Genomic DNA, 42,727 nt, shown 5'->3' with positions numbered 1-42,727 from the left:
TCCGCGGAGACCACCACGGTGTGGGACACCCCGGGGGTGTTGTCCACGAAATTGGTGATCAGCCAGTTCAGGTTCTGTGCGGCCTGGCTCATCTGGTTCAACTCAACGCTCCTGGTGATCTGCGCCGTTGCCGTCGCTCCGGCCACCGAAACTATCGAATCCGGGCTGCTGGGCACCATGCTGGAAGCCCGGCGGGTTGGCGGCCTGCTCGGCCCCGGCCCGGCGGCCCTGCTGGATGCCGCGGCGCAGGTTGGTCAGTCGGCCGCGGACCTCCTCGGGGGCGCGGGAGACCTGGGGACCGGTCAGCGGGGCGGCCTCGGCGGTGCCGGAGACCAGGTTGGCCTGCGGGGTCCGCCGGGGGAGGCCGGACATGGTGACCCCGCTGGTCGACGGCTCGCGGACCTGCTCGGCCCGGCGCCAGCGCTCGTCGTTCGCGGACGGGCGCCAGGGCGCGTCACCCTGGCCGGGCTGGCCGGGCTGCGGCGGGCCCTGGGGGGCCTGCGGCTGCGGCGCCTGCGGCTGGGGGGCCTGGGCCTGCGGGGCCTGCCGGGGCTGCTGCTGCGGGGCCCGCTGCGGCTGCCCGGGCTCCTGGAGCTCCGGCGCCGAGGTGCCGGGCCGGCGCGGCTGGTACGGCCGGGGCCGGCCCTGCTCCGGGTCCTGCATCCGGCCGTCGGCCTGCTGCGGGTACCAGGGCTGCTCGCCGGCGGCGTCGGACGGGCCGGTCGGCAGGGCCATCGGCTCCTGACGCTGCGGCTGCTGCGGGTGCTGGGGCAGCGGCTGCTGCTGCGGGGCCGGCTGCGGCTGGGTCGGGGTCGGCACGTTCGGCAACACCGGCTCCACCAGGCCGAGGCCCAGCGGGTCACGCGGGTCGATCTGGCTGGCCTCGAAGCGCGGACGGGCGAACTGCTGGGTGCTCTCCAGCGGCGCCGGCTCGGCCGACGGCAGCGGCTGGGGCTGCTGCTGCGGGGGCAGCTGCGGCTGACGGCCCTGCTGCGGCGCGTCCGGGCCGGGGCGCTGCGGACGGCGCTGGCCCGGCTGGCCCTGCGGAGCCGGTCGGCCCTGCGGACCCTGTGGACCCTGCGGACCCTGTGGACCCTGCGGACCCTGCTGGCCGGGCGCACGCTGCGGCAGGCCGGCCTGCGGGCGGTTGCCCGGACGGGCACCCTGCTGCTGCGGGGCGCCGGGTCCGCCCGGACGGCCGTGCTGCGGCTGCTCGCCGGTCCGCGGGGCCGGAGCGCCCGGACCGCCGTCGAACTCGCCCGCGGGGCGCGGACGCTCCTGGCCGGGGCGGCCCTGGCCGCGGCGCGGCAGACCGTTCGGGGCGCCCTGCGGCGGACCCTGGCGACCGGGGGCGCGCTGCGGCAGGCCGCCCTGAGGCGACTGCTGCGGCTGGCCCTGCTGGCCTGCACCCGGCTGGGCGGGAGCCTGCGGCGCGGGGCCCGGCTGGCCCTGGCCTCGGCGGCGCGGCTGGCCCTGACCCGGCTGGCCGGGACCCTGCTGGCCCTGGCCCGGACCCTGCTGGCCCGGACCCTGCTGGCCCTGAGCCGGCTGGCCCGGCAGGACGGGGTTCTCGCGCAGCGACTGCCCGACCTTACGGGTCGGCAGTCCGGCCAGGCCGCGGGGCGCACCGGGGCCGGTCGGCGCGGCAGGAGCGCCGGGCGCGGCGGGAGCCGCCGGGGCGCCCGGACCGCCCTGGCCGAGCTGCGGACGCCCGCCCTGCGGGGCACCGCCGCCCGGGCCCTGGCCGAGTGCGGCCGGACCGTTCTGGCGGCCGGGCGGCATCTGGCGCTGCTGGCGCGGCGTCGGGGCGACCCCGCGCTGCTGCTTGCCCGGGCCGCCGGGGCCGGGACGGCCGGCGCCGCGGCGGTCGGCGGAGTTGGTGACGTCGACGGGGAGCATGACCAGTGCGGTGGTGCCACCGGAGTCGCTGGGGCGGAGCTGGATCCGGATGCCGTGTCGCAGGGACAGGCGGCCGACCACGAAGAGGCCCATGCGGCGGGAGACCGAGACGTCCACCGTCGGCGGGTTGGCGAGGCGCTCGTTGATCTCGGCGAGGTCGTCCGGGCTGAGGCCGATGCCGGTGTCGTGGATCTCGACCAGCACCCGGCCGTCCGGCAGGGCGTGGCCGGTGACCCGGACGCGGGTCTGCGGGCTGGAGAACGAGGTGGCGTTCTCCAGCAGCTCGGCGAGCAGGTGGACGAGGTCGTTGACGACGCGGCCGGCGACCTCGGCCGACGGCACGGCGGCGAGTTCGATGCGCTCGTACTGCTCCACCTCGGAGGCGGCGGCGCGGAGCACGTCGACCAGCGGGACGGGGCGGGTCCAGCGACGGCCCGGGTCCTCACCGGCGAGGACGAGGAGGTTTTCGCCGTTGCGGCGCATGCGGGTCGCGAGGTGGTCGAGCTTGAACAGGTTGGCCAGCTGGTCCGGGTCGGCCTCGCGGCTCTCCAGCTCGGAGATCAGCGACAGCTGGCGCTGGATCAGGCCCTGGCTGCGGCGCGACAGGTTGGTGAACATCGCGTTGATGTTGCCGCGCAGGAGGGCCTGCTCGGCGGCGAGACGGACGGCCTCGCTGTGCACCATGTCGAACGCGTGCGCCACGTGGCCGATCTCGTCGGTCGAGTCGACGGCGACCGGTTCGACGGTGGTGTCGACGTCGTGCGGGTCGCTCTCGGAGAGCGTCTTGACCAGTTCGGGCAGGCGGCGCTCGGCGACGTCCTCGGCCGCGGTCTGCAGTCGGGTCAGCGAGCGCACCATCGAGCGGGCGATCAGACCGGCGCCGCCGAGGGCGACGAGCAGGGTCAGGGCGACGGCGGCACCGATGATCAGGGCCTCGGTGTCGGCCTGGGACTGGAGGTCCTGGGCCTTTCCGTCGAGGTCCTCGATCAGCTTGGACTCGATCCGGCGCTCGGCCGTGATCTTGGTGGTGGCCTTCTCGTACCAGTCCTTGTACGAGACGGGCTCGGTCTGGTGGATGCCGCCCGGCTGGAGGATCGAGCGCGAGTAGCGGTCGGCCTCGGCGACCACGTTGTTGTAGCTCAGCTGCCCGCGCAGGTTGTCCAGGTCGTGCGCGGTGTAGATGTTGTTGAAACTGGTGAGCGCGTTGTCGTACGTGGTGCGCAGGCGGATGCCGAAGGACTCGTCGCTCGCGCTCAGGTCGGGGGCCTTGGGGTTGGCCAGACCGGCGCTGATCAGCGCGCGCTGCTGCGAGGTGGCGTCCTTGGCCAGCGAGAACTGCTGAAGGGCGCGGGTGGCGACCAGCAGGTCCTTGTTGTTCGAGGCGAGCGCGATGTCCTGGGTGATGCCCAGCAGGTCGCGGATGATCACGTCGTAGGCGGTGATCGTCGCCTGGATGTTCTGGTTGTTCTGGTACGGCGTGTTGCGGGCGTCCGCGATCGAGTTCAGGTCCTTGCGGATCTGGAACAACAGGGCCTTCCCGCCGGAGAGTTCGAGGTTCTCGAACTTGTCGGAGGAGGCGGTGAAGGTGCGGCTGAGGTCGTCGGTGGACTTGCGGGCGGCGACGATCTCGTCGTCCAGCGGGTCATTCGGACGGTTGGTGATGTAGCCGGCGCTGATGTCGCGCTCGGTCTGCAGGGCGTCCGCGAGGTTGGTCGCCTTCTTGGCCAGGTCGGACAGGTTGGCCATCTGGGCGAGTTGCTGGGAGTTCTCCAGCGAGGTCTGGATGCGCAGGCCGCCGAGGACCAGCGAGACCAGGACGGGCAGCGCGAGCAGGGCTATGAGCCGGGTGCGGATGCGCCAGTTGCGCATCGCGAGCCGGCTCAGACCGGTGGCGCGGCGCCTGGTCAGGGTGGTCCGGAGCTTGTCCCGGGCGGACTTCCGTTCCTGGCCGTCCCCGTCCGGGCCGGCGAGGGCCTCGGGCGTCACGGGGTCGGTCGGGCCACCGGGGGCCGCCGCCTGCTGAGGTGCTGCCCCGGGCTCGCGCGACTCCGGGTCACCCGCGGCGCCGCTACCCCTTTTGAAACGTCCCTGCACTGGCGTCGCAACCTCTGGACCGGGCGTCCCGCCGCGTCGCCACGGCCTGGACGGTGTCGAGTTTCGTCCGCACCCCGGCCGGTCCGGGAGAGCGGGTCGCCGGGGTGGACTGCTCCCTACCCACGGTCCGTGGCATTCCAGCACAGCCAGGGAATCCCAACAAGGGCCGCCGGAACCTGCCGCCGGGTACTACCGACCGCATGCGGGATCTCACTGACTGTGCGGTAACCGGACCGGAATACCGCCTTTTTCGGACACTCGCCGGATACATGCCAACGTGACCCGAGATCGACAAGAGTCGCAGACCTGCTGGAATGCCCGTTATGTGAGGAATGACGGTAAATTCCGATCCGGCGATATGTCGGATATTCGTGATTTGTGCGTCAATTTGTGAGCAAAATCACAGGCTAATGTGTAGCTTTGGTCACGGCCTCTGTGGAATGAGATCTCGTAACCTGGCTGTCTCCGGAGCACGGCCCGATCAGCCTGCCCAGAACCCCTCCGAATCAATCGGAATCACGCAGGCCGGCGCGGAATCCCTGGCGATCCGCCCGGCCACGAACACGAGGTGCTCTCGATGTCCCTGGCGAAGAAGGCCACCAAGTCCACGCTGTCCTGCCGCTCCACGGCGAACCCGCGCCGGACCACGCTGGCCTCGGTCGAGGACTTCAGCAAGATCCCGGGCGCCCGCAAGTCCGAGGACGTCGTCACCTACGCCACCGAGCTGCCGGCCAGCACCGCCAACCCGCGCCGCACCCAGCTGATGGTCGCCCCGGTCATCGCCCCGCTGGACTGACCCGACCCGAGCTCCGTCCAGGGCGCCGCGAACCCGCCGGTTCGCGGCGCCCGCTGCTATTCGTCCGCTCGCCTCCGGGGCGCTTTTGGCCCGGCGCCGACGGTCGGCGGGCGCTACGCCACCTCCTTCGTCGGCGGCTTGGCCCTTCTCCCTTTCGGCGCCGGCGCGCGCCTTCGGCTCGGGGCGGGTTGCTCGCCCGCTCGCCTCCGGGGCGTTCCTCCCTCGAACCGCACTGAACTGGGGCAAAGCGCCCCCGACGGGCCCCACGCGATAGCCTGGGCCACGATTGACGGGGCCGCGCCCGTGCGGGCGAGGCGCCCAGCAGCGCCCGGGGGCGCCCCGGGCGGCCGACGAAGCGAGGGGTAGCCCAGCCGTGCGCATTGCCAGGTTTTCCGTCCGGGAGGGGAGCCCTGCCGCCGGCAGCGTCTCCTTCGGCGTGGTCGAGGGGAACCCCTCCCAGCCCGACTCGCTGGTCGTCCACGAGCTGGCCGGCCACCCGTTCGGCCAACCCCAGCCCACCGGCGAGAGCTACCGCTTCCAGGACGTCCGGCTGCTCAGCCCGATGCTCCCCAACAAGATCGTGGCGGTCGGTCGCAACTACGCGGCGCACGCGGCGGAGCTGGGCAACGACGTCCCGGACGCCCCGCTCACCTTCTTCAAGCCGTCCACCTCGGTGATCGGCCCGACCGAGAACATCGCGTACCCGCCGTTCTCCTCGGACGTCCACCACGAGGCCGAACTCGCCGTGGTGATCGGCCGGATGTGCCGCGAGGTGCCGCTGGACCGGGTGCCCGAGGTGATCCTCGGCTACACCTGCGCCAACGACGTCACCGCCCGGGACGTCCAGCAGCGCGAGGGGCAGTGGGCCCGGGCCAAGGGCTTCGACACCGCCTGCCCGCTCGGCCCGTGGATCGAGACCGACCTCGACCCGAGCGACCTCGCCGTCACCTGCACGGTCAACGGCGAGCTCCGCCAGACCGGTCGCACCTCCCTGATGATCCGCTCGGTCGCCGAACTGGTCGTCCACATCTCCGAGGCCATGACGCTGCTGCCCGGCGACGTCATCCTCACCGGCACGCCCGCAGGGGTGGGCCCCCTCAACGTCGGCGACGAGGTCGCCGTCTCCATCGAAGGCATCGGCACTCTCACCAACAAGGTGATCAAGCGTGGCTAACACTGACCCGGCCGTCCGGGTTCGCTTCTGTCCGTCCCCGACCGGCAACCCCCACGTGGGCATGGTCCGCACGGCCCTGTTCAACTGGGCCTACGCCCGCCACACCGGCGGCAAGCTGGTCTTCCGGATCGAGGACACCGACTCCGCCCGCGACTCCGAGGAGTCGTACGGCCAGCTGCTCGAGGCCATGAGCTGGCTCGGCCTGGACTGGGACGAGGGCCCGGAGGTCGGCGGCCCGCACGCGCCGTACCGCCAGTCGCAGCGGATGGACATCTACGCCGACGTCGCCCGCCGCCTCCAGGAGGCCGGCCACGCGTACCACTGCTACTGCAGCACCGAGGAGCTGGACGCCCGCCGCGAGGCGGCTCGCGCGGCCGGCAAGCCCTCCGGCTACGACGGCCACTGCCGCGACCTGACGGACGACCAGGTCGCCGTCTTCAAGCTGGAGAAGCGCGAGCCGATCCTGCGCTTCCGGATGCCCGACCGGACCATCTCCTTCGACGACCTGGTGCGCGGCACGCTCACCTTCGAGCCGGAGAACGTGCCGGACTACGGCATCGTCCGGGCCAACGGCGCCCCGCTGTACACCCTGGTCAACCCGGTGGACGACGCCCTGATGGGCATCACCCACGTGCTGCGCGGCGAGGACCTGCTGTCCTCCACCCCGCGGCAGATCGCGCTGTACGCGGCGCTCGCCGAGATCGGTGTCGGCGAGGGCACCACCCCGCGCTTCGGGCACCTGCCGTACGTGATGGGCGAGGGCAACAAGAAGCTCTCCAAGCGCGACCCGCAGTCCTCGCTCAACCTGTACCGCGAGCGCGGCTTCATCCGCGAGGGCCTGCTCAACTACCTGTCCCTGCTGGGCTGGTCGCTGGCCGAGGACCGCGACCTGTTCGACATGGACGAGATGGTCGCCGCCTTCGACGTGGCCAAGGTGAACTCCAACCCGGCCCGCTTCGACCTGAAGAAGTGCGAGGCGATCAACGCCGAGCACGTCCGCCGGCTGGCCCCGGAGGACTTCGTCCGGCGCCTGGTGCCGTTCCTCCAGGGCCCCGGCCTGCTGCCGGCCGAGCCGACCGCCGAGCAGCTGGACCTGCTGGCCCGGATCGCGCCGCTCACCCAGGAGCGGATGGTCGTGCTCAGCGAGATCGTGAACATGGCCGGCTTCCTGTTCGTCGACCCGGCCGACTTCGCGGTGGACCCGGACGACGCCGCCAAGGTGCTGACCGCCGACGCCGGCCCGGTGCTGGAGGCCAGCGTCAAGGCGCTGGAGGAGCTCGCGGACTTCACCCCGGAGCCGATCCAGGCCGCGCTGCGCGAGGCGCTGGTGGAGGGCCTGGGCATCAAGCCCAAGTTCGCCTTCACGCCGCTGCGGGTGGCCGTCACGGGCCGCCGGGTCTCGCCGCCGCTGTTCGAGTCGATGGAGCTGCTCGGCCGCCCCGAGACGCTGCGCCGCCTCCGCTCCGCCCTGGATGCCCTGCCGGCCGCCCAATAGGGGCCCGGTAGTCGCCCAGGACCCCGCCCCGGCGGGCCGCTGAGCAGCCCGCGGGCCCGGCTCCGTGCCGGGCCCGCGGTGCATCCGGAGGTCACCGGACGGCCTCCCGGCCGCTGCCTGCGGTTATCGATTTTGGAGCCAGGGCAGACGTCGGGTAATGTTCTTTCTGCGCCGCCCGGGAGGGAACGGACGAGGGAGCGAAAGCCCCTCGGAACGGTACCGACCGAGAGGCGCGACGCCTGAGAAGGCCCCGCCGGGGTTCAACTCTGGTGGGGTATGGTGTAATTGGCAGCACGACTGATTCTGGTTCAGTTAGTCTAGGTTCGAGTCCTGGTACCCCAGCGCAGTACGATCGGCAACGGTCGGACGGCAGTACAAATGAAGATCCAAGCCCCCGTTGTGTAGCGGCCTAGCACGCTGCCCTCTCACGGCAGTAGCGCCGGTTCGAATCCGGTCGGGGGTACTGGTCCCGCAAGGGACCGCCTGGAAAGCCCCCGTTGTGTAGCGGCCTAGCACGCTGCCCTCTCACGGCAGTAGCGCCGGTTCGAATCCGGTCGGGGGTACTGATCTCGCAAGGGATCGCCAGGATGCCCCCGTTGTGTAGCGGCCTAGCACGCTGCCCTCTCACGGCAGTAGCGCCGGTTCGAATCCGGTCGGGGGTACTTCAGAGCAGGAAGCCGGTGGGCTCGCCCATCGGCCCTTGCTTTGTGTTGGGGTATGGTGTAATTGGCAGCACGAGTGATTCTGGTTCATTTAGTCTAGGTTCGAGTCCTGGTACCCCAGCCAGAAATTGGAAAGGCCCCCCGGCGGGGCCTTTTTGCTTTCCCCGGTGAATGCTGACGAAGGCCCCCGCTCGACTCCGAGCGGGGGCCTTTCGGCTGTTTTCGGTGGGGGGTGGGTGGGGGCGGTGGGGGAATTCGGCCGGGTCAGCTCCGGCGCAGGGCCTCGGTGAGCCGGTTCGCGGCCTCGATGATGGCCTGGGCGTGCAGCCGGCCCGGGTGGCGGGTCAGCCGCTCGATCGGGCCGGAGACGGAGACGGCGGCCACCACGCGATTGGAGGGGCCGCGCACGGGAGCGGAGACGGACGCGACGCCCGGTTCCCGCTCGCCGATCGACTGGGCCCAGCCCCGGCGCCGTACGCCGCTCAGCGCGGTGGCGGTGAACCGGGCGCCCTGGAGGCCGCGGTGGAGCCGCTCCGGCTCCTCCCAGGCCAGCAGGACCTGGGCGGCCGAGCCGGCCTTCATCGGCAGGGTGCTGCCGACCGGGACGGTGTCCCGCAGGCCGGAGAGCCGCTCGGCGGCGGCTACGCAGATCCGCATCTCGCCCTGGCGGCGGTAGAGCTGTGCGCTCTCGCCGGTGACGTCGCGCAGGTGGGTCAGGACCGGGCCCGCGGTGGCGAGCAGCCGGTCCTCGCCCGCCGCGGCGGAGAGTTCGGACAGTCGGGGGCCGAGGATGAACCGCCCCTGCATGTCCCTGGTGACCAGACGGTGGTGTTCGAGTGCGACGGCGAGTCGGTGGGCCGTGGGGCGCGCCAGACCGGTGGCGGCGACCAGCCCCGCCAACGTGGCGGGGCCCGACTCCAGTGCGCTCAGCACCAGAGCGGCCTTGTCGAGAACGCCGACGCCGCTAGAGTTGTCCATGCCCTAAGACTGCAGTCTCATTCCGCGAGACGCAAGTTCAATCTTCCGGGAAAAGCGCCACTCTGGATGCAGCAGCCCGGGAGACATCCAGGATGGGGCCTCGTCAGAGTGTCCGCATCGTGGACAGCGATCCGGCGTGCAGGTCGCGCGAACCCAGCTCCGCACGGGCGGCGTACGCGAATGACCTCGATGACACGAAAAGGCCGGCAACGCGGCCGGCTGGAGGGAATCCGATGGGACGGACACTCGCAGAGAAGGTCTGGGACGACCACGTCGTGCGGCGCGCGGAGGGCGAGCCCGACCTCCTCTTCATCGACCTGCACCTGCTCCACGAGGTGACCAGCCCGCAGGCCTTCGACGGCCTCCGGCTGGCGGGCCGTACGGTCCGCCGCACCGATCTGACGATCGCCACCGAGGACCACAACACCCCGACCCTGGACATCGACAAGCCGATCGCCGACCCGGTCTCCCGGGTGCAGCTGGAGACCCTGCGCCGCAACGCGGCCGAGTTCGGCGTCCGGATCCACTCGCTCGGCGACGTCGAGCAGGGCGTGGTGCACGTGGTCGGCCCCCAGCTCGGCCTGACCCAGCCCGGCACGACCGTGGTCTGCGGCGACTCCCACACCTCCACCCACGGTGCCTTCGGGGCGCTGGCGTTCGGCATCGGCACCAGCCAGGTCGAGCACGTGCTGGCCACCCAGACGCTGCCGCTGGCGCCGTTCCGGACCATGGCCGTCACCGTCGAGGGCGAACTGCCCGAGGGCGTCACGGCCAAGGACCTGATCCTGGCCGTCATCACCGAGATCGGCACCGGTGGCGGCCAGGGCTACGTCCTGGAGTACCGCGGTGCGGCGATCCGGAGCCTCTCCATGGAGGCCCGGATGACCGTCTGCAACATGTCGATCGAGGCGGGCGCCCGAGCCGGGATGATCGCCCCCGACGACACCACCTTCGAGTACCTCAAGGGCCGCCCGCACGCCCCGCAGGGCGAGGACTGGGACGCCGCCGTCGAGTACTGGCGGACCCTGACCACCGACGAGGACGCGGTGTTCGACCACGAGGTGGTCATCGACGCGAGCACGCTCACCCCGTTCGTCACCTGGGGCACCAACCCCGGCCAGGGCGCCCCGCTCGGCGCCGACGTCCCCGATCCCGCGGACTTCGCCGACCCGCAGGAGCGCGCGGCCGCCGAGAACGCCCTGAAGTACATGGGCCTTGAGGCGGGCACCCCGCTGCGCGAGGTCGCCGTCGACGCCGTCTTCGTCGGCTCCTGCACCAACGGCCGGATCGAGGACCTGCGCGCCGCCGCCGCCGTACTGGAGGGCCGCAAGGTCGCCGACGGGGTGCGGATGCTGGTCGTCCCGGGTTCCGTACGGGTCGCCCTGCAGGCGGTCGAGGAGGGCCTGGACGCGGTGTTCACCGCCGCCGGGGCCGAATGGCGGCACGCCGGCTGCTCGATGTGCCTGGGCATGAACCCCGACCAGCTCGCCCCGGGTGAGCGCTGCGCCTCCACCTCGAACCGCAACTTCGAGGGCCGGCAGGGCAAGGGCGGCCGCACCCACCTGGTCTCCCCGCAGGTCGCCGCCGCGACCGCCGTCCTGGGCCGTCTGGCCGCCCCGTCCGACCTGTCCGTCAACGCCCTCTCTTCGATCCAGCACAGCGTGGAGGCCTGAGCCATGGAGAAGTTCACCACTCACACCGGCCGGGCCGTCCCGCTGCGCCGCAGCAACGTGGACACCGACCAGATCATCCCGGCCCATTGGCTCAAGAAGGTCACCCGATCCGGTTTCGAGGACGGCCTGTTCGAAGCCTGGCGCAAGGACGAGTCGTTCGTCCTCAATCGGCCCGAGCGCCAGGGCGCCACGGTCCTGGTGGCCGGCCCCGAGTTCGGCACCGGCTCCTCCCGCGAGCACGCCGTCTGGGCGCTGCAGAACTACGGCTTCCAGGCGGTCATCTCCTCGCGCTTCGCCGACATCTTCCGGGGCAACTCGCTGAAGAACGGCCTGCTGACCGTCGTGCTCCCCCAGGAGACCGTGGAGCGCCTCTGGTCGCTCACCGAGAGTAACCCTTCGGCCGAGATCACCGTTGATCTGGAGAAGCGGGAAGTTCGGGCCGAAGGCGTCACCGCGCCCTTCGAACTGGACGACAACGTCCGCTGGCGGCTGCTCAACGGCCTGGACGACATCAGCATCACCCTGCGGAACGAGGCCGACATCGCCGCCTACGAGGCGACCCGTCCGGCGTTCAAGCCCCGTACTCTGCCGGTCTCCTGAGTTCCCCTCAGAACAAGCATTCTGACGATCGACCGGATGGCCCGCGCTCCCCTTCGGGGGGGCCGGGCCATCCGGCGTTCCGGAGCACGAGTTAGCGCCGGGGCCTCCCCGGATTGCCCATTCGGCTTTGCGGAAGAGGGCCCCGCGCAAGTACAACTGCGGGTAGATGGCACAATCAGTACATGCACCGGCACCATGAACCTCCGTACGCGGGCGGCGAACCCGCGTCCGAGGAGTCCACGGGCCGGGGATCCGAACGCCGAATTGACGATCGGCCGGACGTCACCTCCGCAACATCAGCTGAGGCGCCGGACGACCAGGAAGTCGCAGCGCTCTACGCGCTTGTGGCCGAGCGGTTGAAGCAAGCTCACACCCGCGTGCATGCGCTGAACGTGTCTGTCGATGCAAAGACCGCTCTCACCCGTCAACTGCTCATCGTCACGGAGACCGCCAAGCGCGATCTTCCGGAGGCGGCAAGGCGGTTGAGTCGCTTTGTACATGACCTCGACGAGGGGCGCCCGCCGCTCGACTGAGGTCGCGGACGCGCAAATCCATTGCGACACTAGGGTGATTCGCGCGTTTGGTAATTGAAAGTCCGCAGATACATACCTAACGTGCGAAAAGAACGGATGGAATCATCCGGCGCCCGTTTCCGAAGGGGAAGACGTGAACAAGGCTCAGCTTGTCGAAGCGGTGGCCGAGCAGCTGGGCGGTCGCAAGGCTGCCGCAGAGGCCGTCGACGCAGTGCTCGACACCATGGTCCGTGCCGTTGTGGCCGGTGACCGGGTGTCGGTCACCGGTTTCGGCACCTTCGAGAAGGTGGAGCGCTCCGCGCGCTTCGCCCGCAACCCGCAGACCGGCGAGCGGGTCAAGGTCAAGAAGACCTCGGTCCCCCGCTTCCGTCCGGGCCAGGGCTTCAAGGACCTGGTCAGCGGCAGCAAGAAGCTGCCGAAGGAAGGCCCCTCGGTGAAGAAGGCCCCCAAGGGCTCCCTCACCCCGGGCAAGACCGGCGTCGCCGCGACCCCGGCCGCCAAGCGTGCCGCCACCAAGCGCGCCGCCGCTGCCGCCGCCGCCCCGGCCGCCACCAAGAAGGCCGCCGCGAAGAAGGCGACCACCACGGCTGCCGCCAAGAAGACCACGGCCACCGCCGCGAAGAAGGCGACCGCCACCAAGAAGGCCACCACGGCCGCCGCCGCCAAGAAGACCACGGCGACCGCGACCAAGGCCGCCGCGACCAAGAAGACGGCCACCGCGAAGAAGGCGACCACCACCGCCGCCGCCAAGAAGACCACGGCCACCGCCAAGAAGGCGACCGCCACGGCCAAGAAGACGGCGCCGGCGAAGAAGACCGCCACCCGCAAGACCACCGCGCGCAAGACTTCTGCCAAGTAAGTCCCGCGCGACTGTCCTCGGACGGTCTTCGGCTCGGAGCCGCGGCACCCCCTTCCGTGAATTGCGGAGACCGGGTGGCCGCGGCTCTTTCGATTTCCGGGCGCTTAGTCAGGATTCGACGGCAGCCCCTGGCCGGGCGCGGAGAACCGCGGGACCGGCGGATAACGGGGAGGGCAGGGAGGGCGGCGGGACGGCGTCAGCGCGCGTCGGCGGGGTCAGCGTCCGTCGGCGGGGTCGGGGAAGGTCTGCAGCGTCACGAAGACCACCCGGCGGGCATCGCCGGCGCCCTCGGTGCGGATCCGCACCCGCTGGCCGGGGCGCAGCAGCAGCAGGCCGCCGGCGTCGAAGGCGGACGCGTCGAACGGCACCGGGGTCCCGTCGTCGAGCAGCACGGAGCCGGCCCGGGTGGCGGGGTCGAAGGTGAACGCGGTGGCCTGCATGCCAGCAGCATAGCGAGCGGGCCTGGCGGGCCCGCTGGTCAGGAGAGGTTCAGACGCGCGAACAGCGCACTGGTGTACGGGCCCAGGCCGAGCGTCGCGGCCTCGCCGAGGTCGGCCCCGGTGTCGACGTCCCGGCGGACCGACTCCACGTCCGCCAGGCGCAGTTCGAGCGCTCCGCCGGCCGCGTGCCGGGCCCGGGAGCCGTCCCCGAAGGCGGGGGCGAGCGGACGGCCGGGGGAACTGGCCAGCAGGGTGGTGCCGACGCCGGGGGAGTCCGGCAGGAAAGCCCGACCGTCCGGCGGCACCGCGCCCAGCACCCGGGCGAGTTCGGCCGGGTGCAGGGCCGGCAGGTCCGCCGAGAGGGCGGCCAGCGGGGTCCGCGGAGCGAGCGCCCGGGCGGCCGATGCGCCGTGCGCCAGCGCCCGGTTGAGGCCGCCGCCGGGCTCGTCCGCGATCACCACGGCGCCGAGCTCGGCCAGTCGGGCGCCCGCGATGGCGTCCGGGGTGACCACCAGGACGCGGGCGACGCCCGGGGTGGCCAGCGCGGCGGTGACCGTGTCGAGGGCGAAGGACAGGGCCAGCTCGGCCCGGTGCGGCCCCGCGTACGGGGCCAGTCGGCTCTTCGCCAGGGCGAGCGGCTTGAGCGGCAGCACCAGCGACCAGACGGCGGCGGGTGCGGCGGGCGCGACGGGCCCGCTGGGGCGTACGGTGTCCTGGGTCATCGGCGTCATTGTGTCGCCGGGGCCGGAGCTCTCGCCAGGCCGTCCGAGCTGTGCGGACGTGCGTTTGATCACGCCCGCCCGGCGGGTTGGCGCGGCCGCTCGACAGCCGGTGAGCAGGCGGGCGACACTGTTCCGCGCCCGGGGCCCGGGCGCCGCTCGCAGGTCGCAGCGGTGCGCGGCACCGGAGGCCATGACCGCGGCACCCCACGTGCCGCATCGGATGAGAAGGAGCTGGGGTGGCCCGCCGCTCGTACGCCAAGTTCGGCAACGCCGACTACGGCATCTGGTACCGCTTCGCGGCCGTGCTGGTGAAGCCGGTGACGACCGCCCTGGTGAAGCCCGACTGGCGGGGCTGGGAGCACATTCCCGAGAAGGGCGGCTTCATCGCCGCGGTGAACCACAATTCGATCATCGACCCGGTGATCTACGCGCACTGGCAGTACAACAGCGGGCGGCCGCCGCGGATCCTCGGCAAGTCCTCGCTGTTCTCGATCCCGTTCATCGGATTCATGCTGCGCAAGACCGGCCAGATTCCGGTGTTCCGCGAGTCCACCGACGCCGCGCAGGCCTTCCGGGCCGCGATCGACGCCGTCAACAACGGCCAGTGCGTGCAGTTCTACCCGGAGGGAACGCTCACCCGGGACCCGGACCTGTGGCCGATGACCGGCAAGAACGGGGTCGCCCGGGTCGCGCTGATGACCGGTGCGCCGGTCATCCCGGTCGCGCACTGGGGCGCCCACGAGATCATCCCGCCGTACGGCCGGGCCGGCTTCGGCAAGGGCAAGTTCAACCTGTTCCCGCGCCACCGGGTGACGGTGGCCGCCGGGCCCGCGGTGGACCTGAGCAAGTACCAGGGCATGGAACTCACGGCCCAGGTGCTCAACGACGCCACCGAGGACATCATGGCCGCCATCACCGACGTGCTGGCCGAGGTCCGCGGCGAGCAGCCGCCGGCCGAGCGCTACGACATGCGCAAGGCGGCCCGCGAGCGGGCCGCCGTCGCGCAGGCCGAACGCCGGCGGGCCAAGGGCCCCCGGAACGGCAACGAGGGTCAGGGGGCGGGCCGATGACCCGTTGCGCCGTGATGGGGACGGGCTCCTGGGGCACCGCGTTCGCGATGGTGCTGGCCGACGCCGGGTGCGACGTCGTGCTGTGGGCCCGCCGCCAGGAGCTGGTGGACGCCGTCAACACCACCCACGAGAACCCGGACTACCTGCCGGGCGTCCGGCTGCCCGACACCGTCCGGGCCACCACCGACGCCGCCGAGGCGCTGGCCGGCGCCGACTTCGCGGTGCTGGTGGTGCCCTCGCAGACGCTGCGCGACAACCTGGCCGCGTGGGCGCCGCTGATCGAGCCGCAGACCGTGCTGGTGAGCCTGATGAAGGGCATCGAACTCGGCACCGCCAAGCGGATGAGCGAGGTGATCGACGAGGTCACCAAGGTCGGGCCGGAGCGGGTCGCGGTGGTCAGCGGGCCCAACCTGGCCAAGGAGATCGCCAACCGGCAGCCCGCCGCCAGCGTGGTGGCCTGCACCGACGAGGCGGTCGCCAAGCGGCTCCAGGCGGCCTGCCACACGCCGTACTTCCGGCCGTACACCAACACCGACGTGATCGGCTGCGAACTCGGCGGCGCCGTCAAGAACGTGATCGGCCTGGCCGTCGGCATGGCGGCCGGCATGGGGCTCGGCGACAACACCAAGGCGACGCTGATCACCCGCGGACTGGCCGAGACCACCCGGCTCGGCGAGGTGCTGGGCGCCGACCCGCACACCTTCGCGGGGCTGGCCGGGATGGGCGACCTGGTCGCCACCTGCTCCTCGCCGCTGTCGCGCAACAACACCTTCGGGATGAACCTGGGCCGGGGCATGTCGCTGGCCGAGACCATCGCGGCCACCCGGCAGACCGCGGAGGGCGTCAAGTCCTGCGAATCGGTGCTGGACCTGGCCCGGCGCAGCGGGGTCGACATGCCGATCGTCGAGGCCGTGGTGGACGTGGTGCACAACGGGCGGCCGACCCAGGAGGCGCTCCAGGCGCTGATGTCCCGCTCGGCCAAGGCGGAGCGGCGCTGAGGCGGGTCCGGCGGGTCCGCGCGCGGACTCTCCGGGTCCGCGTTGACTTCCCGGAAACACCTCGCACGGTAGTCTCAAACCCGATATGAGCATCGAACAGACCTCCCCGAACCCGTCCGCCCCGAAGCCGCGCGTCGCGCTGGTCTTCGGCGGGCGCAGCTCCGAGCACGCGATCTCGGTCTCGACCGCGGGCAGCGTTCTCCGGGCGATCGACCGTGACAAGTACGACGTGCTGCCGATCGGCATCACCCACGAGGGCCGCTGGGCGCTGACCAGCGACGAGCCGGCCCGGATGGCGATCACCGACGGCAGGCTGCCGGACGTGGCGCACGTCGCCGAGGCCGTCGACGGGCAGGTCGCGCTGCCGGTGTCCCCGGGCAGCCGGGAGGTGCTGCTGAGCGAGCCGGGCAGCGCCCCCAAGGCCCTCGGCGAGGTCGACGTGGTGTTCCCGCTGCTGCACGGCCCCTGGGGCGAGGACGGCACCGTGCAGGGCCTGCTGGAGCTCTCCGGCGTCCCGTACGTCGGCAACGGCGTGCTGGCCAGCGCGGCCGGCATGGACAAGGAGTTCGCCAAGCGGATCCTGGCCTCGCACGGTCTGGGCGTCGGCCACTACACGATCGTGCGGCCGCGCGACTGGGAGACCGAGCAGGGCCGGGCCGCGGTGCGCGAGCGGGTCGCCGAGCTGGGCCTGCCGGTGTTCGTGAAGCCCTGCCGGGCCGGGTCCAGCATCGGCATCACCAAGGTCAAGGACCTGGCCGAGCTGGATGCCGCGATCGAGGAGGCCCGCCGGCACGACCCCAAGCTGATCATCGAGGCGGGGGTGTCCGGCCGCGAGATCGAGTGCGGGGTGCTGGAGTTCGAGGACGGCCCGCGGGCCAGCGTCCCGGCCGAGGTGCTGGTCGGCGAGGGCTTCGACTTCTACGACTTCGAGGCGAAGTACATCGACTCCTCCGAGGTGCGGATCCCGGCCGAGCTGACCGCCGCCGAGGTCGCGGAGATCCAGCGCCAGGCGGTCGCCGCGTTCGAGGCCTTCGGCTGCGAGGGCCTGGCCCGGGTGGACTTCTTCCTGCTGGAGGACGGCTCCTGGATGATCAACGAGATCAACACCATGCCGGGCTTCACCCCGATCTCCGCCTACCCGAAGATGTGGGAGGCCAGCGGGATCTCGTACGCGGAGCTGATCGACCGGCTGCTGCAGACCGCGCTGCGCCGTTCGACCGGGCTGCGGTAGCGGGTCCGTACGCGCCGAGGGGGCGGGCCGGAAGCCTCCGGCCCGTCCCCTCGCGCGTGTTCGGCGTACTCGCTCAGCCCGGGATGCTGGCCTTCACCGCGTCCGTCAGGGCGGCCGCCGGGTCGAAGGGGTTCTGCGCGGCACCGGCCGGGACGGTCACCTCGACGTAGGCGGCCCGCATGGTCGTCACGAAGCGGTAGCCGCCGTCGCCGAGCTTCTGCGACCACCAGGTGACGTCGTCGACGGTCGGGGACCAGTCCTCGGCGTGCTCGCCGTCCAGCTCCTCCGGCCGGTCGACGCCGCACCGCAGCACCACCCGGGGCGAGTCGCCCCAGGCCGCCGTGTACGGCGAGGCCGGCGAGGGGTCCTTGCGGGCGTGGCCGAGCAGCTCCGCCGGCAGCGCCGCGTCCAGCGTGCGGCAGTAGTCCGCGGCCCTCCCGCTCGGCCGCGGGACCGCGACGTCCTGGTCGGCCGGGCCCCAACTGCCGACCAGCAGTACGACCGTGCAGGTCAGTGCGACGGGCAGGGCCAGCCAGCGGACCGGCGCGGGGAGGGCGGTCAGCGCCTCGGGGATGCGGAGTTCTCTGGCCACCCGCCGATGGTAGCCGGGGCTCAGAGATGGACCACCGGACAGGTGAGGGTGCGGGTGATGCCCTCCACCTTCTGGACCTTGGCGACCACCATGCGGCCGAGGTCGTCGACCGTCTCGGCCTCGGCCTTGACGATCACGTCGTACGGACCGGTGACGTCCTCGGCGGTGATCACACCGGGGATCTTCGCGATCGTCTCGGCCACCGAGGTGGCCTTTCCTACCTCGGTCTGGATCAGGATGTATGCCTGTACCACGGGTGACCTCCCGGCGGCCGGTTGGGGGGATCGCCGCCGTGATCGCCCGGTCTGGTGCAGGGGTGGATGCGGGTTCACCGGCAGGCTGATCACCACGCTACCGCGCTGCGGGCCGGGGAGGGGAGACTTCGGCGCTCCCGAAGGGCGTACGCTGCGCGCGGGGGAGCGACGGGGACTGGATTCCGGATGGCGGTGCCGTCCGGGAAGGAAACGCGAGAGGACGCAGATGCAGGGGACCGTGGGCGAGCTCGGCGAGTTCGGTCTCATCAGGGAGCTGACCGCGCGGGTACCGCTCACCGACGCGGTCGACCTCGGCCCCGGGGACGACGCCGCGGTGGTGAAGGCCCCGGACGGCCGGGTGGTGGCCACCACGGACGTCCTGATCGAGAACCGGCACTTCCGCCGGGACTGGTCGACCGCCTACGACGTGGGCCGCAAGGCCGCCGCCCAGAATCTCGCCGACGTGGCCGCGATGGGCGCGGTGCCCACCGCGATACTGCTCGGGCTGGTCGCCCCCGCCGACCTGCCGACCACCTGGGCCACCGAGCTGATGGACGGGCTGCGCGACGAGTGCCAGGTCGCCGGGGCGACGGTGGTCGGCGGCGACGTGGTGCGCGGCGACACCGTGACGCTGGCGATCACGGCGCTCGGCGACCTCCAGGGGCGCGCGGCGGTGACGCGCTCCGGCGCCCAGGTCGGCGACGTGATCGCGGTGTGCGGCTGGCTGGGCTGGTCGGCGGCCGGACTGACGGTGCTGCAGCGCGGCTTCCGCTCCCCGCGGGCCTTCGTCGAGGCGCACCGCCGGCCCGAGCCGCCGTACCACGCGGGCCCGGCCGCGGCCGAGTTGGGCGCGACCTCGATGATCGACGTGAGCGACGGGCTGGTCGCCGACCTCGGCCACGTGGCCCGCGCCAGCGAGGTGGACATCGACCTCAGGGCCGCCGACTTCGACGTCCCGGCGCAGATGGCCGACATCGGCCAGGCGGTCGGGGTGGACCCGTTGGTGTGGGTGCTGTCCGGCGGCGAGGACCACGCGATCGTGGCGACCTTCCCGCGAGGGGTCCAACTCCCGTCCCGCTGGCGGGTGGTGGGCGAGGTGACCGGTCGTCCGCGGGGCTCGCGCAGTGGCCGGGTGACGGTGGACGGCGCCCCCTGGGACCGGGTCGGCGGCTGGGACCACTTCTCCGAATGAGCTACGGCGCGAGGACGATCCGGAGTGGACGCCGGTACGGCACGTGGCGCTCCGGGCGTGCGGCGGACGGGATTCGGTGGTGCGTTTTGCGTAGGCTTGCGCCATCCGAGCCCGCCCGCCGTCCGGCGCGGGTGGTCTGAACCACTGCGAGCGGGAGCACACCACACATGCGCATCGGTGTACTGACCAGCGGCGGCGACTGCCCCGGTCTCAACGCGGTGATCCGCTCGGTGGTGCACCGGGGGACGGACGTCCACGGCGACGAGATCGTGGGCATCGAGGACGGCTTCCTCGGACTGATCGAGGGCCGCACCCGGCCGGTCTCGCACGACGACGTCACCGGTCTGCTCACCCTCGGCGGCACCATCCTGGGCTCGGCCCGGGTGCAGCGCGAGCGGATCGCCTGGGCGGTGGAGAACGCCAAGACGCTGGCCCGGGACATCGGCATCGACGCGCTGATCGCGATCGGCGGCGAGGGGACGCTGACCGCTGCCAAACAGTTCAGCGACGCCGGGCTGCCGGTGGTCGGCGTGCCCAAGACCATCGACAACGACATCGACGCCACCGACGTCACCTTCGGCTTCGACACCGCGGTGCACGTGGCGACCGAGGCGATCGACCGGCTGAAGACCACCGCGGAGTCCCACCAGCGCGTCATGGTGGTGGAGTTGATGGGCCGGCACACCGGCTGGATCACCCTCACCGCGGGCATGGCCGGCGGCGCGCACGGCATCCTGATCCCGGAGAAGCCGTTCGACATCGAGGAGGTGGCCCGGATGGTCGAGGACCGCTTCGCCCGCGGCAAGAAGTTCGCCATCATCGCCGTCGCCGAGGGCGCCACCCCGATGCCCGGCACCATGCGCTTCGACCACGGCGAGGTCGACCAGTACGGCCACCGGACCTTCGGCGGGATCGGCAACCGGCTCGCCCACGAGCTGGAGAACCTGCTCGGCAAGGAGGCCCGCCCGGTCATCCTCGGCCACACCCAGCGCGGCGGCACCCCGACCGCCCGGGACCGGGTGCTGGCCACCCGCTTCGGCTGGCACGCGGTGGAGGCCGTCCACCTGGGCGCCTTCGGGCACTTCACCGCGCTGCGCCGGACCTGCATCGAGCTGCTGCCGATCGGTGACGCGGTCACCCGGCTGAAGACGGTGCCGGAGGACCGCTGGGCGGAGTCCGAGGCGGTGCTCTGAACCCCCGCGGGTAGGTTGGGCCCATGGACTCCACCGCACCTCCCCGCGTGCTCACCGTCGCAGGCTCCGACTCCGGCGGCGGCGCCGGCATCCAGGCCGACCTCAAGGCGATGCTCGCCCTCGGCGTCCACGGCATGAGCGTGATCACCGCCGTCACCGCGCAGAACTCGCTCGGCGTCCAGGGCTACTGGGAACTGCCCGCCGAGGCCGTCCGGGCGCAGTTCCGCAGCGTGGTGGACGACATCGGGGTGCAGGCCGTGAAGACCGGCATGCTCGCCTCGACCGAACTGGTCGAGACCGTCGCCGGCCTGCTCGCCGGGGTGGACGCCCCGGTGGTGGTCGACCCGGTCGGCGTCTCCAAGCACGGGGACGCGCTGCTGGCCGCCGAGGCGGTGGCCACCGTCCGCGAGCGGCTGCTGCCGGTCGCCACCGTGGTCACCCCCAACCTCCACGAGGTGACGCAGCTCACCGGCCGCACCGTCGAGGACGAGTCGCAGATGCTGCCCGCCGCCGAGGCGCTGCTGGACCTCGGGCCGCGCTGGGTGCTGGTCAAGGGCGGCCACCTGGCGGGCGAGGCCGCCGACCTGCTGTACGGCGGGCCCGGCGAGGTGCACTGGTACCGCGCGCCGCGCTACGACAACCGGCACACCCACGGCACCGGCTGCACCCTGGCCAGCTCGATCGCGGCCGGCCTGGCCAAGGGCGAGTCGGTGCCGGAGGCGGTGGGCTCGGCCAAGGAGTACGTCACCGGCGCGATCGCCGGGGGCTTCGCGCTGGGCGCCGGGATCGGCCCGGTCGACCACGCCTGGCGCTGGCGCCGGGCGGACAGGACCTAGGGTCCGGCGGATCCGGCCGGAAACGGATGATGGGCGGCCCCCCGAAGGGGTCCGCCCATCACCGGTGCGTCCGGATGGCGCGACCGGTCCCGGAAACAGCGAAGCCGGCTCATCCGGGGATGAACCGACTCACTGGAGGACCGGCATGCCGGTCTGCGCGTCAGCGCGAGACCTTACCGGCCTTGATGCACGAGGTGCAGACGTTGAGCCGCTTCGGCGTACGCCCAATCACAGCGCGCACCGTCTGAATGTTGGGGTTCCAACGACGGGGGGTACGGCGGTGAGAGTGGGAGATGCTGTTGCCGAAGCCCGGCCCCTTGCCGCAGACGTCGCAGTTGGCAGCCACAGGAGTCACTCCAAGACTTCAGATCAGATACTTTCGAAAACCCACTCACCCACCAGAACACTCGCGTGCACCGGACCGGACAAGGGGGTGAGCCTGGACGGTTCCAGGCAACCGGAAGAGCATACAACGCTTGCTTCCGTCCCACGAAACTACCATGACCGGCCGAGTGATCGCTCCGGTCGGCGGACCCGGCGGCCCTCCCCGACCCCCGATAACCTGCCGGTATCACCCCTTGCCGCCGCCCCCGGCCGTGTCGGCGTCCCGTTCCGGAGGAGACCTGGTGCTGCACACGCTCGACGCCCCGGCCGTGCGCACCTGGTGCCAGCTCGCCCTGCACGCGCTCGGCCAGGCCCGCGAGGAGATCGACGCGCTCAACGTCTATCCCGTCCCGGACGGCGACACCGGCACCAACCTCTACCTGACCGTCGAGTCCGCCGCCGCCGAGGTGGAGAGCCGCTTCGCCGACCCCGCCGCCGACCCGGCGCCCGGACTGGCCGACGCCGTCCGGGCGATGGCCCGCGGCGCGCTGATCGGCGCCCGCGGCAACTCCGGGGTGATCCTCGCCCAGTGGCTGCGCGGCACCGCGGAGACGCTCGCCGAGGGCGGCGGCGGCGAACACCTGCGGGCCGCCCTCCAGCGTGCCGCCGACTCGGCGTACCAGGCCGTCGCGGAGCCCGTCGAGGGCACCCTGCTCACCGTCGCCCGGGTCGCCGCCAGGGAGGCGGTCCGGGCCGGGGGCGGGCTCGCCCAGGTCGCCGACACCGCCTACCGGGCCGCCCGGGACGCGCTGCGACACACCCCCGAGCAGCTCGCCGTGCTGGCCGAGAACGGAGTGGTGGACGCCGGCGGGCGCGGTCTGGTGGCCGTCCTCGGCGCACTCGCCGACGCCGTCGCCGGGCAGCAGCCGATGGGTCCGGTCGCGCTGCGCGGGGACGTCCGGGCGGTGGAGAGCTGCGAGGTGCACCTCCGGCCGCCCGGCCCGGGCCACCCCGCCTTCGAGGTCATCTACCTGCTGGACGCGCCGGACGACGCGCTGCCCGCGCTGCGCGAGCGGCTCGGCCGGCTCGGCGACTCGCTGGTGATCGGCGGCGGCGACGGCCTGTGGAACGTGCACGTCCACGTGGACGACGCGGGCGCCGCCGTGGAGGCCGGGGTCGGCGCCGGGCGCCCGCACCAGATCCGGATCACCCACTTCGCGGAGGCCGCCGCCCGGGCCGGCACCGCCGCCGAGCGCGGCGAACGCGAGGAGCGGGCCCGCGCGGTGCTCTCCGTGGTCTCCGGCGACGGACTGGCCGAGCTGTGCGAGCAGGCCGGGGCCGTCGTCCTGCACGCCGACCCGGACCGCCGCCCGGCCAGCGCCGAACTCGCCGACGCCGTCCGCGGTTCGGCCGCCCGCGAGGTGGTGCTGCTGCTCAACGACCCCGAACTGCGCGCCGCCGCCGGAGCCGCCGCCGACCAGCTGCGCGAGGAGGGCGTACGGATCGCCGTCCTGCCCACCCGCTCGCCGGTGCAGGGCCTGGCGGCCCTCGCCGTGCACGAGGGCGGGCGGCGCTTCGACGAGGACGTGGTCGCCATGACCTCCGCCGCCGGGGCCACCCGGTACGCCGAACTCGCCGTCGCCGAGGGGGAGTCCTGGACCATGGCCGGGGTCTGCCAGGCCGGCGACGTGCTCGGCCTGATCGACGGCGACGTCGCGGTGATCGGCGCCGGGCTGGCCGAGGTCGGCGAGAGCGTGCTGGACCGGATGCTCGGCGCGGGCGGCGAACTCGTCACCCTGATCCTCGGCGAGGGCGCCGACCGGGCGCTCGCCGACCGGCTGGTGGCGCACGTCCGCCAGCAGCGGCCGGAGGTGGACTCGGTGGTCTTCCACGGCGGCCAGGGGTTCACCCCGCTGCTCATCGGAGTGGAGTGAGCCGCTCGTCCGGCTCGGAGGCGGTGGGCGGGTGAGCGCGCCCGGATCGTCGGTGCCTTGGTGTAAACAAGGGCCTGATGGGCGCTCTCGATGAATCACTGACCAAGCTCGTCGGCGACCGCACCGCGAAGGTGCTCGCCGACAGCCTCAAGCTGCGCACGGTCGGGGACCTGCTGCACCACTATCCGCGCCGCTACGTCGAACGCGGCCAGCTCACCAGCCTGGACGAGCTGGAGATCGACGAGCACGTCACCGTGCTGGCCCGGATCGAGAAGGTCACCCTGATCCCGTTCCGCGGCCGCAAGGGCGACCGGCTGGAGGTCGTGGTCACCGACGGCCGCAGCCGGCTCTCGCTGGTCTTCTTCAACCAGGGCTGGCGGCAGAAGGAGCTCAGGGCCGGAGCCCAGGGCCTGTTCGCGGGCAAGGTCGGCGTCTTCAACCGCACCCGCCAACTGGTCTCGCCCGACTACCAGCTGCTCGACGAGGACGCCGGCTCCGACGCCGCCGAGCAGTTCGCCGGCCGGCTCATCCCGGTGTACGGCGCCAGCGCGCAGATGCCCAGCTGGAAGCTGTCGATCTGCATCGAGACCGCGCTCACCAAGCACCTCGGCGACGTCGGCGAGCCGCTGCCTGCCGAACTGCGCGAGCGGCACGACCTGATCCCGCTGCCCGAGGCGCTGGAGTTGATCCACCGCCCGAGCAGCCAGGCCGACCGCGAGCGCGCCCAGAGCCGGCTGCGCTGGGACGAGGCCTTCGTCCTACAGGTCGCGCTGGCCCAGCGGCGGGCCGCCGACTCCGCGCTGCCCGCCAAGCCGCGGGTGGCCCTCACCGGCGGGCTGCTGGACGCCTTCGACGCCCGGCTGCCGTTCACCCTCACCGAGGGCCAGCGGAAGGTCTCCGCCGAGATCGCCGCCGACCTGGCGACCGAGCACCCGATGCACCGGCTGCTCCAGGGCGAGGTGGGCTCGGGCAAGACCCTGGTCGCGTTGCGTGCCATGCTCGCCGTGGTGGACGCCGGCGGCCAGGCCGTGCTGCTCGCGCCCACCGAGGTGCTGGCCCAGCAGCACCACCGCTCGATCGTCGAGATGATGGGCGACCTCGCCGAGGGCGGCATGCTCGGCGGCTCGGAGCACGCCACCCGGGTGGTGCTGCTGACCGGTTCGATGGGGACGGCCGCCCGCCGCCAGGCGATGCTGGACATGGCCTGCGGGGACGCCGGGATCGCCATCGGCACCCACGCGCTGATCGAGGACAAGGTCCAGTTCCAGGACCTCGGCCTGGTCGTGGTGGACGAGCAGCACCGCTTCGGCGTCGAGCAGCGGGACGCGCTGCGCGCCAAGGGGGAGCAGCCGCCACACCTGCTGGTGATGACGGCCACCCCGATCCCGCGCACCGTCGCGATGACCGTCTTCGGGGACTTGGAGACCTCCGTCCTGGACCAGCTCCCGGCCGGCCGCTCGCCGATCTCCACCCATGTCGTCCCTGCGCTGGAGAAGCCCAACTTCCTCACCCGGGCCTGGGAGCGGGTCCGCGAGGAGGTCGGCAAGGGCCACCAGGCGTACGTGGTCTGCCCCCGGATCGGGGACGAGGAGCCGGCCGTCGACCCGAAGGCCGCGAAGAAGCGGCGCAAGGCGGCCGAGGAGGACTTCGAGGAAGTCACCGACGCCGACGCCGGCGCCGGGAGCGATGAACGGCGGCCGCCGCTCTCGGTGGTGGAGACCGCCGACAAGCTGGTGAAGGGCCCGCTCAGCGGGCTGCGGGTGGAGATCCTGCACGGCCGGCTCGCTCCGGAGGCCAAGGACGACGTGATGCGCCGGTTCGCCGCCGGGGAGGTGGACGTGCTGGTCGCCACCACCGTCATCGAGGTCGGCGTGAACGTCCCCAACTCCACCGCGATGGTCATCATGGACGCCGACCGCTTCGGCGTCTCCCAGCTCCACCAACTGCGCGGCCGGGTCGGCCGGGGCAGCGCGGCGGGCCTGTGCCTGCTGGTCAGCGAGATGCCCGGGGGCAGTGCCGCCCGGGCCCGGCTGGACGCGGTGGCCGGCACCCTGGACGGCTTCGAGCTGTCCCGGATCGACCTCGAACAGCGCCGCGAGGGTGATGTGCTGGGCCAGGCGCAGTCCGGGGTGAAGTCCTCGCTCAAGGTGCTCTCGGTGCTGGAGGACGAGGAGGTCATCCTCACCGCCCGGACCGAGGCCACCCGGCTGGTCGCCGAGGACCCCGAACTGGCCGCCCACCCGGAGCTGCGCACCGCGCTGGAGAGCCTGCTCGACGAGGACCGCGCGGCCTACATGGAGAAGGGCTGAGCGGGCCCTCGGGCCGGCCGGATTGTCAGACCCCCGGGAGAGAATGTAGTTGTTCAGGGCGCACCCCCAAGGTGCGTACCTGGCACGACACTTGGGGGTCCTGCCATGGCATTCCGTCATCTCAACGAGCTCCCGCTGGGCGACAAGGTCTTCCGGATCGAACTCGCCAGCGACGACGACCGAGAGGTCACCCTCACCCTGACCGGCTGGCGTGAGGGGGCGGCCGCCACGCCGCTCGCCTCGGGCAAGCTCCGGCTGCCGGTCGAGGACGTCGCCTCGCTGCGGATCGCGCTCAACCGCGCACTGCGGGCGCTGGCGATCGTCGCCGACGTCTCCGAGCCCATCCCCGACCGCGACGTGCTGCGTGAGCTGTACCCCGGCCACGGCGCCCCCTGGGTGCCCCAGCACGAGGAGGAGCTGGTCCGGCGCTTCCACGACGGCGAGACCGTCGCCCGGATCGCCGCCCGCTTCGGCCGTACGCCCGACTCCGTCCGGACCAAGCTGCGCGAGCTCGGGCACGACCCGCGCCGCCCCGAGTTCTGCCCGCCCGACGGCTGCCTGTCGTGGTCCCGCTACGCCTCGCCGGCCCTGCTCGGCGCGGCGGTCCCGGGCCAGGGCGCGGGCACTGAGGCGAGCTGACCGCCCGAGTGCGCGGGCCCGGCCCGGCGGGGGCGTCCCCGCCGGGCCGGGCCCGGCCCGGCGTGAGCGCCGTGCGGGGGTGTGATTCGCCCGCTCGCCTCCGGGGCGCTCGGGCCCGGTGCCGACGGTCGTCGCTCCGGCGCTCGTGCCTCGCTGGTCGCTCCTCGCTTTCGGCACCGGCGCGCCCCTTCGGTTCGGGGCGGGATAGCGTGGTCGGGCAGCGACGAAAGGACCTCCCACCACCATGACCCGCGTGATCGCCGGAGCGGCCGGCGGCCGCCGACTGGCCGTACCGCCCGGCCGGGGCACCCGTCCGACCTCCGACAAGGCCCGCGAGGCGATGTTCTCCACCCTGGAGGCGTTCCGCGGCACCCTGCACGGGGCGCGGATGCTGGACCTGTTCGGCGGATCGGGCGCGGTCGGCCTGGAGGCGCTCTCGCGCGGCGCCGAGCACGTGCTGCTGGTCGAGGCGGACGCCCAGGCGGCCCGGGTGATCCGGGAGAACGTCCGCACGATCGGCCTGCCGGGCGCCGAGGTGCGGGCCGCCAAGGCGGAGAAGGTGATCGCCGGACCGCCTCCGCAGGACCCGTACGACCTGGTCTTCCTCGATCCGCCCTACGTGGTGACGGACGAGGAGGTGCGCGAGATGCTGATCACACTGTTGGCTGGGGGCTGGCTCGCGGCGGACGCACTCGTCACCGTGGAGCGCAGCACCCGTGGCGGCGAGTTCGGCTGGCCCGAGGGCTTCGAGGTGCTGCGCTCCCGCCGCTACGGCGAGGGCACGCTCTGGTACGGTCGCGCCGCCGCCGAGGCCAGCGAGCAGGAGTAGCGGGCCGCGGCCCGCAGCAGCCGTCACCCCACGAGGGAGCACACACGCCATGCGCCGAGCCGTCTGCCCCGGGTCGTTCGACCCGATCCACAACGGCCACCTGGAGATCATCGAGCGCGCCTCGAAGCTGTACGACGTGGTGCATGTCGCGGTCCTGATCAACCGGAACAAGCAGGGCATGTTCACCGTCGAGGAGCGGATCGGCCTGATCGAGGAGGTCACCGCTCCGTTCGGGAACGTGGTGGTCGAGTCGCACCACGGCCTGCTGGTGGACTACTGCCGGGACCGCGGCATCCCCGCGATCATCAAGGGCCTGCGCGCGGTCAGCGACTTCGACTACGAGCTGCAGATGGCGCAGATGAACCACGGCCTGACCGGCGTGGAGACGCTGTTCCTGCCGACCTCGCCGACGTACAGCTTCCTCTCGTCGACGCTGGTCAAGGAGGTCGCCTCGTACGGCGGCGACGTCTCGCACCTGCTGCCGGAGACGGTGCACGACCGCCTGGTGGAGCGGATCGCGGAGCGCAGGGCCGAGCAGTAGCGGGTGGCTTTCCTGCCGGTTCGTCATGGCTTGTCCGGGGCGGTGGAGGACACTTCGGCTCAGGCGTTGTGAGCTCGCCGCACGGGGGCCGTACAGTCTGTAGTCCTGCCCTGCGGTGAGGTCCACCGCGCCGGGCCTGCCTCCGCCGGACCGTCGGCGGCACACGGAAAGACGAAGCCCCGTGGACGTGCAGAACAAGGTCGACGAGATCGTGGCGGCGGTCGAGAACGCCCGCGCGATGCCGATGTCGGCCTCCTGCGTGGTGAACCGGGCCGAACTGATCGGCCTGCTCAACGACCTCAAGGCGGCTCTGCCCGCCGAACTCGCCCAGGCCCAGTCGGTGATGGCCGACCACGAGCACGTGGTGGCGGAGGCCCAGGCCGAGGCCGACCGGATCATCCAGGGTGCGCACTCCGAGCGCGGTTCGCTGATCTCCGACACCGAGGTGGTCCGCCGGGCCCAGGCCGAGGCCGACCGGCTCCTGGCCGAGGCCCGTGCCGACGTCGAGACCAAGCGTGCCGAGGCCGACGACTACGTGGACAGCAAGCTCGCCAACTTCGAGGTCGTACTGACCAAGACGCTCGGCGCGGTCGGCCGTGGCCGGACCAAGCTGCGCGGCGACTCCGGCTACGAGGCCGAGAGCGACGGCGAGGAGTTCCAGCAGCAGCGGAGCAGCCCGAGCCCCGAGGTCGACGAGTACGTCGATGTGAAGCTCGCCACCCTGGAGAACGTGCTCAGCGCCACCCTGGAGGCGGTCGGCAAGGGCCGCGACAAGCTGCTCGGCAAGAAGCCGATCGACGAGCTGGGCGCCTACCTGGCCGCCGCCGACGAGGCCCAGCAGGCCAAGGAGCGCGCCGAGGCGGTGGCCGCCGGCTTCGCCGCGGACGCCGACGGCGCCGAACTCGCCTGGTACCGCGAGGACGTCCCCCAGCAGCAGAGCTGGCCCGAGCAGACCCCGCCCGCGCCCGGCTGGCAGCCCACCGGCGCCGACCAGTACGCGGCCGTCGCCCAGCACCAGGACACCCAGCACCAGGACGTCCACCACCACGTTGGCCAGCCCCAGGGCGGGCAGTACGCCGAGGTGTACGGCGGCGGCTTCGACCCGGCCGGCCAGGGCGACCCGTACAACGCCCAGTGGGGCCACCAGCAGGGCGGCTACCCGCAGCAGCAGGACTACCAGGGGCAGCAGCAGCACCAGGGCCAGCAGGGCGCCTACGGCTATCCCCAGCAGCAGGACGGCTACGGGGCCCAGGCGTACGACGGCTACGGCTACCCGCAGCAGCCCGCGCTGCCCCCGGCCGTGCCGCACCAGCAGCAGCAGAACCTGGACGAGACCAGCTTCTTCGACACCAGCATGATCGACATGACCCGGCTGCGGGAGCTCGGCGGCCGCTGAGCGGACCTCCGCGGAGTCTCCCGACGGGACCGAAGTTGGGCCTGGCGGGAGACTCCGGTAGTCTGACCACTCCGGCATCCCCATGTCCGGCCGTCGGCTTGCCCTCGCAACGCCGACTCGTAATGGGGAACACAGCGTTGATCCCTATGGAAGTCAGGACACCTTGAACCGCCTCGACCACCGCGACCCCCTCGTGTTCGACACGCACGAGCTCGGCCGTCGTCCGGGCTCGATGCGCAAGGTGAACCGGACCCTGGAGGCCCCCGAGGGCCTCGGGATCATCGACGTGATCAGCGTCCCGGAGAAGAGCCCGATCGAGCTGGAGCTCCGCCTGGAGTCCGTGGTCGAGGGCGTGCTGGTCACCGGCACCGCCGACGCCCACGTCGAGGGCGAGTGCGTCCGGTGCCTGGAGCCCGTCGAGTTCGACATCGACGTCGACTTCCAGGAGCTGTACTACTACCCGGAGTCCGACGAGCGTCACCGCGCCCGGACCACCGGGACCGAGGACCTCGACGAGGACTCGGAAGAAGAGACTTACCGTCTGGAGGGCGACTTCTTCGACCTCCAGCCGGTGCTGCGTGACGCGGTGGTGCTCGCACTGCCGCTGCAGCCGGTGTGCCAGGAAGACTGCCTGGGTCTGTGCTCCGAGTGCGGAGCGCGCCTGAGCGACGACCCGACGCACCACCACGACGCCGCCGACCCCCGGTGGGCGGCTCTGCAGGGACTCTCCGCCGCCCCCGGCGACGAGGGTGACGGAATCAAGAACAGCGACACCCGTGAGGGTCTCGCCGAGAACCAGGAGAAGTAGCCGTGGCTGTTCCGAAGCGGAAGATGTCGCGCAGCAACACGCGCCACCGTCGGTCCAACTGGAAGGCCGTCGTTCCGGCCCTCGTGGCGTGCGACCGCTGCCACGAGCCGAAGCTGGGCCACATCGCGTGCCCGAGCTGCGGCACGTACAACCGTCGCCAGGTCCTCTCGGTCTGATCGGCGGGGTGCACGGATCGATGTCGGACGGTAACTCCACCCGCAAGGCGTCCACTGCCTCGAAGGGTTCTTCGGGCGGCGGCAAGGCCGGCGGGCCGGCTTCGACCGAATACGACGTCCTGGAAGGGCGCCTCGGGTACACGCTCGAGCGCGCCCTTCTGGTGCGTGCCCTGACCCACCGCTCGTACGCGTACGAGAACGGCGGGCTGCCCACCAACGAGCGCCTGGAGTTCCTCGGCGACTCGGTGCTGGGCCTGGTGGTCACCGACACCCTCTACCGCGTCCACCCGGACGTCCCGGAGGGCACGCTCGCCAAGCTGCGTGCCGCGGTGGTCAACTCCCGCGCGCTCGCGGACGTCGGCCGGGGGCTCGAACTGGGCACCTTCATCCGGCTCGGCAAGGGTGAGGAGGGCACCGGCGGCCGCGACAAGTCGTCGATCCTCGCGGACACCGTCGAGGCCGTGATCGGGGCCGTCTACCTGGACCGCGGTCTGGAAGCGGCCACCGAGTTCGTCCACCGGCTGTTCGACCCGCTGATCGAGGAGTCCTCTCAGCTGGGAGCCGGCCTGGACTGGAAGACCAGCCTCCAGGAGCTCACCGCGTCGGTGGGCATCGGAGTGCCCGAGTACGTGGTCATGGAGTCCGGTCCGGACCACGAGAAGACCTTCACCGCGGCGGCCCGGGTGGCCGGCGAGGACTTCGGCAGCGGCGTCGGCCGCTCGAAGAAGGAAGCCGAGCAGAAGGCCGCCGAGAGCGCCTGGCGCGCGATCAAGGAGAAGTACGCCGACCGGCTGCCCGCCGGCGCGTGACCCGGAAGAAGTAGCCTTGCCTCCTGCCGATCCCTTCGAAGCAGGAGGCCAGCTCCCGTGCCCGAACTCCCCGAGGTCGAGGTCGTCCGCCGCGGTCTGGCGAACTGGGTCGCCGGGCGGACCGTCGCCGACGTCCAGGTGCTGCACCCGCGCGCGGTGCGCCGCCAGGCGGCCGGCGCCGCCGACTTCGCGGCCCGGCTGACCGGCACGACCCTCGGCACCGCGCAGCGCCGCGGCAAGTACCTCTGGGTGCCGCTGGGCGGCGCGGGGGCCGGCTTCTCGCTGATCGGCCACCTCGGGATGAGCGGCCAACTCCTCGTCCAGGACCCGTCGGTGCCGGACGAGACCCACCTGCGGGTCCGGCTGCGCTTCGCCGACGGCGGGCGCGAGCTGCGCTTCGTCGACCAGCGGACCTTCGGCGGCCTGGCCGTCGAGGAGGCCGAGGAGGACGATCCGGAGGGCACCCCGCTCTCCATCGCGCACATCGCCCGCGACCCGCTCGACCCGCGCTTCGACGACGGCGCCTTCATGGCCGCGCTGCGTGCCAAGCGCACCACGGTCAAGCGCGCGCTGCTCGACCAGACCCTGATCAGCGGCGTCGGCAACATCTACGCGGACGAGGCGCTGTGGCGCTCCAAGCTGCACTACGAGCGCCCGACCACGACCCTCACCCGGCCACAGGCCGCGCTGCTGCTGGCCAACGCCCGGGACGTGATGGCGGCGGCGCTGGCCGTGGGCGGCACCAGCTTCGACAGCCTGTACGTCAACGTGAACGGCGAGAGCGGCTACTTCTCCCGGGACCTCGACGCCTACGGCCGCGAGCACGAGCCCTGCCGCCGCTGCGGCACCGCGATCCGGCGGGCCCCCTGGATGAACCGGTCCAGCTACTTCTGCCCCCGCTGCCAGCGCCTGCCGCGCACCGCCAACGGGGGCTGACGGCGGGCTACTTGTGGGCGAGTTCCGGGTGGTCGGCGGAGGCCTCGCCGAGGGCGCCGTGGTCGCCCTGGCCGAAGTAGGCGACGCCGACCGCGGAGACCACCGCGAGCAGGAAGCCCAGCACCCCGAGCCAGCCCAGGCCGGCCTTGGAGGAGTCGCCGAGCCAGAGCACGCCGATCGCGCCGGGCAGCACCGTCTCGCCGACCACCAGGGCGGCGGTGGCGCCGTTCACCGAGCCGATCTGCAGCGCCACGGTGTGCACGTACATGCCGCCGAGGCCGCCGACCAGGATCGCGTACAGCGCCGGGTCGGAGATCAGCCGGACCAGGTCGAACGGCTCCACGCCGTTCAGGATGCGCACGCCGACGCCCAGGGCGCCGAAGCCGAGGCCGGACAGCAGACCGGCGACGATCGCGCCCTTGGAGCCCATCCGGCGCACCAGCAGGCTGCCGCCGGCCAGCAGCACGGTCGTGATGACCAGCAGGCCCCAGTGGAAGGCCGTCGACGCGTGGTGGCCGCCCTCCGGACCGGCCGAGACGGCCAGCAGCACCAGTGCCGAGCAGAGCACGCCGATCGAGACCCACTCCAGCTGCTTGAGCCGGATGCCCAGCAGCTTGATGCTCAGCACCGCGGTGATCACCAGGTTGGCGCTGATGATGGTCTGGGAGAGGAACAGCGGCAGCAGTCGCGCGGCCAGGGCGCCGAGCCCGAAGCCGATCAGGTCCAGCACCGTACCGGTGATGAACTCCCAGGTGACGGCGGCCTTCGCGGTGGAGGACAGGCTCGGCCCGCCGTGCTCGGTGGTCGCGGTGGTGGCACCCTTGGCCGCCTCCTCGCGGGCCGAGCGGCGGGAACCGACGGCCTGCAGGACCGAGCCGGTGCCGTAGCAGGCGGATGCCGCCACGGCCGTGACGAGGCCGATGATCACCGAGCGCTCCGATCGGGAGTTGGGTCAAGAAAAGGTAATGGGACCAGCGGTCCGGGACCAGTGTGCCCGTTCGCGCGGTACGGTCGGGACGCCCCCTCGAACCGCCCCGGAACCTTCCCGGGTCCGCCCGGACGTACGTCCGGCCGCCCCCCGCGGTTCCCGCGCCCCACCCGTCTCAGGGTCGGCTGGGGGAAATCTCATCCGCGAGAAGGGGAGCCACCCCGGCGGACGGCGGGGAATCCTGTCATAACCAGTATGCGAAGGGTATGCCGTGCCCGGCCGCCGGTCACGGTAGCGTCGGGGACATGAGAACCCTTGCACGACGTTCCCGGGGCACCGGGCCGCTTGCCCTGGTGGCGACGCTGCTCGGGCTGCTGCTTCTGTTCGCGCCCGCGGCCTCCGCCGCCGGCGGGCTGAGCGATGCCACCGCCGCCCTCAAGGCCGGCAAGGTCTACGTCGACCCGGCGATGACCAGCCGCTTCAGTCAGAGCCAGGCGGACGCCCTGACCAAGAAGATCGAGAAGGCCGACAAGCCGATCTTCGTCGCGGTCGTCCCCGACTCGCCTTCGTACAACAAGCAGAGCGTCTTCCAGGACGTGCGCACCAAGGTCGGCATCGACGGGGTCTACGCGATCTGGCGCGGTGACCAGTTCGCCGCCCGCGCCGACCGCGGCGCGATGTCGGCCGGCTCCGCCGAGAAGCTCGCCAGCGCAGCCCTGCACTCCCACACCGGCGACATCGACGCCACCCTGAACGACTTCGTCGACAACGCGGCCCCGCAGGCCAAGGGCACCGGGGTCAACCACAGCACCTCGATCGCCTGGGTGGTCATCCCGCTCGTGCTGGTGGCGCTGGCCGGCGCCGGCGTCTTCTTCCTCTTCCGCCGCGCCAAGCAGCGCAAGGAGGCCCAGGCCCGGGCCGAGCTGGAGCAGCTGCGCCGCGTGGTCGACGAGGACATCACCGCCTACGGCGTCGAGCTGGAGCGCCTGGACTTCAATCCGCGGGCCACCGACGCGGACGACGTCCAGCGCACCGACTACAGCCATGCGCTGGACTCGTACGAGAAGGCCAAGCGTCTGATGGACGAGGCCAAGAAGCCCGAGGACGTCAAGGTCGTCACGGAGACCATCGAGGACGGCCGGTTCGCGCTGGCCACCCTGGCCGCCCGGCGCGAGAAGCGCCCGCTGCCCGAGCGCCGCCCCCCGTGCTTCATGGACCCGCGGCACGGCCCGTCCGTCAAGGACGTCGACTGGGCCCCGGCCGGCGGCGCCGCCCGCAGCGTCCCGGTCTGCCAGGCCGACGCGGACCGGGTGGCCGCCGGCCTCGACCCGGCGATCCGCACCGTCGACACCGAGCACGGCCCGCAGCCGTACTGGAACGCCGGCCCGGCGTACGCCCCGTACGCGGGCGGCTACTACAGCGGCTTCGGTGGCGGCGGCCTGCTGTCGGGCCTGCTGGTCGGCACGATGCTCGGCTCGATGATGAGCTCCCCGGCCTACGCCGCGGCCCCCATGATGGGCGGCGGCCACGGCTACCAGGACCAGTACGACGGCGGTGACTTCACCGGCGCCGACTTCAACTCCTCCGACTTCGGCGGCTTCGGCGGCGGGGACTCCGGTGGCGGGGACTTCGGCGGCGGTGACTTCGGCGGCGGGGACTGGTAGTCCGCCCGCCCCGCGCCGTCCTCCGCGGCCCCGCCGGTTCCGACCGGCGGGGCCGTCCGCCGTTCCGGTGCGGGTTCGGGGAGCCAATCCGGTGTGGCGGGCTGGCGCCGTGACCCCCGACACCACTACTCCCGGAGTCCCGGTCGGCCCTGCTCGATGGCCGCGGCGCTCCAGGTGGTGGGGGAGAAGCGGGCCCTGCCGGCGGTGCGCGAGCTGTTCTACGGCAACCACCGCTTCGACCGGATCGCCCGCAACACCGGCGCGCCGCGCGACCGGCCGACCGCACGGCTGCGGGAGCTGGAGGAGGCCGGGGTGGTCGAGCGCGGCCCGTACAGCGCGGTGACCGGCCGTCGCGCCGGTTAGGGTCTTGGCATGCACGGTCGCGACGCCCACAGTGATGAACCGGTCCGGGTGACCGCCTGGGTCCGGGGGAGGGTCCAGCAGGTCGGGTTCCGCTGGTGGACCAGAGCGCGGGCGCTGGAGATCGGCCTCACCGGCTACGCGAGCAACCTCGGCGACGGCCGGGTGCAGGTGGTCGCCGAGGGCCTGGCCGCCGACTGCGAGCAACTGCTGACCCTGCTGCGAGGGCCGGACACGCCCGGCGCGGTGTCCGGAGTGACCGAGATCTGGACCGCCGTCGGCGCAGGTTACGAGGGCTTCGAGATCCGCTGAACGCCCGGCTCCCGGGCCGGCGTCGCCGCTCCCCGGAACTGATCCGCAACGGCCGGTGTCATACGGTTGCCAATCGGGCAGACTCGTGGTTGACTCCGCATCGAACGATGATCCACGAGCACGTGGTGGACCCGGGCCCGAGACCCCCCAGGCGTGACGACACCGCCGGGCAGGTGACAGGGGCGCGGTAGCGTGCGGTGATCGTGTTGACCCGTACCGTCTTTGGTGAGACGCTTGAAACCCGCGCACACGATCGCGTATCCCGGTAGGCGCATGCCCTCGTGAGCCCAGCTCACGGCGGTTGTGCCGTAGTGCCCAGCCAGCACTTCCGGTACGCGCCGCGCGTGCGTCCCCCTTCCCCCTAGACCTGTACCGTTCCGGTTCGGTCACTCAGCGTGGAGGACCATTCATCATGGCAAAGGCGCTTCTCGGGTACGTCGGCGGCCCCGACCCGCGAATGCTCTCCGAGATGCGACGGCTTCAGCAGCGCGTCCAGGACCTGGAGTCCGAGCTCCTTCGGATGCAGGCTGAGAACGACGCGCTCACCGCTGTCGCTGACGAGCACTCGCTGCTCAACAGCATCGACCTGGATCAGCGGGAGCCGGCTCTCACCTGAGCCCCGCCCCGCTCCTCACGGATCGACGCCGCTGTGCACTGAGCCGCCCCGAAAGGGACGCAGCTTTGCAAGGGACGCCCGGATGTGGCGTCCCTTCGTCGTGTCGGACTCCGGATACAGTCGGTTCCCGTCGTGAGCGAATGAGGAGACCGGCCGCGTGCACCTGAAGAGTCTGACGCTGCGCGGCTTCAAGTCCTTCGCCTCCAGCACCACCCTGCGCTTCGAGCCTGGCATCACCTGCGTGGTCGGCCCGAACGGCTCCGGCAAGTCGAACGTGGTGGACGCGCTGTCCTGGGTGATGGGCGAGCAGGGGGCCAAGTCGCTGCGCGGCGGCAAGATGGAGGACGTCATCTTCGCCGGGACCAGCGGGCGCGCCCCGCTCGGCCGGGCCGAGGTCAGCCTCACCATCGACAACGGCGACGGAGCCCTGCCGATCGATTACTCCGAGGTGACGATCACCCGGACCATGTTCCGCAACGGCGGCAGCGAGTACGCGCTCAACGGCGAGACCTGCCGCCTGCTGGACATCCAGGAACTGCTCTCCGACTCCGGCATCGGCCGCGAGATGCACGTCATCGTCGGACAGGGCCAGCTCGACTCCGTGCTGCACGCCGACCCCATGGGCCGGCGCGCCTTCATCGAGGAGGCGGCCGGCGTCCTCAAGCACCGCAAGCGCAAGGAGAAGGCGCTGCGGAAGCTGGACGCGATGCAGGCCAACCTCAACCGGGTCCAGGACCTGGTCGCCGAACTGCGCCGCCAGCTCGGACCGCTCGGCCGACAGGCCCGGATCGCCCGCCGGGCCGCCGGCATCCAGGCCGACCTGCGGGACGCCCGACTGCGGCTGCTCGCCGACGACCTGCTCGCGCTGCGCCGGGCCGTCGAGGCCGAGGTCGCCGACGAACTGGCGCTGCGGCTGCGCCGGACCACTGTCGAACAGGGACTGGCGCGGGCGGTGCAGCGCGAGCAGGTCCTGGAGGCACAGGTCCGGCAACTCGGCCCGGGCCTGGAGGCCGCCCGGCAGACCTGGTATCGCCTCTCCGCCCTCGCCGAACGCACCCGAGGCACGATCGGACTGGCCGAGGCCCGGGCCCGGCACGCCGCCGCCGGGAGCGCGGCCGAGGAACGGCGCGGCCGGGACCCGGAGGAGCTGGAACAGGAGGCCGAGCGGATCCGCGAGGATGAGGCCGCCCTCGCCGAGGCGCTGGAGGAAGCCCGGTACGCGCTGGCCGAGGCGATCGAGCGCAAGGACGAACTGGAGCGCGGGCTGGCCGCCGAGGAACGCCAGCTGCGGGACGCCGCCCGGGCCATCGCGGACCGCCGGGAGGGCCTGGCCCGGCTCCAGGGACAGGACGCCGCCGCCCGCTCCAGGGTCGGCTCGGCGGAGGCCGAGATCGGTCGGCTCACCGAGGCCAGGGACGAGGCGCTGCTGCGCGCCGGGGCCGCGCAGGGCGAACTGGACGAACTCCAGCAGCAGGTGGACGGCCTGACCGGGGACGACGAACAGGCCGAGGCCGGGTACCAGCGGGCCCGGGCCCGGCTGGCCGAGGCCGAACGGGACCAGACCGCCGCCCGGGAGGAGGCCGCGGCCGCCGAACGCGAACGGGCCGGGCTCACCGCGCGGCACGAGGCGCTCTCGCTCGGACTGCGCCGCAAGGACGGCACCGGCGCGCTGCTGGCTGCGGGGGAGCGGCTGACCGGGCTGCTCGGCCCGGCGGCCGCGCTGCTGCGGATCGAGCCCGGTTACGAGGTGCCGGTGGCCGCCGCGCTCGGGGCCGCCGCCGACGCGGTGGCCGTCGAGTCGCCGCAGGCCGCCGTCGGCGCGCTGCGACTGTTGCGCGCCCAGGACGCCGGTCGGGCGGCGCTGTTGATCGCCGGAGCAGAGGAACTCCCGCGCGGAAACGGTGAGTTGCCGGATGGCGCCCGATGGTCCGCCGAACTGGTCGACGGGCCGGGCGAGTTGATCGCCGCCGTACGGAACCGGCTGGCCGGGGTGGTCGTGGTCGCCGACCTGGAGCAGGCGCTGCGACTGGTCGCCGACCACCCCGAACTGTCCGCCGTCACCACCGAGGGCGACCGGCTGGGCGCCGGCTTCGCCCAGGGTGGCTCCGGTGGCGCGCCCAGCCTGCTGGAGACCCAGGCGGCGGTGGGCCAGGCGGCCCGGGCGATCGGCGAACTCGACCTCCGCTGCGCCGAATCGGCCGAGCGACTGGCCCGACTCACCGAACTGCGCCGGGAGTCGGCCGCGGAGGTCGAGCGGCTCGGCGAACTGCGGCGGCAGGCGGAGAAGGAGCGGGCCCAGGTGGCGAGGGCGCTCGGCCGGCTCGGCGGACAGGCCCGGGCCGCCGCCGGGGAGGCCGAGCGGCTGTCGGCCGCCGCCGCGCGGGCCGAACAGGGCCTGGCCGAACTGCTCGCCACCGCCGAGGAACTGGCCGAACGACTGGCCGCCGCCGAGGAGTCGGTGCAGTCCGGGGAGGACGAGCCGGACCCGGCCGAGCAGCAGCGGCTGGCCGGCGCCGCCTCCGCCGCCCGGCAGGGCGAACTGGAGGCCCGGCTCGCGGTGCGCACCCACGAGGAGCGGGTCCGCGCGCTGGCCGGCCGGGCCGACCAGCTGGACCGGGCCGCCCGCGCCGAGCGCGAGGCGCGCGCCCGGGCCGCCGAACGCCGCCGGCGCGCCGAGCACGACGCCCGGGTGGCGAACGCCGTCGCGGCGGGCGCCCGGCAGCTGCTGGCCTGCCTGGAGGTGTCGCTGGCCCGGGTGGACGCCGGGCGCGCGGGCGTCGAACAGGCGCTCGCCGAGCGGGAGAACGAGCTCCGGGAGCACCGCGAGCACGGGCGCGGGCTCAAGGAGGAGCTGGACAAGCTGGTCGACGCCGGCCACCGGGACGAGGTGCTGCGGGCGGAGAAGCGGCTGCGGATCGAGCAGCTGGAGGCCCGCGCGCTGGAGGAGTTCGGCATCGACGGGGGCGAGCTGCTGGCCTCGTACGGACCGGACCAGCCCGTGCCGCCGTCGCCCGCTGATGGCGCCGCCGAGGAGGGACAGGAGCGGGGGGAGCCGTACCCGTACGTCCGGGCCGAGCAGGAGAAGCGGCTGCGCGCCGCCGAGAAGGCGTACCAGCAGCTGGGCAAGGTCAACCCGCTGGCGCTGGAGGAGTTCGCCGCGCTGGAGGAGCGCCACACGTTCCTCGGCGAGCAGCTGGACGACCTCAAGCGCAGCCGGCGCGACCTGCTGGACATCGTCCGGGACGTGGACCAGCGGGTCGAGCAGCTGTTCACCTCGGCGTACCACGACACCGCCGCCCAGTTCGAGGGTGTCTTCGCCCGGCTCTTCCCGGGCGGCGAGGGGCGGCTGGTGCTGACCGACCCGGACAACATGCTCACCAGCGGGGTCGAGGTGGAGGCCCGCCCGCCGGGCAAGAAGGTCAAGCGGCTGTCGCTGCTGTCCGGCGGCGAGCGCTCGCTGACCGCGGTGGCGCTGCTGGTGGCGATCTTCAAGGCCCGGCCCAGCCCGTTCTACGTGATGGACGAGGTGGAGGCGGCGCTGGACGAGACCAACCTGCGCAGACTGGTCGGGATCATGGAGGAGCTGCGGGAGAGCTCCCAGCTGATCGTGATCACCCACCAGAAGCTGACCATGGAGTCCGCCGACGCGCTGTACGGCGTGACCATGAAGGGCGACGGGATCTCCCAGGTGATCAGCCAGCGGCTGCGCGAGGGGGCACCTCCCGGCCGCCAGGCCGGGGGAGAGCGCCGGGAGCGGCGTCCGTCGGGCGTCGGTCGGGTGACGGTCTAGGGCGGCGGCGGTCCGGAACGGCTCCGGTCACGGATACTGGTCGGGTTATGGAATACGTGATCCTTGCCGTAGTCATCGCCGTGGTCGCCGTCGGCGCGATCGCGGGCCTCGTCGTTTCCGGCAGACGACGCCAGCAGCTGCCCCCGAAGTCGCAGGCGCCGGTCATCACGGCGCCGAAGCCCACCCCGCGGGAGCCCCAGGTCGGCGAGGAGGCCGCGCCGCCGACCGAGGAGCCGCGCCGCACCGTCGAGGAGGTGCCGCTCCCCGAGGCCCCCGCGGTCCCCGAGGCCCCCGAGATCCCCGAGGCCGTCGAGGTCGAGGCCCCCGCCGAGGCCGAGGTGGCGCCCGCCATCGAGGTCCCCGAGCCCACCGCCGGCCGGTTGGTCCGGCTGCGCTCCCGGCTCTCCCGTTCGCAGAACTCCCTCGGCAAGGGGCTGCTCTCGCTGCTCTCGCGCGAGCACCTGGACGAGGACACCTGGGAGGAGATCGAGGAGACCCTGCTCACCGCGGACGTCGGCGTCGCCCCCACCCAGGAGCTGGTCGAGCGGCTGCGCACCCGGGTGAAGGTGCTCGGCACCCGTACGCCCGAGGAGCTGCGCGGCCTGCTCCGCGAGGAGCTGGTCGAGCTGGTCGGCAAGGACGCCGACCGCACCGTCCGCTCCACCAAGCACGAGGAGGGCCCGGCCGTGGTCCTGGTCGTCGGCGTCAACGGCGTCGGCAAGACCACCACCACCGGCAAGCTGGCCCGCGTCCTGGTCGCCGACGGCCGCCGGGTGGTGCTCGGCGCGGCCGACACCTTCCGGGCCGCGGCCGCGGACCAGCTGCAGACCTGGGGCGAGCGGGTCGGTGCGCGTACCGTGCGCGGCCCGGAGGGCGGCGACCCGGCCTCGATCGCCTTCGACGCGGTCAAGGAGGGCATCGCCGAGGGCGTCGACACCGTGCTGATCGACACCGCCGGCCGACTGCACACCAAGACCGGCCTGATGGACGAGCTGGGCAAGGTCAAGCGGGTCGTCGAGAAGCACGGCCCGGTGGACGAGGTGCTGCTGGTGCTGGACGCCACCACCGGCCAGAACGGTCTGATCCAGGCCCGGGTGTTCGCCGAGGTGGTGGACATCACCGGCATCGTGCTGACCAAGCTGGACGGCACCGCCAAGGGCGGCATCGTGGTCGCGGTGCAGCGCGAGCTGGGCGTGCCGGTCAAGCTGATCGGTCTGGGCGAGGGCGCGGACGACCTGGCGCCGTTCGAGCCGGGTGCGTTCGTGGACGCGCTGATCGGGGACTGACCGGGACTCCCCGTCGACGAGGGTCCGCTCCTCCGGGAGCGGGCCCTCTCGCGTGCCCAGGGTGCCTCCCGCCCCGAGCCGACGGGGCGGGTCGGGGCCGAGAGGGAGGAGTGACGGGCGAGGTGCGAGCGCTGGAGCGACGCCCTCGGCACCGGTCAGAGCGCCCCGGAGGAGAGCGGGCGCGGCGCCGGACGGGTCAGGAGGCGATCCAGGCGGGCTCGGCGGTGCGCTCGCGGCTGCGGTGGCAGGCGTAGGCGAGGGTGCCGAGCAGCAGCCGGGCCTCGGGCGGGCAGCCGGCGTTGTCGCGGGTGGGGCGGCGCAGCCAGCGGACCGGGCCGAGTTCGCCGAGCACGGTGGGCGGGGCGGCGACGTAGCTGCCCTCGCCGTGGCAGGTCAGGTCGAGCGCGGCGTCGTCCCAGCCCATCCGGTAGAGCAGGTCGGGCAGTCGACGGGCGGTGCCGGCGGCGACCAGGAACTGCAGCCGGCCGGTGGGCGGGGCGAGCACCGGGCCTACCTGGGTGCCCATCCGCTCCAGCCGGACCAACGCCTGCAGGCCGGCCGGCTCGGGGACGTCCAGGACGTCGAAGGCGCGGCCGGTGGGGAACAGCACGGAGCCCTCGGCCCCGGTGGCCCCGGCCCGGCTCGCGGTGCCCGGCACGGGGTGCAGGCCGGGCGCGGCGCAGCGCCGGGAGCCGCAGGGGCAGTGGGGCGGGGTGGCGGAGTCGGCCGGGTCGCCGGTGGCGACGGTCCAGCCCCAGCGGCCGGTGTACTCCGCGGCGGCCTGGGACGCGGTGACCTTGGTGCGGCGGCGCGCGCCCAACGGCGCCAGCCGCAGGTGCCCCAGTCGAAGTTCGCCGAACAGGTTGTCCATGCCTCCCCCAACAGGTTCTGGTTGCCGATGGTTACGGGATGGTGACTGTGTGTTGATTGTCCGTTCCGTGGTGCGTAGTGCGGTGGCGGCGCGCAGCGCTTGGCGTGCGCCTGTTGCGGGGGTGTGCCTCGGGCGCCGCCTTGTGGGGGCGGCGCCGATGCCGGATCGTCGGGTGCGCGTGGTGGTTGCCGTCCCGAGTGGGTGGCGAACTCGCCTGTGGCTGCGGCGGATTGCGGGGGCTGCCGGGTCTTCCGGGGGTGGCCGGGGGACTTGGCGGCCCGCATATGCCGGGCCGCCGCGACCACCTAGTCAAGCGCGTGCTCCCGGAGTTCGGTTCACTCCTGGGGGTGGCGAAAGGTGGCGTTTCGCCAGGGGCGCTCCCACGGGTACCTCGCGGGGCACTACGTTCAGCACGCGGACGTCGTCGGAGCTCCCGCTCCGGGCCGTCGGGGAACGGGAGTTGGGGATCTGACGGACCGTCCACGACGATGGCACACCAGTACGACGAGGCGGTACCGCAACACCTCAGACACGGCACGTCTGGCAAGAGCCCGCAACCGTCGGGCGGTCACGATCGGGGGCCCCGCAGGGGCCGGGCGGGATGGGGACGTTCCCATGGCAGAGAAGCAACCCAACGAGAAGCTGACCACGTGGTTCGCCCGCAGTGGCTGGTCCAAGGGGGAGTTGGCCCGCCAGGTCAACCGCCGGGCCCGGCAGATCGGCGCCCACCACGTGTCCACCGACACCTCCCGGGTGCGCCGATGGCTCGACGGCGAGCAGCCCCGCGAGCCGATCCCCAAGATCATGTCCGAGCTGTTCTCGGAGCGCTTCGGCTCGGTGGTCTCGATCGAGGACCTCGGCCTGCGCGCCGCGATCCCGGTCTCCACCGTCGGTGGCGGCGTGGACCT

Annotated in this window: 39 protein-coding genes, 5 tRNA genes and 1 pseudogene (1 of these 45 running past the window's edge); 35 read left to right on the top strand and 10 right to left on the bottom strand. The window is 72.7% G+C overall.

The annotated features are described in order from the left end of the window. Positions 1-92, bottom strand: a pseudogene (locus ACZ7BZ_RS30060) (roadblock/LC7 domain-containing protein); the annotation flags it as partial. 10 nt (positions 93-102) lie between these two features. Further along, positions 103-3,885 carry a nitrate- and nitrite sensing domain-containing protein gene (locus tag ACZ7BZ_RS30055; RefSeq protein WP_470361064.1) on the bottom strand — a complete coding sequence of 1,261 codons (3,783 nt, stop codon included), beginning with the start codon at positions 3,883-3,885 and terminating at the stop codon, positions 103-105. Between the two features lie 685 nt (positions 3,886-4,570). On the opposite strand from ACZ7BZ_RS30055, the gene ACZ7BZ_RS30050 reads away from it, so the two are divergent. From ACZ7BZ_RS30050 to ACZ7BZ_RS30015, 8 genes are all read left to right on the top strand, one after another. Further along, entirely contained in the window at positions 4,571-4,789 is a 219-nt protein-coding gene (locus ACZ7BZ_RS30050) for a hypothetical protein (RefSeq protein ID WP_380453461.1), read from the top strand. A 373-nt stretch (positions 4,790-5,162) separates the two neighbouring features. Beyond that, on the top strand, positions 5,163-5,963 hold the full coding sequence (locus ACZ7BZ_RS30045) for a fumarylacetoacetate hydrolase family protein (RefSeq protein WP_470361063.1): 801 nt from the start codon (positions 5,163-5,165) through the stop codon (positions 5,961-5,963). After that, entirely contained in the window at positions 5,956-7,458 is a 1,503-nt protein-coding gene (gltX, locus tag ACZ7BZ_RS30040) for a glutamate--tRNA ligase (RefSeq protein ID WP_470361062.1), read from the top strand. Before ACZ7BZ_RS30045 ends, gltX begins: the two co-directional genes overlap by 8 nt. 270 nt (positions 7,459-7,728) lie before the next feature. Next, positions 7,729-7,800, top strand: a tRNA-Gln gene (locus ACZ7BZ_RS30035). 48 nt (positions 7,801-7,848) lie between these two features. Further along, positions 7,849-7,921: transfer RNA gene (locus ACZ7BZ_RS30030), tRNA-Glu, on the top strand. A gap of 27 nt (positions 7,922-7,948) precedes the next feature. Further along, positions 7,949-8,021, top strand: a tRNA-Glu gene (locus ACZ7BZ_RS30025). Positions 8,022-8,047: 26 nt separating this feature from the next. Then, a tRNA-Glu gene (locus ACZ7BZ_RS30020) sits at positions 8,048-8,120 on the top strand. Between the two features lie 49 nt (positions 8,121-8,169). After that, a tRNA-Gln gene (locus tag ACZ7BZ_RS30015) sits at positions 8,170-8,244 on the top strand. Positions 8,245-8,384: 140 nt separating this feature from the next. Here the strand turns inward: ACZ7BZ_RS30015 and ACZ7BZ_RS30010 are convergent. Beyond that, positions 8,385-9,098, bottom strand: coding sequence for an IclR family transcriptional regulator (locus ACZ7BZ_RS30010; protein ID WP_030306825.1), 714 nt, complete (start codon positions 9,096-9,098; stop codon positions 8,385-8,387). A 233-nt stretch (positions 9,099-9,331) separates the two neighbouring features. Between ACZ7BZ_RS30010 and leuC the strand changes: the two genes are divergently transcribed. The 4 genes from leuC (at position 9,332) to ACZ7BZ_RS29990 (ending at position 12,763) form a co-directional block, all read left to right on the top strand. Further along, a complete protein-coding gene (gene leuC, locus ACZ7BZ_RS30005) occupies positions 9,332-10,771 on the top strand; it encodes a 3-isopropylmalate dehydratase large subunit (RefSeq protein ID WP_470361061.1) in 1,440 nt (479 codons plus the stop codon). A gap of 3 nt (positions 10,772-10,774) precedes the next feature. Beyond that, the gene (gene leuD / locus ACZ7BZ_RS30000; RefSeq protein ID WP_470361060.1) at positions 10,775-11,371 is read left to right on the top strand and encodes a 3-isopropylmalate dehydratase small subunit; all 597 of its coding nucleotides are present in this window, start codon (positions 10,775-10,777) and stop codon (positions 11,369-11,371) included. Positions 11,372-11,634: 263 nt separating this feature from the next. Further along, positions 11,635-11,904, top strand: a complete 270-nt coding sequence (locus tag ACZ7BZ_RS29995; protein WP_470361068.1) for an SCO5555 family protein — start codon at positions 11,635-11,637, stop codon at positions 11,902-11,904. Between the two features lie 133 nt (positions 11,905-12,037). Beyond that, positions 12,038-12,763: an HU family DNA-binding protein gene (locus ACZ7BZ_RS29990; protein ID WP_380453446.1), complete on the top strand. Its 726-nt coding sequence runs from the start codon at positions 12,038-12,040 to the stop codon at positions 12,761-12,763. 215 nt (positions 12,764-12,978) lie between these two features. On the opposite strand, the gene ACZ7BZ_RS29985 is transcribed toward ACZ7BZ_RS29990, so the two are convergent. Continuing rightward, positions 12,979-13,203, bottom strand: a complete 225-nt coding sequence (locus ACZ7BZ_RS29985) for a hypothetical protein (protein ID WP_380453443.1) — start codon at positions 13,201-13,203, stop codon at positions 12,979-12,981. A 38-nt stretch (positions 13,204-13,241) separates the two neighbouring features. After that, complete coding sequence (gene cofC, locus ACZ7BZ_RS29980; RefSeq protein ID WP_470361059.1) at positions 13,242-13,925, bottom strand: 2-phospho-L-lactate guanylyltransferase; 684 nt, start codon at positions 13,923-13,925, stop codon at positions 13,242-13,244. Positions 13,926-14,161: 236 nt separating this feature from the next. Between cofC and ACZ7BZ_RS29975 the strand changes: the two genes are divergently transcribed. From ACZ7BZ_RS29975 to ACZ7BZ_RS29965, 3 genes are all read left to right on the top strand, one after another. Next, the gene (locus ACZ7BZ_RS29975) at positions 14,162-14,995 is read left to right on the top strand and encodes a lysophospholipid acyltransferase family protein (RefSeq protein ID WP_470361058.1); all 834 of its coding nucleotides are present in this window, start codon (positions 14,162-14,164) and stop codon (positions 14,993-14,995) included. Continuing rightward, positions 14,992-15,993 carry an NAD(P)H-dependent glycerol-3-phosphate dehydrogenase gene (locus ACZ7BZ_RS29970; protein WP_465749742.1) on the top strand — a complete coding sequence of 334 codons (1,002 nt, stop codon included), beginning with the start codon at positions 14,992-14,994 and terminating at the stop codon, positions 15,991-15,993. The genes ACZ7BZ_RS29975 and ACZ7BZ_RS29970 overlap by 4 nt, the downstream gene beginning before the upstream one ends. Before the next feature lie 85 nt (positions 15,994-16,078). Further along, a complete protein-coding gene (locus ACZ7BZ_RS29965; protein ID WP_380453432.1) occupies positions 16,079-17,224 on the top strand; it encodes a D-alanine--D-alanine ligase family protein in 1,146 nt (381 codons plus the stop codon). A 73-nt stretch (positions 17,225-17,297) separates the two neighbouring features. Here the strand turns inward: ACZ7BZ_RS29965 and ACZ7BZ_RS29960 are convergent, their stop codons facing one another. Together ACZ7BZ_RS29960 and ACZ7BZ_RS29955 are read right to left on the bottom strand one after the other, a co-directional pair. Beyond that, the gene (locus tag ACZ7BZ_RS29960) at positions 17,298-17,816 is read right to left on the bottom strand and encodes a DUF3515 domain-containing protein (protein ID WP_470361057.1); all 519 of its coding nucleotides are present in this window, start codon (positions 17,814-17,816) and stop codon (positions 17,298-17,300) included. Positions 17,817-17,836: 20 nt separating this feature from the next. Then, positions 17,837-18,070 carry an Lrp/AsnC family transcriptional regulator gene (locus ACZ7BZ_RS29955; RefSeq protein WP_380453427.1) on the bottom strand — a complete coding sequence of 78 codons (234 nt, stop codon included), beginning with the start codon at positions 18,068-18,070 and terminating at the stop codon, positions 17,837-17,839. A 226-nt stretch (positions 18,071-18,296) separates the two neighbouring features. On the opposite strand from ACZ7BZ_RS29955, the gene ACZ7BZ_RS29950 reads away from it, so the two are divergent. From ACZ7BZ_RS29950 to thiD, 3 genes are all read left to right on the top strand, one after another. Continuing rightward, on the top strand, positions 18,297-19,262 hold the full coding sequence (locus ACZ7BZ_RS29950) for a thiamine-phosphate kinase (RefSeq protein ID WP_380453424.1): 966 nt from the start codon (positions 18,297-18,299) through the stop codon (positions 19,260-19,262). Positions 19,263-19,429: 167 nt separating this feature from the next. Next, positions 19,430-20,455 carry a 6-phosphofructokinase gene (locus tag ACZ7BZ_RS29945; protein WP_470361056.1) on the top strand — a complete coding sequence of 342 codons (1,026 nt, stop codon included), beginning with the start codon at positions 19,430-19,432 and terminating at the stop codon, positions 20,453-20,455. A 23-nt stretch (positions 20,456-20,478) separates the two neighbouring features. Beyond that, positions 20,479-21,291 (top strand): bifunctional hydroxymethylpyrimidine kinase/phosphomethylpyrimidine kinase, encoded by an 813-nt coding sequence (gene thiD / locus ACZ7BZ_RS29940; RefSeq protein WP_470361055.1) that lies wholly within the window; start codon positions 20,479-20,481, stop codon positions 21,289-21,291. A 160-nt stretch (positions 21,292-21,451) separates the two neighbouring features. Here the strand turns inward: thiD and rpmB are convergent, their stop codons facing one another. Beyond that, entirely contained in the window at positions 21,452-21,637 is a 186-nt protein-coding gene (rpmB, locus tag ACZ7BZ_RS29935; RefSeq protein ID WP_014138233.1) for a 50S ribosomal protein L28, read from the bottom strand. A 166-nt stretch (positions 21,638-21,803) separates the two neighbouring features. On the opposite strand from rpmB, the gene ACZ7BZ_RS29930 reads away from it, so the two are divergent. The 10 genes from ACZ7BZ_RS29930 (at position 21,804) to mutM (ending at position 31,992) form a co-directional block, all read left to right on the top strand. Then, on the top strand, positions 21,804-23,549 hold the full coding sequence (locus tag ACZ7BZ_RS29930; protein ID WP_470361067.1) for a DAK2 domain-containing protein: 1,746 nt from the start codon (positions 21,804-21,806) through the stop codon (positions 23,547-23,549). A gap of 77 nt (positions 23,550-23,626) precedes the next feature. Continuing rightward, positions 23,627-25,858: an ATP-dependent DNA helicase RecG gene (gene recG, locus ACZ7BZ_RS29925; protein WP_470361054.1), complete on the top strand. Its 2,232-nt coding sequence runs from the start codon at positions 23,627-23,629 to the stop codon at positions 25,856-25,858. A 105-nt stretch (positions 25,859-25,963) separates the two neighbouring features. Then, a complete protein-coding gene (locus ACZ7BZ_RS29920) occupies positions 25,964-26,497 on the top strand; it encodes a hypothetical protein (protein WP_380453410.1) in 534 nt (177 codons plus the stop codon). A gap of 244 nt (positions 26,498-26,741) precedes the next feature. Beyond that, positions 26,742-27,326, top strand: coding sequence for a 16S rRNA (guanine(966)-N(2))-methyltransferase RsmD (rsmD, locus tag ACZ7BZ_RS29915; protein ID WP_380453407.1), 585 nt, complete (start codon positions 26,742-26,744; stop codon positions 27,324-27,326). A 49-nt stretch (positions 27,327-27,375) separates the two neighbouring features. Then, a complete protein-coding gene (gene coaD / locus ACZ7BZ_RS29910) occupies positions 27,376-27,867 on the top strand; it encodes a pantetheine-phosphate adenylyltransferase (protein WP_470361053.1) in 492 nt (163 codons plus the stop codon). Positions 27,868-28,048: 181 nt separating this feature from the next. Then, the gene (locus ACZ7BZ_RS29905) at positions 28,049-29,263 is read left to right on the top strand and encodes an ATP synthase subunit B family protein (RefSeq protein WP_470361052.1); all 1,215 of its coding nucleotides are present in this window, start codon (positions 28,049-28,051) and stop codon (positions 29,261-29,263) included. A 163-nt stretch (positions 29,264-29,426) separates the two neighbouring features. Further along, positions 29,427-30,071: a YceD family protein gene (locus tag ACZ7BZ_RS29900; protein ID WP_470361051.1), complete on the top strand. Its 645-nt coding sequence runs from the start codon at positions 29,427-29,429 to the stop codon at positions 30,069-30,071. A 2-nt stretch (positions 30,072-30,073) separates the two neighbouring features. Continuing rightward, the gene (gene rpmF, locus ACZ7BZ_RS29895; protein WP_030056747.1) at positions 30,074-30,247 is read left to right on the top strand and encodes a 50S ribosomal protein L32; all 174 of its coding nucleotides are present in this window, start codon (positions 30,074-30,076) and stop codon (positions 30,245-30,247) included. 20 nt (positions 30,248-30,267) lie between these two features. Next, a complete protein-coding gene (gene rnc, locus ACZ7BZ_RS29890) occupies positions 30,268-31,056 on the top strand; it encodes a ribonuclease III (protein WP_380453400.1) in 789 nt (262 codons plus the stop codon). 57 nt (positions 31,057-31,113) lie between these two features. Next, a complete protein-coding gene (gene mutM / locus ACZ7BZ_RS29885; protein WP_380453398.1) occupies positions 31,114-31,992 on the top strand; it encodes a bifunctional DNA-formamidopyrimidine glycosylase/DNA-(apurinic or apyrimidinic site) lyase in 879 nt (292 codons plus the stop codon). Between the two features lie 7 nt (positions 31,993-31,999). On the opposite strand, the gene ACZ7BZ_RS29880 is transcribed toward mutM, so the two are convergent. Beyond that, positions 32,000-32,920, bottom strand: coding sequence for a DMT family protein (locus ACZ7BZ_RS29880; protein WP_380453396.1), 921 nt, complete (start codon positions 32,918-32,920; stop codon positions 32,000-32,002). A 305-nt stretch (positions 32,921-33,225) separates the two neighbouring features. On the opposite strand from ACZ7BZ_RS29880, the gene ACZ7BZ_RS29875 reads away from it, so the two are divergent. The 6 genes from ACZ7BZ_RS29875 to ftsY all read left to right on the top strand — a co-directional run bounded on the left by ACZ7BZ_RS29875 (position 33,226) and on the right by ftsY (position 40,948). Continuing rightward, a complete protein-coding gene (locus ACZ7BZ_RS29875) occupies positions 33,226-34,584 on the top strand; it encodes a hypothetical protein (RefSeq protein ID WP_470361050.1) in 1,359 nt (452 codons plus the stop codon). Between the two features lie 156 nt (positions 34,585-34,740). Then, positions 34,741-34,947: a winged helix-turn-helix transcriptional regulator gene (locus ACZ7BZ_RS29870; RefSeq protein ID WP_470361049.1), complete on the top strand. Its 207-nt coding sequence runs from the start codon at positions 34,741-34,743 to the stop codon at positions 34,945-34,947. A 9-nt stretch (positions 34,948-34,956) separates the two neighbouring features. Further along, the gene (locus tag ACZ7BZ_RS29865) at positions 34,957-35,256 is read left to right on the top strand and encodes an acylphosphatase (protein WP_380453390.1); all 300 of its coding nucleotides are present in this window, start codon (positions 34,957-34,959) and stop codon (positions 35,254-35,256) included. A gap of 412 nt (positions 35,257-35,668) precedes the next feature. Then, on the top strand, positions 35,669-35,872 hold the full coding sequence (locus tag ACZ7BZ_RS29860) for a hypothetical protein (protein WP_030243474.1): 204 nt from the start codon (positions 35,669-35,671) through the stop codon (positions 35,870-35,872). Positions 35,873-36,029: 157 nt separating this feature from the next. Further along, positions 36,030-39,662, top strand: coding sequence for a chromosome segregation protein SMC (gene smc, locus ACZ7BZ_RS29855; protein WP_470361048.1), 3,633 nt, complete (start codon positions 36,030-36,032; stop codon positions 39,660-39,662). Between the two features lie 47 nt (positions 39,663-39,709). Next, complete coding sequence (ftsY, locus tag ACZ7BZ_RS29850; RefSeq protein WP_470361047.1) at positions 39,710-40,948, top strand: signal recognition particle-docking protein FtsY; 1,239 nt, start codon at positions 39,710-39,712, stop codon at positions 40,946-40,948. Positions 40,949-41,144: 196 nt separating this feature from the next. Here the strand turns inward: ftsY and ACZ7BZ_RS29845 are convergent, their stop codons facing one another. After that, complete coding sequence (locus ACZ7BZ_RS29845) at positions 41,145-41,819, bottom strand: bifunctional DNA primase/polymerase (RefSeq protein ID WP_470361046.1); 675 nt, start codon at positions 41,817-41,819, stop codon at positions 41,145-41,147. Between the two features lie 573 nt (positions 41,820-42,392). Between ACZ7BZ_RS29845 and nsdA the strand changes: the two genes are divergently transcribed. Then, on the top strand, positions 42,393-42,727 hold the start of the coding sequence (nsdA, locus tag ACZ7BZ_RS29840; RefSeq protein ID WP_380453478.1) for a transcriptional repressor NsdA. 1,162 nt of this gene lie beyond the right edge of the window; the window shows 335 of its 1,497 coding nt (coding positions 1-335); its start codon is at positions 42,393-42,395; its stop codon lies beyond the right edge, outside the window.

The organism is Kitasatospora sp. NPDC036934, from assembly GCF_055608425.1.
This window is presented reverse-complemented; position numbering and strand designations above follow the sequence as displayed.

What these genes read in the sequence shown, in the direction of transcription:
- ACZ7BZ_RS29920 (WP_380453410.1), top strand. Translation starts at nt 25,964, where the DNA reads ATGGCATTCCGTCATCTCAACGAGCTCCCGCTGGGCGACAAGGTCTTC.
- ACZ7BZ_RS29965 (WP_380453432.1), top strand. Translation starts at nt 16,079, where the DNA reads ATGAGCATCGAACAGACCTCCCCGAACCCGTCCGCCCCGAAGCCGCGC.
- ACZ7BZ_RS29870 (WP_470361049.1), top strand. Translation starts at nt 34,741, where the DNA reads ATGGCCGCGGCGCTCCAGGTGGTGGGGGAGAAGCGGGCCCTGCCGGCG.
- ACZ7BZ_RS29945 (WP_470361056.1), top strand. Translation starts at nt 19,430, where the DNA reads ATGCGCATCGGTGTACTGACCAGCGGCGGCGACTGCCCCGGTCTCAAC.
- coaD (WP_470361053.1), top strand. Translation starts at nt 27,376, where the DNA reads ATGCGCCGAGCCGTCTGCCCCGGGTCGTTCGACCCGATCCACAACGGC.
- ACZ7BZ_RS29865 (WP_380453390.1), top strand. Translation starts at nt 34,957, where the DNA reads ATGCACGGTCGCGACGCCCACAGTGATGAACCGGTCCGGGTGACCGCC.
- cofC (WP_470361059.1), bottom strand. Translation starts at nt 13,925, where the DNA reads ATGACCCAGGACACCGTACGCCCCAGCGGGCCCGTCGCGCCCGCCGCA.
- rnc (WP_380453400.1), top strand. Translation starts at nt 30,268, where the DNA reads ATGTCGGACGGTAACTCCACCCGCAAGGCGTCCACTGCCTCGAAGGGT.
- ACZ7BZ_RS30010 (WP_030306825.1), bottom strand. Translation starts at nt 9,098, where the DNA reads ATGGACAACTCTAGCGGCGTCGGCGTTCTCGACAAGGCCGCTCTGGTG.
- rsmD (WP_380453407.1), top strand. Translation starts at nt 26,742, where the DNA reads ATGACCCGCGTGATCGCCGGAGCGGCCGGCGGCCGCCGACTGGCCGTA.
- ftsY (WP_470361047.1), top strand. Translation starts at nt 39,710, where the DNA reads ATGGAATACGTGATCCTTGCCGTAGTCATCGCCGTGGTCGCCGTCGGC.
- leuD (WP_470361060.1), top strand. Translation starts at nt 10,775, where the DNA reads ATGGAGAAGTTCACCACTCACACCGGCCGGGCCGTCCCGCTGCGCCGC.
- ACZ7BZ_RS29950 (WP_380453424.1), top strand. Translation starts at nt 18,297, where the DNA reads ATGCAGGGGACCGTGGGCGAGCTCGGCGAGTTCGGTCTCATCAGGGAG.
- ACZ7BZ_RS29845 (WP_470361046.1), bottom strand. Translation starts at nt 41,819, where the DNA reads ATGGACAACCTGTTCGGCGAACTTCGACTGGGGCACCTGCGGCTGGCG.
- ACZ7BZ_RS29985 (WP_380453443.1), bottom strand. Translation starts at nt 13,203, where the DNA reads ATGCAGGCCACCGCGTTCACCTTCGACCCCGCCACCCGGGCCGGCTCC.
- ACZ7BZ_RS29970 (WP_465749742.1), top strand. Translation starts at nt 14,992, where the DNA reads ATGACCCGTTGCGCCGTGATGGGGACGGGCTCCTGGGGCACCGCGTTC.
- ACZ7BZ_RS30050 (WP_380453461.1), top strand. Translation starts at nt 4,571, where the DNA reads ATGTCCCTGGCGAAGAAGGCCACCAAGTCCACGCTGTCCTGCCGCTCC.
- leuC (WP_470361061.1), top strand. Translation starts at nt 9,332, where the DNA reads ATGGGACGGACACTCGCAGAGAAGGTCTGGGACGACCACGTCGTGCGG.
- ACZ7BZ_RS29875 (WP_470361050.1), top strand. Translation starts at nt 33,226, where the DNA reads ATGAGAACCCTTGCACGACGTTCCCGGGGCACCGGGCCGCTTGCCCTG.
- thiD (WP_470361055.1), top strand. Translation starts at nt 20,479, where the DNA reads ATGGACTCCACCGCACCTCCCCGCGTGCTCACCGTCGCAGGCTCCGAC.
- ACZ7BZ_RS29860 (WP_030243474.1), top strand. Translation starts at nt 35,669, where the DNA reads ATGGCAAAGGCGCTTCTCGGGTACGTCGGCGGCCCCGACCCGCGAATG.
- recG (WP_470361054.1), top strand. Translation starts at nt 23,627, where the DNA reads ATGGGCGCTCTCGATGAATCACTGACCAAGCTCGTCGGCGACCGCACC.